Source organism: Aminobacterium sp. UBA4834 (assembly GCF_002400205.1).
In the GTDB taxonomy this organism is placed as follows: Bacteria; Synergistota; Synergistia; order Synergistales; family Aminobacteriaceae; genus Aminobacterium; species Aminobacterium mobile.
Genome location: NZ_DHFC01000003.1, coordinates 1 through 57,671 on the forward strand (window position 1 = coordinate 1; position 57,671 = coordinate 57,671).

56 protein-coding genes and 2 pseudogenes (1 of these 58 running past the window's edge) are annotated in these 57,671 nt (G+C 43.5%); 27 read left to right on the forward strand and 31 right to left on the reverse strand.

The features are described from left to right. Positions 1 to 183: 183 nt before the first annotated feature. The 4 genes and pseudogenes from B3L97_RS00610 to B3L97_RS00625 all read right to left on the reverse strand — a co-directional run bounded on the left by B3L97_RS00610 (position 184) and on the right by B3L97_RS00625 (position 4,782). Positions 184 to 534, reverse strand: coding sequence for a transposase (locus B3L97_RS00610; RefSeq protein ID WP_286933053.1), 351 nt, complete (start codon positions 532 to 534; stop codon positions 184 to 186). 421 nt (positions 535 to 955) lie between these two features. Beyond that, positions 956 to 1,876 (reverse strand): hypothetical protein, encoded by a 921-nt coding sequence (locus B3L97_RS00615; protein ID WP_286933056.1) that lies wholly within the window; start codon positions 1,874 to 1,876, stop codon positions 956 to 958. Positions 1,877 to 1,915: 39 nt separating this feature from the next. After that, entirely contained in the window at positions 1,916 to 3,349 is a 1,434-nt protein-coding gene (locus B3L97_RS00620) for a hypothetical protein (protein WP_286933059.1), read from the reverse strand. 248 nt (positions 3,350 to 3,597) lie between these two features. Further along, positions 3,598 to 4,782: pseudogene (locus B3L97_RS00625) on the reverse strand (integrase). Positions 4,783 to 5,274: 492 nt separating this feature from the next. On the opposite strand from B3L97_RS00625, the gene cysE reads away from it, so the two are divergent. From cysE to B3L97_RS00640, 3 genes are all read left to right on the forward strand, one after another. Then, the gene (gene cysE / locus B3L97_RS00630) at positions 5,275 to 5,934 is read left to right on the forward strand and encodes a serine O-acetyltransferase (RefSeq protein ID WP_286933061.1); all 660 of its coding nucleotides are present in this window, start codon (positions 5,275 to 5,277) and stop codon (positions 5,932 to 5,934) included. A 2-nt stretch (positions 5,935 to 5,936) separates the two neighbouring features. Beyond that, positions 5,937 to 6,875 (forward strand): cysteine synthase A, encoded by a 939-nt coding sequence (cysK, locus tag B3L97_RS00635; protein ID WP_286933063.1) that lies wholly within the window; start codon positions 5,937 to 5,939, stop codon positions 6,873 to 6,875. Positions 6,876 to 7,284: 409 nt separating this feature from the next. Continuing rightward, positions 7,285 to 7,854, forward strand: a complete 570-nt coding sequence (locus B3L97_RS00640) for a nitroreductase family protein (RefSeq protein ID WP_286933065.1) — start codon at positions 7,285 to 7,287, stop codon at positions 7,852 to 7,854. 43 nt (positions 7,855 to 7,897) lie between these two features. Here the strand turns inward: B3L97_RS00640 and B3L97_RS00645 are convergent, their stop codons facing one another. From B3L97_RS00645 to B3L97_RS00675, 7 genes are all read right to left on the reverse strand, one after another. Then, positions 7,898 to 9,283, reverse strand: coding sequence for an NAD(P)/FAD-dependent oxidoreductase (locus B3L97_RS00645; protein ID WP_024821164.1), 1,386 nt, complete (start codon positions 9,281 to 9,283; stop codon positions 7,898 to 7,900). A 155-nt stretch (positions 9,284 to 9,438) separates the two neighbouring features. Further along, positions 9,439 to 10,719, reverse strand: a complete 1,281-nt coding sequence (locus B3L97_RS00650; protein ID WP_286933067.1) for a TRAP transporter large permease — start codon at positions 10,717 to 10,719, stop codon at positions 9,439 to 9,441. Continuing rightward, positions 10,716 to 11,195 (reverse strand): TRAP transporter small permease, encoded by a 480-nt coding sequence (locus B3L97_RS00655; protein ID WP_286933070.1) that lies wholly within the window; start codon positions 11,193 to 11,195, stop codon positions 10,716 to 10,718. Before B3L97_RS00655 ends, B3L97_RS00650 begins: the two co-directional genes overlap by 4 nt. Before the next feature lie 85 nt (positions 11,196 to 11,280). Next, the gene (locus B3L97_RS00660) at positions 11,281 to 12,288 is read right to left on the reverse strand and encodes a TRAP transporter substrate-binding protein (protein WP_286933072.1); all 1,008 of its coding nucleotides are present in this window, start codon (positions 12,286 to 12,288) and stop codon (positions 11,281 to 11,283) included. Positions 12,289 to 12,301: 13 nt separating this feature from the next. Beyond that, positions 12,302 to 13,228, reverse strand: a complete 927-nt coding sequence (locus tag B3L97_RS00665; protein WP_286933074.1) for a ketopantoate reductase family protein — start codon at positions 13,226 to 13,228, stop codon at positions 12,302 to 12,304. A gap of 18 nt (positions 13,229 to 13,246) precedes the next feature. Beyond that, positions 13,247 to 14,077 (reverse strand): 3-methyl-2-oxobutanoate hydroxymethyltransferase, encoded by an 831-nt coding sequence (panB, locus tag B3L97_RS00670; RefSeq protein ID WP_286933076.1) that lies wholly within the window; start codon positions 14,075 to 14,077, stop codon positions 13,247 to 13,249. Positions 14,078 to 14,159: 82 nt separating this feature from the next. After that, a complete protein-coding gene (locus B3L97_RS00675) occupies positions 14,160 to 15,395 on the reverse strand; it encodes a M20 family metallopeptidase (RefSeq protein ID WP_286933079.1) in 1,236 nt (411 codons plus the stop codon). A gap of 699 nt (positions 15,396 to 16,094) precedes the next feature. On the opposite strand from B3L97_RS00675, the gene B3L97_RS00680 reads away from it, so the two are divergent. The 3 genes from B3L97_RS00680 (at position 16,095) to B3L97_RS00690 (ending at position 19,388) form a co-directional block, all read left to right on the forward strand. Continuing rightward, on the forward strand, positions 16,095 to 17,537 hold the full coding sequence (locus B3L97_RS00680; protein WP_286933081.1) for a sodium:solute symporter family protein: 1,443 nt from the start codon (positions 16,095 to 16,097) through the stop codon (positions 17,535 to 17,537). Positions 17,538 to 17,649: 112 nt separating this feature from the next. Further along, positions 17,650 to 18,531, forward strand: coding sequence for a DMT family transporter (locus B3L97_RS00685; protein ID WP_286933083.1), 882 nt, complete (start codon positions 17,650 to 17,652; stop codon positions 18,529 to 18,531). 71 nt (positions 18,532 to 18,602) lie between these two features. Continuing rightward, positions 18,603 to 19,388, forward strand: a complete 786-nt coding sequence (locus B3L97_RS00690; RefSeq protein WP_286933086.1) for an IclR family transcriptional regulator — start codon at positions 18,603 to 18,605, stop codon at positions 19,386 to 19,388. Positions 19,389 to 19,445: 57 nt separating this feature from the next. Here B3L97_RS00690 and B3L97_RS00695 read toward each other — a convergent pair whose 3' ends face one another. The 6 genes from B3L97_RS00695 to B3L97_RS00720 all read right to left on the reverse strand — a co-directional run bounded on the left by B3L97_RS00695 (position 19,446) and on the right by B3L97_RS00720 (position 24,919). Beyond that, a complete protein-coding gene (locus B3L97_RS00695) occupies positions 19,446 to 19,964 on the reverse strand; it encodes a DUF2179 domain-containing protein (RefSeq protein WP_286933088.1) in 519 nt (172 codons plus the stop codon). Positions 19,965 to 20,048: 84 nt separating this feature from the next. Then, positions 20,049 to 20,924, reverse strand: coding sequence for a peptidylprolyl isomerase (locus tag B3L97_RS00700; protein ID WP_286933089.1), 876 nt, complete (start codon positions 20,922 to 20,924; stop codon positions 20,049 to 20,051). Between the two features lie 48 nt (positions 20,925 to 20,972). Continuing rightward, a complete protein-coding gene (locus B3L97_RS00705) occupies positions 20,973 to 22,508 on the reverse strand; it encodes a YbaK/EbsC family protein (RefSeq protein ID WP_286933091.1) in 1,536 nt (511 codons plus the stop codon). Positions 22,509 to 22,779: 271 nt separating this feature from the next. Further along, positions 22,780 to 23,655 (reverse strand): L-serine ammonia-lyase, iron-sulfur-dependent, subunit alpha, encoded by an 876-nt coding sequence (gene sdaAA / locus B3L97_RS00710; protein WP_286847818.1) that lies wholly within the window; start codon positions 23,653 to 23,655, stop codon positions 22,780 to 22,782. Then, the gene (sdaAB, locus tag B3L97_RS00715; protein WP_286847816.1) at positions 23,652 to 24,338 is read right to left on the reverse strand and encodes an L-serine ammonia-lyase, iron-sulfur-dependent subunit beta; all 687 of its coding nucleotides are present in this window, start codon (positions 24,336 to 24,338) and stop codon (positions 23,652 to 23,654) included. The genes sdaAA and sdaAB overlap by 4 nt, the downstream gene beginning before the upstream one ends. After that, positions 24,329 to 24,919 carry a nucleoside deaminase gene (locus B3L97_RS00720; RefSeq protein ID WP_286933093.1) on the reverse strand — a complete coding sequence of 197 codons (591 nt, stop codon included), beginning with the start codon at positions 24,917 to 24,919 and terminating at the stop codon, positions 24,329 to 24,331. The genes sdaAB and B3L97_RS00720 overlap by 10 nt, the downstream gene beginning before the upstream one ends. Positions 24,920 to 25,170: 251 nt before the next feature. On the opposite strand from B3L97_RS00720, the gene B3L97_RS00725 reads away from it, so the two are divergent. Together B3L97_RS00725 and B3L97_RS00730 are read left to right on the forward strand one after the other, a co-directional pair. Continuing rightward, positions 25,171 to 25,272: an LPXTG cell wall anchor domain-containing protein gene (locus B3L97_RS00725; RefSeq protein WP_286847812.1), complete on the forward strand. Its 102-nt coding sequence runs from the start codon at positions 25,171 to 25,173 to the stop codon at positions 25,270 to 25,272. Between the two features lie 129 nt (positions 25,273 to 25,401). Then, positions 25,402 to 26,763 (forward strand): 4Fe-4S binding protein, encoded by a 1,362-nt coding sequence (locus tag B3L97_RS00730; protein WP_286847811.1) that lies wholly within the window; start codon positions 25,402 to 25,404, stop codon positions 26,761 to 26,763. A gap of 129 nt (positions 26,764 to 26,892) precedes the next feature. Here the strand turns inward: B3L97_RS00730 and B3L97_RS00735 are convergent, their stop codons facing one another. The 3 genes from B3L97_RS00735 to thrC form a co-directional block, all read right to left on the reverse strand. Further along, on the reverse strand, positions 26,893 to 28,080 hold the full coding sequence (locus B3L97_RS00735) for a PLP-dependent aminotransferase family protein (protein ID WP_024821183.1): 1,188 nt from the start codon (positions 28,078 to 28,080) through the stop codon (positions 26,893 to 26,895). An 86-nt stretch (positions 28,081 to 28,166) separates the two neighbouring features. After that, positions 28,167 to 29,309, reverse strand: coding sequence for a threonine synthase (locus B3L97_RS00740; RefSeq protein WP_286933095.1), 1,143 nt, complete (start codon positions 29,307 to 29,309; stop codon positions 28,167 to 28,169). Between the two features lie 19 nt (positions 29,310 to 29,328). Continuing rightward, positions 29,329 to 30,534, reverse strand: coding sequence for a threonine synthase (gene thrC, locus B3L97_RS00745; RefSeq protein WP_286847808.1), 1,206 nt, complete (start codon positions 30,532 to 30,534; stop codon positions 29,329 to 29,331). A 193-nt stretch (positions 30,535 to 30,727) separates the two neighbouring features. On the opposite strand from thrC, the gene B3L97_RS00750 reads away from it, so the two are divergent. Next, positions 30,728 to 31,513 carry an amino acid ABC transporter ATP-binding protein gene (locus B3L97_RS00750; RefSeq protein ID WP_024821186.1) on the forward strand — a complete coding sequence of 262 codons (786 nt, stop codon included), beginning with the start codon at positions 30,728 to 30,730 and terminating at the stop codon, positions 31,511 to 31,513. Then, positions 31,514 to 33,073, forward strand: a complete 1,560-nt coding sequence (locus B3L97_RS00755; protein WP_286847806.1) for an ABC transporter substrate-binding protein/permease — start codon at positions 31,514 to 31,516, stop codon at positions 33,071 to 33,073. It begins immediately after the preceding gene. A gap of 55 nt (positions 33,074 to 33,128) precedes the next feature. Here B3L97_RS00755 and B3L97_RS00760 read toward each other — a convergent pair whose 3' ends face one another. Further along, positions 33,129 to 34,004: a PhzF family phenazine biosynthesis protein gene (locus B3L97_RS00760; RefSeq protein ID WP_024821188.1), complete on the reverse strand. Its 876-nt coding sequence runs from the start codon at positions 34,002 to 34,004 to the stop codon at positions 33,129 to 33,131. Positions 34,005 to 34,203: 199 nt separating this feature from the next. Between B3L97_RS00760 and B3L97_RS00765 the strand changes: the two genes are divergently transcribed. From B3L97_RS00765 to B3L97_RS00810, 10 genes are all read left to right on the forward strand, one after another. Then, positions 34,204 to 34,998, forward strand: a complete 795-nt coding sequence (locus B3L97_RS00765; protein WP_024821189.1) for a DUF4198 domain-containing protein — start codon at positions 34,204 to 34,206, stop codon at positions 34,996 to 34,998. Continuing rightward, entirely contained in the window at positions 34,998 to 35,600 is a 603-nt protein-coding gene (gene cbiM, locus B3L97_RS00770) for a cobalt transporter CbiM (RefSeq protein ID WP_024821190.1), read from the forward strand. The genes B3L97_RS00765 and cbiM overlap by 1 nt, the downstream gene beginning before the upstream one ends. Beyond that, entirely contained in the window at positions 35,597 to 36,202 is a 606-nt protein-coding gene (locus B3L97_RS00775; protein WP_286933098.1) for a hypothetical protein, read from the forward strand. Before cbiM ends, B3L97_RS00775 begins: the two co-directional genes overlap by 4 nt. Then, positions 36,192 to 36,914, forward strand: coding sequence for a cobalt ECF transporter T component CbiQ (gene cbiQ, locus B3L97_RS00780; protein WP_286933101.1), 723 nt, complete (start codon positions 36,192 to 36,194; stop codon positions 36,912 to 36,914). The genes B3L97_RS00775 and cbiQ overlap by 11 nt, the downstream gene beginning before the upstream one ends. Beyond that, the gene (locus B3L97_RS00785) at positions 36,911 to 37,567 is read left to right on the forward strand and encodes an energy-coupling factor ABC transporter ATP-binding protein (protein ID WP_286933115.1); all 657 of its coding nucleotides are present in this window, start codon (positions 36,911 to 36,913) and stop codon (positions 37,565 to 37,567) included. The genes cbiQ and B3L97_RS00785 overlap by 4 nt, the downstream gene beginning before the upstream one ends. 48 nt (positions 37,568 to 37,615) lie before the next feature. Beyond that, positions 37,616 to 38,005, forward strand: coding sequence for an ArsR/SmtB family transcription factor (locus B3L97_RS00790; RefSeq protein WP_286933129.1), 390 nt, complete (start codon positions 37,616 to 37,618; stop codon positions 38,003 to 38,005). After that, entirely contained in the window at positions 37,965 to 38,207 is a 243-nt protein-coding gene (locus B3L97_RS00795) for a thioredoxin family protein (RefSeq protein ID WP_286933133.1), read from the forward strand. Before B3L97_RS00790 ends, B3L97_RS00795 begins: the two co-directional genes overlap by 41 nt. A 91-nt stretch (positions 38,208 to 38,298) precedes the next feature. Beyond that, the gene (locus tag B3L97_RS00800) at positions 38,299 to 39,462 is read left to right on the forward strand and encodes a permease (RefSeq protein ID WP_024821196.1); all 1,164 of its coding nucleotides are present in this window, start codon (positions 38,299 to 38,301) and stop codon (positions 39,460 to 39,462) included. Between the two features lie 33 nt (positions 39,463 to 39,495). Then, positions 39,496 to 41,616, forward strand: a complete 2,121-nt coding sequence (locus B3L97_RS00805; RefSeq protein WP_286847798.1) for a heavy metal translocating P-type ATPase — start codon at positions 39,496 to 39,498, stop codon at positions 41,614 to 41,616. 37 nt (positions 41,617 to 41,653) lie between these two features. Next, complete coding sequence (locus tag B3L97_RS00810; protein WP_024821198.1) at positions 41,654 to 41,905, forward strand: (2Fe-2S)-binding protein; 252 nt, start codon at positions 41,654 to 41,656, stop codon at positions 41,903 to 41,905. 58 nt (positions 41,906 to 41,963) lie between these two features. Here B3L97_RS00810 and B3L97_RS00815 read toward each other — a convergent pair whose 3' ends face one another. From B3L97_RS00815 to B3L97_RS00830, 4 genes are all read right to left on the reverse strand, one after another. Continuing rightward, the gene (locus B3L97_RS00815) at positions 41,964 to 42,587 is read right to left on the reverse strand and encodes a hypothetical protein (protein WP_024821199.1); all 624 of its coding nucleotides are present in this window, start codon (positions 42,585 to 42,587) and stop codon (positions 41,964 to 41,966) included. Positions 42,588 to 42,606: 19 nt separating this feature from the next. After that, positions 42,607 to 43,734: a VIT1/CCC1 transporter family protein gene (locus tag B3L97_RS00820; protein WP_024821200.1), complete on the reverse strand. Its 1,128-nt coding sequence runs from the start codon at positions 43,732 to 43,734 to the stop codon at positions 42,607 to 42,609. Positions 43,735 to 43,802: 68 nt separating this feature from the next. Continuing rightward, the gene (locus B3L97_RS00825) at positions 43,803 to 44,345 is read right to left on the reverse strand and encodes a phosphoribosyltransferase family protein (protein ID WP_024821201.1); all 543 of its coding nucleotides are present in this window, start codon (positions 44,343 to 44,345) and stop codon (positions 43,803 to 43,805) included. 8 nt (positions 44,346 to 44,353) lie between these two features. Further along, positions 44,354 to 45,457 (reverse strand): guanine permease, encoded by a 1,104-nt coding sequence (locus B3L97_RS00830; RefSeq protein ID WP_024821202.1) that lies wholly within the window; start codon positions 45,455 to 45,457, stop codon positions 44,354 to 44,356. Positions 45,458 to 45,712: 255 nt separating this feature from the next. On the opposite strand from B3L97_RS00830, the gene B3L97_RS00835 reads away from it, so the two are divergent. Next, entirely contained in the window at positions 45,713 to 46,327 is a 615-nt protein-coding gene (locus B3L97_RS00835; protein WP_286847791.1) for an FmdE family protein, read from the forward strand. A gap of 3 nt (positions 46,328 to 46,330) precedes the next feature. On the opposite strand, the gene B3L97_RS00840 is transcribed toward B3L97_RS00835, so the two are convergent. From B3L97_RS00840 to B3L97_RS00860, 5 genes and pseudogenes are all read right to left on the reverse strand, one after another. After that, entirely contained in the window at positions 46,331 to 47,086 is a 756-nt protein-coding gene (locus B3L97_RS00840) for an ABC transporter ATP-binding protein (protein WP_286847790.1), read from the reverse strand. After that, the gene (locus B3L97_RS00845) at positions 47,083 to 48,153 is read right to left on the reverse strand and encodes a FecCD family ABC transporter permease (protein WP_286847788.1); all 1,071 of its coding nucleotides are present in this window, start codon (positions 48,151 to 48,153) and stop codon (positions 47,083 to 47,085) included. The genes B3L97_RS00840 and B3L97_RS00845 overlap by 4 nt, the downstream gene beginning before the upstream one ends. A 12-nt stretch (positions 48,154 to 48,165) precedes the next feature. Beyond that, a complete protein-coding gene (locus B3L97_RS00850; protein ID WP_286933144.1) occupies positions 48,166 to 49,293 on the reverse strand; it encodes an iron ABC transporter substrate-binding protein in 1,128 nt (375 codons plus the stop codon). A gap of 93 nt (positions 49,294 to 49,386) precedes the next feature. Further along, positions 49,387 to 50,496, reverse strand: coding sequence for an MGDG synthase family glycosyltransferase (locus tag B3L97_RS00855; protein ID WP_286933147.1), 1,110 nt, complete (start codon positions 50,494 to 50,496; stop codon positions 49,387 to 49,389). Between the two features lie 209 nt (positions 50,497 to 50,705). Next, positions 50,706 to 51,275: pseudogene (locus tag B3L97_RS00860) on the reverse strand (peptide-methionine (S)-S-oxide reductase MsrA); the annotation flags it as partial. 355 nt (positions 51,276 to 51,630) lie between these two features. On the opposite strand from B3L97_RS00860, the gene B3L97_RS00865 reads away from it, so the two are divergent. The 4 genes from B3L97_RS00865 to B3L97_RS00880 all read left to right on the forward strand — a co-directional run bounded on the left by B3L97_RS00865 (position 51,631) and on the right by B3L97_RS00880 (position 54,608). Then, a complete protein-coding gene (locus tag B3L97_RS00865; RefSeq protein ID WP_024821208.1) occupies positions 51,631 to 52,386 on the forward strand; it encodes an ABC transporter substrate-binding protein in 756 nt (251 codons plus the stop codon). A 95-nt stretch (positions 52,387 to 52,481) separates the two neighbouring features. Then, positions 52,482 to 53,156, forward strand: coding sequence for an amino acid ABC transporter permease (locus B3L97_RS00870; protein WP_024821209.1), 675 nt, complete (start codon positions 52,482 to 52,484; stop codon positions 53,154 to 53,156). A gap of 2 nt (positions 53,157 to 53,158) precedes the next feature. Beyond that, positions 53,159 to 53,944 carry an amino acid ABC transporter ATP-binding protein gene (locus tag B3L97_RS00875; protein WP_286933151.1) on the forward strand — a complete coding sequence of 262 codons (786 nt, stop codon included), beginning with the start codon at positions 53,159 to 53,161 and terminating at the stop codon, positions 53,942 to 53,944. Continuing rightward, positions 53,937 to 54,608 carry an amino acid ABC transporter permease gene (locus tag B3L97_RS00880; protein ID WP_286933153.1) on the forward strand — a complete coding sequence of 224 codons (672 nt, stop codon included), beginning with the start codon at positions 53,937 to 53,939 and terminating at the stop codon, positions 54,606 to 54,608. The genes B3L97_RS00875 and B3L97_RS00880 overlap by 8 nt, the downstream gene beginning before the upstream one ends. Positions 54,609 to 54,799: 191 nt before the next feature. On the opposite strand, the gene B3L97_RS00885 is transcribed toward B3L97_RS00880, so the two are convergent. Next, positions 54,800 to 55,744 carry a ketopantoate reductase family protein gene (locus B3L97_RS00885; protein WP_286933156.1) on the reverse strand — a complete coding sequence of 315 codons (945 nt, stop codon included), beginning with the start codon at positions 55,742 to 55,744 and terminating at the stop codon, positions 54,800 to 54,802. 131 nt (positions 55,745 to 55,875) lie between these two features. On the opposite strand from B3L97_RS00885, the gene B3L97_RS00890 reads away from it, so the two are divergent. Both B3L97_RS00890 and pstC read left to right on the forward strand, forming a co-directional pair. Next, on the forward strand, positions 55,876 to 56,757 hold the full coding sequence (locus B3L97_RS00890; RefSeq protein ID WP_286933159.1) for a phosphate ABC transporter substrate-binding protein: 882 nt from the start codon (positions 55,876 to 55,878) through the stop codon (positions 56,755 to 56,757). Positions 56,758 to 56,875: 118 nt separating this feature from the next. After that, on the forward strand, positions 56,876 to 57,671 hold the 5' portion of the coding sequence (gene pstC / locus B3L97_RS00895) for a phosphate ABC transporter permease subunit PstC (protein WP_286933161.1). 101 nt of this gene lie beyond the right edge of the window; only the first 796 of its 897 coding nucleotides appear in the window; it begins with the start codon at positions 56,876 to 56,878; its stop codon lies off the right edge, out of view.

Sequence of the window (57,671 nt, forward strand, 5' to 3'; positions counted from 1 at the left end):
ATTCACAGAGGCATTCAAACTGTTCCCCAGAATGGGGATTCTCCCTTTTTCTCCTACGCTCAGGGGGAAAATTCCTTTCCCTAGTCCCGTTCCTGGACATAAAGTCGCTCTATGTCCATATACTTTCAAGTTCCATTTTGTTGATGCTATGTGACGAGGTCTTACTAACACGAACATGAGAGCTTAATTACCGTCCAGAGAGCTCCCAACTATCCGTGTCCTTCTTCGAATCTCTCTGTTAATGCGCTCCAGAGGGTTGTTGATCCTTAAGCTTCTCCAATGTTCTAATGGAGAGGCGTAATAGCTGAAGGTCTCCTCAGCGCTGCTTTCAACCAGATCAACCGCTTTGTTGAGTTTCATCGCCCTAAGTTTTTCCGTTGTATCCTCCACTTTTTTTCGAGCCGCTTCAAGGTTCTCAGAGGCATGGATCGCTTTCAGCATAGCTGCCACTGACCGTCTTTTCCCGCTCAGCGTTGCGGTGAAAATGTTCCGGTAGAAATGGACTAATTCCGATTCCGGATAGGCTTCTCCCAAAGGGCTTCTGCGATGTTTTTCACGCTCTTTTTCACCATCTGGTCAAGATAATTGCGTATCTCTCTTTCATCAATGCTGATAATCTTTTGATCTAAGAGTGTTGCCAGTCCCTTCTCTTTCCTGTGATATCTTCTTTCATATGCAGCAACCTCCGTCCTTGAGGTGGGTTTTGTTGTCGCACATAAAACTCTACACCTTTCCAGGAACTGCTGCATCTTCTTATCTGAAAATGTACGAAAGAAAATTGACACTGCCATATGGCACTACAAGCAACAGCCAAAATTCTTATTAATATTATTGGCATTTCGATAGAGATAGACATTTAAAAACATCAAATAAAAAACCTTTTATCCAAAATCTGCGTTATGCGTTAATGAAAAAACAAATATTAACAGCTTTCAATCCATTAAATATAACTATTTTACTGACTCCCTGTTTTAGAATCTCTCATTTTTTTTAGAATAAACTCCCGAGCTTCACGTATTTTTTGAATAATGCCTGGATCTCCTTCTTTACCGAAACGTGGATGACATTTAAGCATTAATTCACGTACAGCATTATCGACTAACTCTTGAGTTACTATATCTCCTTGTAATCCTAAAAATCGAAGAGCTTCTTCTAATGTCGAAAACCCCTTTTTTTGCTGCCTATCTTCAGATTTTCGTTTTTTAGTTTGTTTAAAGTCATAAAAATCTTGTTGGGCTCGTTCTATCTGTTCCATTGCTATTTTTTGTTTAATTGTGGCACTCCCAAATAAAAAATTTATTTCCGCTTCATTAAACAAACTAAGCGATTCTTTCATTTTTTCTCCTGTTAAACAAATATGCCCTTCTCTAATTATTTCTAAGGTTTCTGAAAGCATTAAGGCAGAAGCTTTTCTTTCTAATTCTAAAAAAAAATCATTAAAATCTTTAATTTTTACAAAAATAGATTGGAGCCTTGTTTTTACTTTTTGTAAATCTTCAAAGATTTTTCTAAGCTGAGATTCTTTCTCAAGAAGGGGAAGACTAACATCCCTTGCTACTCTTTTTGCTTCTACAACAAATTGATCATCCCATTTTCTCACGCCAAATTCTTGAAGAGTGTTTCCAACAGATAGATTGTCATTCTCTATAATTTGAAGTAGTTGTTCTATATTCTGACGAAGTTGACCTTTATGATCAATCTGTTTTCGTCTATAAATTGCTACTATAATTATTATTATTCCATAAGAGACATACAAAGGATGAAAACCCATGAAGACTGAACAAATGATTGGGAAAGTAGCAATTCCAATAGATATCTTTGTAAACCCTCCAAATGCCAATAGTAATAAAATAGATACAAAAACAATATCGTCCATCCTTATCACACTAAGCTCCCCCCATTTTTATACAACTATCTATTTAGCAGCATGCATCGCATGTAACAAAAGAGAATAATACTCTTGTATTACTAACATCTCATTCTCAGTATTAACCTTATTCGCATCTGGATGGTATCGTTTTGCTAATTGCCTAAATGTAGTTTTAACGTTCTGAGGGGTTAATGTTTCTTTCGTTAAACCAAAAAAAGCTAACGCTTCTTTGAACTTCCCTTCCTCATCCGTTTCTTCGTTTTCCATTGTTTGCCATGTCTTCTCTTTAATACAAAATCGGAAATGCTCCATAAAAATATTGATCCTCTGGTAAAAATCATTGATTTCTTTTCTATTTAATCTATTTATGATGTTTCCTACTTTTTCAGCAGTCAACAACTTGGAAACATCATCATAAAAAGACTTAGTTATATACTTGGGAATTTCAGGATAACTATTCAGCTCAGCCCAAATTTCTTCTTTGTTTTCGCATAAACTTTTAAACACCTCATAAGAAGAGGACTGTATTTCATACAACTCTTTCAATTTATTTACAATCTCACTAACTTCATTCCTCGGGATAAAACTTTTCGACTTTTTAAGTTTATTAATTTCTTCCACTAAAGAATCTGGAATCTTCAGACAAAGAGCATTCCCTGTCTCTGCTAATACTTTACTATGAAAAGATTCAATTAGGCCTGTTTCCCTTAAAATAGAGTCAAGTATCTTTTTCTTTTTATTTTTCTGACGATAGCTCACAATATTCCATATTGCTACTAAGACAACTCCCCCAAACAACCCGCCATTAAGGCCTCTATAATTTTTATAACCTTCTATTTCTATATTTTTAGAACTCTTTGAAATCCCAGGCCAAGGAACACCTAGATGAGCTACATACTTTTTCATTTGCGCTATCTTATCTTTGTTATCTTCCACTATGTGCAATCTTTTATTAATAAGCAAAGCCTGAATAATTTTTGAGGGTGAAGAAGATCTAAGAGATTTAATATCTTTTTTTTGCAAAACTATTTCTATTCCATCGCATAAAAACAGCATTTTCTCTACTCTAGGAATTAGAAAAGTAAAAGTTCCCCATTTAGATAATAATTTCTTAACATCACCACCAATTTCATCCAAAGTACCTTGATTCGAATGACACTGGAGATATAACGTTTTAGTAACGCTATTGTAATTAACTGCAAAAACTTTAGGGAAACGATAACTTTTTTCTTTAAAACCAAAATCTCCATGACTTGAAAAGATCACCTTCACTCCTAAAGCATTTCTAGCTATCATTTCTCCTCTCCATGCTGTTGTAAGGGGGAAAGATGTCGGGAAAGGTCGATAAACAAAGTCCCCTACAGAAACGACAACATGCCCCACTAAGGCCATTAAAAAAAACACTAATAAAATTGGCCACAGGCAACCTGCAAAATCTTCCGCAACTTTATCAGAATAATCATTAGATCCGTAGCTCAAATACAAATCCTCCTTCTCAATAAATTTTTAAAAATCCATACTATAATTTATATAGAAAAAACAAATAATACCGCTAAATTAACGACAAAACCTCATCTTCTTGGGATAAAGAAAATCATTAAAAGCAACTTATTATCTTTCTACAACATTAAAAATAACTATGAAAACAATACTATGTTGTTCGAAAGGAGTCAATTCTATTTATGAAAAATAAGGCTATAGTCCTTTGCATTAAAGTAGTGCTAGTTTCATTGATAAAAATATCTTCTCCAATCAGGTGAATATCCCGATCTATTTATATCTTCTGGCTTTAAAACTAGAGTCTGATTGTAAGGAGCCCGAGTTTGCTTCCTGACAACGTAATAAAGTGAATGGCGGAAATCCCAGTCAGTATGATTGGCTCCCGCCAATTCAAAGATGAATGGGCTCATCCTGTCCAACAGCAGTGGCGGAATGGAAGTCGCGGCTTTTGAACTCACTAAAGAGAGCTCGTATATTTTTTCTTTCGGTGTTTTTCCGTCCATTTCTCTTCCTCCGTGTGACCGTTTCTGATTGTAATATTTTACCCAGTTTGTAGCGGAAATCATAAAGGTTTTGCGAGATTTGATATATGGAAGCGTAGGGATATAAAATTTCTCATCGTCAGTACGATGGCTCCGTTCCACAAAACCCTGGGCTTCCTTTTGCCCTTTAGGGATGGAGAGGAGCTTCATGCCTAACGGGGCCGTGAAGTTTTCTTCCATGATGGCCCTCTTCCTGTTTCCGCCGCCTCCAAACTCAGTTCCATTGTCTGTCTGTGCCGAACTCCCAAAGCGCGAAGTATGAACCCCATATATATCATGAATGAGAATCCATTGGCAAAGCTTAGGAATCGTGTTCTTGTCCGTATATCGATAGCCGTAAACTGATGCTTGAGAAGCTTGTACTTGAAAATTGCAGGGTACACTTCTTTCGGAAGGGCTTTGGCGTCCACGATATGTTTGGCATCGGTCTGAATGTATTGCAGAGCTTCCCAATGCTTAAGATTGGCATAATACCGCCTGTTCCCGTTTTTAGAACGTACTTTCTTGCTCTTCCTGTTGTTTCTTCGCAAGATGTTTCTGATCGTGTAGGGAGAAAGGGTTAGATTGAAAATACGAGCCAGTTCCCTGGCAAGCCTACGAGCCCCCATGTTTGTTTTCTTCTGGGTTTCGAGGACGATGACCTCTACATGGGGTTTCGTTTTTTGGGGATGGGAGAGACCGAGGCCCCCTTTTTTCTAGAAACTTTTCCACAGAGAGGCCATCTTTTTTCTTTTTGCCAGTGTTCTGCCCATCGTTCAGAAATTCCCGTGATGTGAGCAATCTCGCTGTTTGTCTTTCCTTGTTTCATGAGATCTGTTACGCTGCTATAGGGTTCCCAGATTGCTGTAAGCGTCGGTATAATGATGTCATGGTGGGTTACCTCCTGTATCCTTTATTTTAGTTGTTTAAGCAACACCGGTATAAAGGAGAGGTGCCCGCCTTTTTCATTACCTATTTCACTGGACCTACGTAAACGAAACTCTGCCCCATCTACAAGAGACAGGGAAAATAAACTTGACAAAAAAAATAGGCTTTCGTATAGTGAACTTTACGAGAGGAGCGATTGCTATTATGAGTCAACATGGAGTAACGTTGTTCTGTTGTTGTGGGAGGATGATTTAACCATCCCCCGTAGCGTGTAGAGAAGGCTGCGGTGGACATATGTCCCGTTGTGGCCTCAAAAATTCGCTACGACTCTATAATTTCATTCGCTTTATATGGTGAAATGATGGGAAAAATTACAACGGGTTTGCCTGAAAGGGCGAGCCCGTTTTTTTATTGAGAGAGGAAGTGATGCCTATGGAAATAGATTGTCCGTGTACCTGTAAATGTAGACAGATCATTTCCAGGAGGTGTCAGAAAATGAGAAAAAATAGTTTTTTACAATCAGCTTGGGAGACACTCAAGGCTGATGTTCAAGCAATACCCCGAAATGATCCCGCCTTTAAAGGAGGAGTGGGAGGATGGATGGAAGTATTTTTATGCTATCCAGGTCTTCACGCCATTATGGCCCATCGACTTATACATTTTCTTCACGCTCAGCTGCACATACCTCTTCTACCAAGGCTCTTGAGCCAAATTATGAGATGGCTTACCGGCATTGAAATTCACCCAGGCGCCATTATCGGGAAGGGGTTCTTTATCGATCATGGCATGGGGATCGTTATAGGAGAGACAGCGGTTATAGGCAACAATGTGACTCTGTATCACAGTGTAACTCTTGGTGGGACAGGAAAAGAGCGCGGGAAACGTCATCCTACCGTCTGCGATAACGTCATGATTGGGGCAGGAGCCTGCCTTTTAGGGAATATTACCGTGGGGGAAGGGGCTAAAATCGGCGCTGGCAGCGTGGTGATAACAGATGTTCCTCCAGGAACAACTATCGTAGGTATTCCAGGCATGGCACTTCAATATCACCGAAAGATACGGCACACAATGGTTCAAGAAGATCTTCTGAAAAGAATAGAAATTTTAGAGAAAGAATTAGCCATACTAAAAAATAATACGAAGGAGGCAGCATAATAATGATCTTTCGCACAGATAAAATAGCGTTGCGCAACCTTATAGGGCATACTCCTCTTTATATGTTCAGGCCTATAGAAAAAGGTGCCGCTATAGCTATAAAACTGGAGGGGACAAATATCGGAGGATCTGTGAAAGACAGAGCTGCCTGGGGAATGCTCCGATATGCGGAGGGAAAGGGGCTGCTACACTCAAACACAACTCTCGTAGAACCCACTTCGGGAAACACGGGCATAGCATTAGCTTTGCTCGGTCAGGCGTTAGGCCTCCGCGTTATTCTTACAATGCCTGAATCCATGTCCATAGAACGTCGATCGGTGCTCCGTGCCTATGGGGCTGATCTCCAGCTCTCCCCTGCTCAAGGGGGAATGAGAGGGGCTATTTCTTTGGCTCAACAGATTCTAAAAGAAATACCGGGAGCGTATATGCCAGATCAGTTTAATAACCCGGGAAACCCTTGGGCTCATCGTATCACTACCGGGCCAGAAATTCTTTCTGATTTAAATGGACATTCTATAGCTGCTTTTGTTGCAGGGATAGGGACAGGGGGGACTCTGTCTGGGACAGCCGCTTTGTTGAAAACATGTTATCCCAAAATGGAAGTTGTAGGGGTGGAACCTGCTCATAGTGCTGTATTAAGCGGTAAACCTGCTGGTTCTCATAAAATACAGGGAATTGGAGCAGGGTTTATACCCGGAACTCTTCGGCGAGAACTTCTCACTGAAGTTCTCCCTGTGGAAGATGAAGCCGCTCTCGATACAACTCAATGGCTTGCTCGAAGACACGGGCTTTTTTGCGGCATATCCACAGGAGCTAATATCTGGGCTGCTATGGAAGTGGCAAAAAAAGTCTCCCCTGAGGAAATTATAGTCACTATTGCCTGTGACAGAGGAGACAAATATTTAAGTACTGAAGCCTTTTCTTCCACCGCTCGAGATTAGAACTCTGCACATTACGCTCAAAATATAAAAGCGGGGACTCCTCTGCAAGGGAGTCCCTGCTTCGCCTCTTTATCCTTTAAATTTCCGAATGTGGCAAGAAGAAAGACTCGTGTTTCATAAGAATATCAACATATCGACCCCGCTCCTCCAGCCTCTATTTCTCGAATGCTTTGAATGTTCGACGTCATTCCGCTCGCCCCTACTACTACACCGGGTTCGTTAACTCTATCTCCATATAAACGAAGTAGAAAGATCAACAGTCATGGGATCACCCACTTCTTAATCTATTTAAGATATTTTCTTAAGTTGTAGCAAGGGTTCTATGTTAATGTCTCCCCATACACAATGTTTATAGTGTTGTGATCTATAATAATGTTCTTACAATAGGAAATAGAAAGGAGAGATAGAGATGAATCTTGTACTAGAAACCATCAAAAATCGAAGAAGTATTCGGCGATATTTACCGCAGCAAATTCGAGACGAAGAGCTCTCCCTTATTCTTGAGGCGGGAGTTTGGGCTCCAAGTGCTCATAATGAACAACCATGGCATTTTAGTGTTATACAAAAGGAAGAGCTTATCGATATGATAAGCGAAAAAACTATTGCCATGATGAAGAAGTCACGTCTTGAATGGGTTCGTAAAATGGGAGAACGTGAAGGGTTCCATGTGTTTTATAACGCTCCAACTGTCATAATCGTTTCTGGAAAGACAGGAGGAGAGGCATTACTTAAGCCAATAGCGGATTGTTCAGCGGCCATTCAAAATATACTATTAGCGGCGGAATCTCTTGGTATTGGAACATGCTGGATCGGTTTTACAGGGCTCTTCTTCGTTACAGCTACTCAGGAAGAACTTCAAATTTTAAGTATACCAGAGGGCTATGAACCTTTCTATTCTATAGCCGTAGGATACAAAAGTCCTGATCATCTCTATAGTGCTCCGAGAAGGAAACAAAACACCATTACATATATACGATAGAAAAGGCTCCGACCATATTATCTAGTCGGAGCCTTTTATTTGCTTATTTATTTTCGAAAATTATAGAACGAGCGGCCACAACTCCACTCGCTGCCGCCTGGATAATACCTCGACTGACCCCTGCGCCATCACCAGCCATATAGAGGTGGCGAATTGCTGGCGTTTCCAAAGAACTCTTCAGTTCTAACCGCAAGGAATATAATTTTATTTCTACACCATAGAGAAGGGTATCGTTCATATTGATCCCCGGCATAATAATATTCAGTGCCTCTATAAATTCCACAATATCAGTAAGGAAACGATGAGGGAGCACGAGACTGAGGTCTCCGGGCTGAGCTTTCGCTGTAGGATGAACCATTCCTCTGGCAATCCTAGCTTCCGTAGAGCGTCGACCATCCCGTAAATCACCAAGGCGCTGTACGAGGATGCCTCCTCCTGCCAACATATTAGCAAGTTTTGCAATATGGGTAGCGTAGCCGATAGGATTATTAAAGGGTTGGGTAAAGTTCTTCGTCACCAATACAGCAAAATTCGTATTTTTAGACTTTACGTTCTTTAAGCTATGGCCATTTACCGTTACAAGATCATGCGCTTTATTATATTCATGGACCACAAAACCCGATGGGTTCATACAAAAAGTGCGGCAACGATCATCAAAAGTAGGGGTATTGTATAAGCATTTGACCTCATAAAAATGTCGGGTAAGATCTTCGCAAATACTGTCAGGCACTTCCACTCGAACCCCAATATCCACAGGCATAGAAGCAATGGAGAGATTATAGCGATTGACAATACCCTCAAGCCACGAACTCCCCTCTCTTCCTGGAGCAAGGATCACAGAATCTGCCTCAATTTGTCTTCCATCTTCAAGAAGAATACCTTCGGCAACGCCGTTTCGTACCACTATCTCTTTTACTTCCGTATTCATAAGAATATCGCACTTGTCCTTTAGTTCTTCATACATATTATTGAGGACCATACGGGAAGCGTCAGTTCCTATATGTCGAATACGGGCAGGGATAATTTTAATTCCCTTGCTTGCTGCCTTCCTGATAGTCTCTTTTACTATTTCTCCTGAAGGCTCATAATATTTTTTATCAGCACCGAAATGGACGAAGGTATCGTCCACATAACGGATCAGTTCTTCAAGGGCATCTTCACCTATACATTCTTCTAGGTTCCCACCAAAACCTGTGGTCAATGTCAGCTTCCCATCAGAAGCAGAGCCTGCCCCACCCCATCCAGAAACAATGTTGCAGGAATCACAGTTTACGCAGACTGAAGAACGCCCCTCAAGAATAGGACATCGTCTATCTTTAATGACCTTCCCTTTATCCACAATAAGAACTTTCTTTTGATCTTTTACCAATTCAATGGCCGCAAAGATCCCGGCAGGACCAGAACCCACTATGACCACGTCATATCTCAATTTTCTTCTCTCCTTCTCGTTTCTTTTCTGTCGCTTATAGGGGCCTTTGTTGAAAATGTTTAGAAAGGGGATCTGAAGACAACCCATGAAATAATACCACAAAAAAAGCTCTCTCTTTTAAGAGAGAGCCTGAAGGATGCATATGCACCTTTCTGTTAATAGAGTCCTGCAAGTTTAGGAACGATTGTAGAAATACAAGGCAGGTACGTAAGGAGAAGCACATCTACTACCATAATAAGAATAAATGGCCAGACAGCTTTTGTGATATCTTCAAGCTTAATATCAGCAATGCTGCATCCTATGAAAAGACATACACCCAAAGGTGGCGTTACCATGCCTATAGCAAGGTTAACAACCAGTACGATTCCAAAATGGAGAGGGTCCATGCCAATCTGAGTAACCACAGGAAGCAAAACAGGTACTAGGATAATAATAGCTGCCACCGTTTCCATAAATGTCCCTATGAAAAGAAGCAACAAGTTAATAAGCAACAGAATGACAATAGGGCTCTTTGATATGGAAAGGATTGCCGATGCCACCGCCTGAGGCACTTGCTGGGCGGTAAGAATCCAGCTAAAAACAGAGGAAGTAGCGATAATGAACATAATCATAGCCGTACCAATAACAGTGGTAACAAAAATATCCTTCAACTGTTTTATATTCAATTCTTTATAAACGAAGAAGCCTACAATAAAACCGTAGACTACGGCTACCACTGCCGCTTCTGTAGGGGTAAAGACGCCCCCGTAGATACCCCCTAAAATAATGACAGGCATTAAAAGAGCCAAAATAGCCTCTTTAAACGTCCCGAAAATTTTACCTAAGGAAGCTTTTTCGTCTCCCCTATACCCCTTCTTCCTGGAGATAAGCCATGCCACAAACATAAGAGAAAAACCCACAAGAATGCCAGGAAGAATTCCGCCCATAAAGAGTGCTCCTATAGAGACTCCTGTAAGGACACCGTAAATAATCATGGGGATACTGGGAGGAATCATGACCCCCAAAGTTCCAGCCGTAGCCTGCACAGCTGTAGCAAAAGGTTTATCGTACCCTCGTCTTACCATAGCCGGGATAAGGATGGTTCCAATAGCTGCCACTGTAGCCACCGCAGCACCGGAGATAGCTCCGAAAAACATACTGGCAATAATAGCCACAAAGGCAAGTCCTCCTGAAAAACGCCCTACTATAGAGTTGGCAAAATCTACAAGCCTCCTGGATATGCCGCCAAACTCCATAAGAGAACCGGCAAGAATAAAAAATGGAACGGCCATGAGAGGAAAAGAATCTGTAGCCGTAAACATTTTCTGCACAAGCACTATGAGAGGCACTGATCCTGAAAAAAAGATAGCCGCAACAGATGACAGGCCTATAGCAATAGCAATGGGAACGTTCATCATAAAAAAGAGAAGCATACTGGCAAAAAGGATAGTAGTCATTGGGATACATCCTTTCTTCCTGTCACAATAGCAATAGCCTCATCAATGGAATAGAGGAACATAAGGGCTCCACCGACAAATACGGAAGAGTAGGGAATAGCCATGGATATCTCCATAGCAGGGGACAATTGCCCCCTTACTATAGAAAGAATCTTATATCCATAAACAACCATAAGGACAAAAAATACCGTTGCACAAAGAGTGGCGAGAAAGGAGACTCCTTTTTTCAAGCCATAAGGAAGCAAGTTTGTAACGGCTTCCACTCCAATATGAGCTCCACGCCTGACTCCAATACTGGCTCCCAAAAAAGAGATCCACACGAGAATATATCGGGACAGCTCTTCAGACCATGGCAGAGATGAATGAAGAACAAACCGGAAGATGACTTGAAGAAATACAACGATAACCATTACGAGAAGCATGATACTTACTACATATTCAACGGCTCGGTTTACTCCGTCTAATAACCTTTTCATAGCACCACAACACCCTTTCTACAAGGCCAAAAGGAAAAAGGGGAGGGGCGCAATTACCCCTTCCCCAGGGTAGTAGTGAACAGCCTTAATTAGCAGCTAGGATCTGATCGAGAAGTTTCGCGTCGTCACCAAGTTCTCCGCGGAACTCATCGTAAACAGATTTAGTTGCTTCGCGGAAAGCAGCTTTATCCGGCTCATTAATTTCCATTCCGAGCTCCTTTAGCTTTATAATCTGTTCGTCTTCCATCTTCGTGATTTGCTCTCGTTCGTATACGGCGGATTCCTGAGCTGCCTTCAATATAACGTCCTGATATTCTTTCGACAGCTTGTCAAAGCGAGATTTGCTCATAAGAAGCATAGACGGAGAGAAAACGTGGCCTGTCAGAGAAGCATATTTTTGCACTTCATAGATCTTCTGGGTGAAGAGGATAGGAATGGGATTTTCCTGTCCATCTACTGTCCCTTGTTGCAAGGCTGTAAAAACTTCTCCCCACGCCATAGGAGTAGGATCAGCGCCAAGAGCCTTCCAGATCGCCATCTGAACCTTATTTTCCATAGTTCTCAGCTTAAGCCCCTTGGCATCTTCTGGAGTATTTACAGGTCGCTTCGAGTTAGTAAGATGGCGGAACCCATTTTCATACCACGCTAAACCTTTAAGACCCTGCTTCTCAAGAAGCCCCATAATATACTGCCCAATCTCTCCATCAAGAGTGGCGTAAGCATGGTTTTTGTCTTTGAAGAGGAATGGGAAATCGAAGATCATGAATTTTTTCTCAAAACCGCTCATAGGGCCTGTGGAAGACACTACCATATCGACAGTGCCAATCTGCATCCCCTCTACAAGATCTCTCTCTCCAGTTCCAAGCTGGTTGTTAGGAAAGAGATTGATCTCTATATCTCCATTAGTTTCTTTCTCCACTATTTCTTTAAAACGAACAGCGCCGAGGTGATATGGATGCTGATCGCTTACGGAATGTCCTAATTTGAAGGAATACTTGGCCGCCATCGCCGGTTCACTCATAAACATCGCCAGAGTGCACACTAAAAGCCCAACAACAACAAAAAATCTGCTTTCAAAACGCCACTGTTTCAAAGTAGATCCCCCTTTAGACTTCGTTATATGTTTTTTCCTTCACCGAAACAAGGTTATACAACACCTTGTTTATCGGCGTTGGAACTCCGTATTGAACCCCTTCTTCCACCACTGCCCCATTAATAACACTTATCTCTGTTTTTCGTTTATTGGAAACATCCTGAAGCATGGAAGACCGGTTTTCTGCTGTAAGACGCGCTACCTTTTTGGTATGTTCCACCGGATCGCCTATTTCTAATGAGATTCCTTTTGCTTTAGCAACGGCCATGGCTTCCTCTACAGCGCCACAAAGGAGCTCTTCCGTTTCAGGAAAGTCTACAAGACGCCCATTCTTCAGGCCAGTAACAGCTGTGAGGGCATTAATGCCGATATTAACGATGAGTTTTCCCCAAATAAGCCCCATAACATTATTGGAAAGGGTTACGGAAAAACCTCCCTTTTCTAAAACGGAACCCACCGCCTCTAACCTTTCGTCAATCTTACCATCCAACTCGCCAATGACAGTATTCCCCTGCCCCGCATGGCGAATTTTACCCGGTCCAAGAAGTGTAGACCCATGACCTGTTACGCCAGCAATAACTTTTTCTTTGCCCACTACAGCGCTAATTTTTTCAACATTTCCCAAGCCATTCTGTAGGGTTAAAACACTCGTATGAGGCCCCATAATACACCGAGCGCTTTCCATAGCTTGAGAGGTAAGGGTAGCTTTCACGAAAACAATAAGCAGATCGCACCCTTTAACCTCTTCAGGTGTTGTTACTGCTTTAATATTTTTTATTACTCTATCGCCACCAATACCTTCCACAGAAAGGCCATGGGCATTAATAGCATCAACATGCTCTTTCCAAACATCAATGAGGGTGACATCAAGACCTGCTTCGGCCAACTTCCCGCCATAGAGACACCCCATGGCTCCTGAGCCAAGTACTGCTATTTTCATTACCTTTCACCTCTTCAGTTATTTACGCAGATCCTTCAAATCTTCCCGAGTTAAACCGCCAAAAACAAACTCGTCGCTGGGGAATCCGCCACTGCGAACGTCATTTTTATACTCCCCAAGGGCTTTAACAATCTCATCACCAATCTGAGCGTACTGTTTTACAAATTTAGGCAAAAATTTGTCGAAAAGTCCCAGCATATCGTGGAAAACAAGGACCTGGCCATCTGTGTAACGACCAGCGCCAATACCGATAACTGGCACTGAAACAGCTTCGGTAATAGCTCGACCAAGTTCTTCGGGAACACACTCTACAACGATGGAAAAAGCACCGGCATCCTCGAGAGCTTTAGCATCATCAACAATCTTTTGAGCCGCTTCAAGGCTCTTTCCCTGAACCTTAAATCCGCCAAGCATAGAAGCAGTCTGGGGGGTAAGACCGATATGACCCTGAACAGGAATACCGGCTTCCACAATGGCAGAAACCACTTCCGGGCGACCGCCTTCAAGCTTGATTACGTCGCACCCGCCTTCTTTCATAAGGCGATTGGCGCTATGAATAGCCTGAGAGATGCTTTCGTTGTAAGAGCCAAAAACCATATCGCCTACGATCATAGGAGTGGGAGCTCCCTTTACTACCGGTTTGATGTGAGCCACCATTTCATCTGTAGTAAGAGGGACTGTCCCTTCATTGCCCAATATAGTCATGGACAGGGAGTCGCCTACGAGAATAATTTCGATCCCGGCCTTCTCTACCAAAACAGCCTGAGCATAGTCATAAGCTGTAACCATAGATATTTTTTCGCCTTTATCCTTCATTTCTTTTAATTTTTGAATTGTCACTTTTACCATCGTGAATTCCCCCCATTAATATTTGTATCCAAATATAGAAATAAAATTTATTCTTGAAATTCGTTAACGACACATATATTTTTTATTCGTTCAGATAGTAGAGAGCTGCCAGCGCATAGATTTTTCCTGCTTCAATCAGGTCATCAAGCTCAACCCATTCATCTACATGATGAGGGACCTCCCTATCCCCAGCACCTGTAACAATCACAGGGATACCCTTGCGAACCTGCAGGAACGTACCATCTGTGGCTCCTGGGACACCGTTATATTTGGGTTCAACGCCCATCACCTCACGAAAAGCGCGATCTACAGACCTCACAACCGGTTCTTCTTTGGAAACTTCTGTCCATGGTCTATCATCAATAACCTCTATAGAAGCTGCAAAACGATCATATTCATTAGGATATTGGCGGCTAAGACGGTCAATAATGCCCTGGATCTGGCGTACTATAGCTTGATGATCTTGGTTAGGAACCGTACGAATATCAAGTGTTACATAACAATCATCGGGAATGACATTGATTTGTGCTACACCTTCAAGAGGTGCCTTAATCATGGTCGGAGTAATGCTCGGCCATCCGAGATAGTCGTGTCGCATCACCCGGTCTTTTTCAAAATTTTCGAGATACTTGATTTCGCTGATAAAACGAGCGAGAGACCAGTTAGGATTTACACCGGCAAGAGGCATACAGCCGTGGCCCTGCGCTCCTTGAAAGATAACCTTAATTCGCATTGCCCCTTTTTGGAAAACGCACAGATTTTTCTCTTCCGGTTCGCAAATAATAGCTCCATCAACATTGTCAGCCCAACCTTTTTCGATAAAATCCTTAATGCCAATCATGGAGCCTTCTTCGTCTACGGGGAAACAGAGGAGTATGTTACCTTTAAAAGGAATTCCAGAGTCTTTAATGGCTTTCGCTGCAAAAAAAGCAGCAGCAGTATTTCCTTTCGTGTCGTTCGTTCCGCGGCCATACATCCTCTTCTTGCCATCTACCTCCACGATTTCTCCACCAAAGGGATCATATTTCCACTTTCCAGGATCCCCTATAGAAACTACATCTTGATGTCCTTCGAAGAGAAGTGTTTTCCCAGGTTCTTTGCCACGAAGAAAAGCTATGACATTAGAGCGACCTGGAACCACTTCATCTACATGGACTTCAAATCCTTCTTCATGGAGCAACTTTTCCAGATACTCTGTTACCCGAGATTCATTTGCACCTTCTACATTGGGGTCAAAAACACTATCGATACGAACTAAATCTTGGGTACACTTGATAAGACCTTCTTCATCAAAGAAACGTAGCACATCTTTATACATTTTCTCTCCTCCTTCTTAGGAATTTAAATATTTCGGAAAAGTTACAATAATTCTCCCCCTAATAACAGAGGAGGCATGTTCGAAGGTAAAAAACTCAAGACAAAGTAGACTTATCAACAGGCAACGGAAGGAATACGCTGTCTCTTTTATTTTCAAAGAAACAAACGCGAAATTCGAATATGACAAAAGAGCACGGCTTACATTAGTTATTCTCACATTTCTTCTCCTCAGTCGTTCATGGTAATCATGGTACGATTAGGGCCGAAGATCCTCTTGAATTCCATAATGCAGAACCTTTTACTTTATAGTGGAATATGCCCCTATTATATTTGCACATATATTTCTGTCAATCTTTATTATCGAGACAATTATTAGAGTTCTTTATCGCTTGCAACTACAATAATTTACATTTTTTGAGGCTTCGATGGAAAATAAATTGTTATTGACAGGAATACATGCATACATATAATTATAACTGTCTGTTCCATAAAAAAATATTTAATTCCATTATGCGGAATAAGCTTTTGCCCCTAAAAGGGACTTTGTGCTTCTAGACAAAGTTACAAGAAACAAGTAGTTTTGATAATTTCTATCGTAATTGACAAGGCATCTTTCATCGCCCTTGAAAGCTTCTCTGGAACAATAACGGCCTTCGTAGCGATACGCGTGGACCACATATAAAATGGAGGAGGGTACGGCATGAATGGATACTTAGTAGCAATTGTTCTTTACGCTTTATTGCTTATTGTGATTGGATGGTGTATTGGCAAAAGAGTAAAAGGAGCTGGCGGCTTTTTTGTTGCTGGAAGACAGCTATCCACGGGGTTGCTCTTCACAACTCTTATTGCAGCAAATTTGGGGGCAGGATCTACTGTCGGAGTTGCAGGCATCGGATACAAATTTGGTATTTCCGGCTGGTGGTGGATCGGCAGTGCAGGTATAGGATCTATGATTCTCGCTTATGTAGTAGGGCCTAAAATCTGGCGTATCTCTTGTCGCTACAACCTTTACACACTGGGAGACTATCTCGACCTCCGTTACAGCAAAGCTTTTCGTGGGCTTATATCGGGGATGATGGCGATTGGGACGCTCGCCCTATTTTCAGGGCAACTCATTGGGATAGCGTGGATCCTCAATGTGGTAGCTAATATTGACAAAATATGGGGCATCCTTATCGGGGCATGCGTCACGACCCTCTACTTCGCTGCTGGGGGGCTTCTCTCCGCAGCTATCGTCAATATTGTGGAACTCGCAGTTATAATTCTCGGTTTCTCGCTAGCTGCCCCTTATGTCCTTTCTTATGTTGGAGGATGGAGTGGGCTCACAACAACCATCACATCTAAGCTAGGATCGGAAGCTGCTAATCAGTTCTTTTCCTGGAAAGGAATTGGCGCGACAACGATTGTGGGATATCTTTTTATGCTTATCCCTTCTTTCTGCATTTCTCCAGGTCTCATAGGGAAAGTGTACGGGGCTAAAAACGAGCAGGCAATTCGAACAGGTACAGCGCTAAACGGCGTAGTACAACTTATTTTTGCTTTTTTACCAGTAGTAATAGGCATGTGTGCATTTGCAGCTTTCCCCGATCTTGCCAATAGCGAATTAGCTTTGCCTACTGCTATGAAAGAAATGATGCCTTTTGCTGTATCAACCTTGGCGTTAGCCGCCATTTTTGCAGCAGAGGTCAGTACTGCTGACGCAGTACTTTACATGCTGACTACATCTATTTCCAAAGATATTTACCAGACATTTTTCCGCCCTGATCTTTCAGAGCAAGATCTTTTAAAATTTAGTAGAAGAGTTACACTAATATGTGGAGTTGTGGGTGTTGCACTCGCAGTCATAATTCCTAACATACTCACTGCTTTACAGATTTTCTACTCTCTTATGAGTGTTTCTCTTGCAGCACCATTGCTTTTGGGACTCTTTTGCGATAAGGCCTCCAAGAAAGGGGCTATACTTTCTGCTGCTGGCGGAGTTCTCCTCACCCTTATTTTGCAGTTCGGGAATGGCGGCAAAGGCATCTGGATTTTAAATGCTACGTCCACTGGGATCCTTTTCTCTTTCGTACTCATGTTTATCAGCCTCTTCGCCTTTCCCTCTACCAACTCCCCACTGGACGATAGCCCCATCGAAATTTAATTTCAGAAGAATTCGAAAGAAGGAGAAGGTCTCGCATAAAGTCGCTAACTGACTGATTTTATCGCAAGACCTTCTCAGTTGATAATTTTACTCTTTGGAGGAGAGTTAATTCATGAGAGATAATCTGCTATCTACAGAGAAGCAAGGGAGTATGTTGGTTCTTCTCGCTGGGCTTTTCTGGGGAACTTCAGGAACAGTTCAGGCTTTTGCTCCTTCACAAGCTTCCCCTTTCACTATCGGAGCTATTCGCATTACTTTTGGTGGTATCTTTTTATTGCTATATATTCTTGCCACACGCGGATTTCAAGGATTCAGAGGGGAATGGCCATTACGCAACCTCTTTTATGCAGCCCTCGGAATGGCTGGATTTCAGGCTTTCTTTTTTGCCGCTATCAGAATAACTGGAGTCGCTGTAGGCACAATGGTGGCAGTTGGTAGTTCTCCAGCTTTCGCCGGCCTTCTCGGCATGTTTTTTTTCAAAGAAAGGCCCAGCCCATATTGGTATCTTTCAACTTTTCTTGCTATCATGGGTTGCATACTCCTATCTTGGAAAAGCGGGGGGCTTAAGGCAAATTCTTTTGGAGTTTTATTGGCTCTCGTCGCTTCCTTTGCCTTTGCCCTCTGCGGCATAGGTATTAAGGAGATTCAACGCTATCACGGAGCTATGGAAACAGTAGCCATGACCCTTTGTTGCGGAGCACTGATTCTTTCACCCATATTGATATTTCATGATATTTCATGGCTCATGGAGATACAAGGACTTCTCGTTGCTATTCATCTCGGCTCCATAGCCACAGCTTTGCCCTATATACTTTTTGCTCTTGGGTTAACTTTGGTGCCAGTAGCAAAAGTATATACTCTTTCCTTGAGCGAACCTCTTACAGCATGCCTCCTTGGAATTTTATTATTAGGAGAACGGCTTTCTTTGCACTCAGGATTTGGCATATTTCTCATATTGTTAGGTCTTTTACTTTTATCAAGAGAACAAAAGTAACTCGTAAATAAGATCATGATACAATCTTTCACATGTACGTTGATGCATTATACAAAAGGGGAGAGCGTCGCTTGAAAAATAGCAAAAAAGGTTCTGGATATGTACAGTCAATTCAGAGGGCTATGGCCATTATTGAAACTCTCGATAAACATGGGGAGCTCGGAGTTTCTGAAATTGGAGAAAAACTCGACCTGGAGCGGAGTACGGTACATCGCATTCTTTCTACACTGCGAGGATTAGGATATATTAACCAAAATCCTGCAAACCATAAGTATTCCAACAGCTTTAAATTTTTTGAGATCGGCAATAACGTTGTACAATCTTTGGGTTTTCGAAAACAGGCTATGCCCTTCATGCAGGAACTCTCTGCAAAATCTAATGAGGCCGTGAATTTGGCCGTTTTGGATGGGAAATATGTTATCTATATCGATAAGATCGAAAGCCCCGCTACTATTAAGGTTGATCTCTCTGTAGGGAAAAGGATGCCAGCCTATTGTACCGGACTCGGGAAAGTTCTGTTAGCCTATCTACCTGAAGCCGCTGTTAGGGAATTTTTCAAAGACGAACCCCTCATTCGATATACGAAAAAAACAATTATCAACATAGACAAGTTGTGTCAACATCTCGCTCAGATCCGAGAACAAGGCTACGCTGTGGATGATGAGGAATACGTAGATGGCCTTTTTTGCATAGCTGCCCCAGTGTGGGGGCACGCAAAAACAGTAGTCGCCGCATTAAGCGTTGCCTTGCCTAAATTTCTTTATTCGAAAAGCGACGAAGAGATAGTATCTATACGAGATATGCTTATCGATGTAGCCCAACGATTTTCTATAAGTCTTGGGTATGAAGCCTTTTAGGGAGTTCTTTTGATTTGAAGAGACGGGGCAAACAAAGCCTCGTCTAATATTTGCTTTTTATTTCCCCTTAACTTTGAAATAGCCACCCCAGCACCCTTTAACATCTGAAATACAGACAAATCCCTGGTCACCGATGATTTTTGAAATAGGTGCGATATCGGAACGATGACAGATTACTTTCGCTACCAAACGTAACCCATCTTTCCCGTGACCAATCAGAACTGTAGCACCAAAACCTTCCGCTCTGATTCGATCTATGAGTGTCATGGTCTCCTGATTCCTCTCTAGGATAATATCAAGAGTCACGAAAGCATTAAGGAGCTTTTCCTCCAAAAGAGATCCCATAAAATTTCCTGTGCCATACCCTGCTGCGTAAGCAATAAGTTGTGGGAATGTTAATGTTCCCCCTCCACCGAGGATGTAGCCTAACACCGACATATAGATCATTACTTCCAGGAAACCTATACATGCTGCCAGACGACGCCTTCCTCTGACGAGGAAGAGAATCCTGACGGTCCCCAAACTAACATCTGCAATACGCGCACTAAATATAAGGATGAGTCCCAGCCAGTCCATATAAAATCATTCTCCTGTTCATGCGTGTTGTTATGGCGAAAAGAGGCGGACAGTTTCATTCTGTCCGCCCTGAAATATACCTACTTACTGTTTTTTATCAGAAGCCGGTTCTTTTTCTACCAAAACCACTCCATACTCTTTGCGAAGTTTCTCTGTTTCTTCAGAATAAACCTGAGCACGTTTATCACGAAGGAGGTTGCTCTCGACCTGAGATTTCACTTCTTCAAAAGAACGAATTTTCCCTGGTTTTGTATCTTCAAGTCTAATGATATGCCAACCAAATTGGCTCTGAACTGGTGAACTGATCTCGCTTTTTTTAAGTTTAGACGCAGCTTCCCCAAATTCAGGTACTACCTGGTTGGTCTGGAAATAGCCAAGATCACCATTCTGCTCTTTCGATGGGCACGTAGAGTACTTTTTGGCAGCCTCTTCAAAAGTTATAGCACCCGCCTTGATTTCTTGAAGAATTTTTTTAGCCTCGCCTTCTTCTTTTAAAAGAATGTGGCTTGCCCTAATTTGAGCCGGAACTTCGAACTCTTTTAAATGATCCATGTAATATAATTTAGTTTCTTTTTCATCTATTGTCACTCTCTCCATCAGTTTCTCCACTGCCAGCTGCCGCATAAGCTCTTTCTTTACTCGAGCTAATCTCTCTACAAACACTGGGTCTCCATCAAAGTCCTTATCCTCTGCATAACGAGCAAAAACCTCAAGATTAATCAGTTCATCGAGAACTGCTTTTCTTCCCTGCTCGTTATCATAGTACACCTTCTGTTGTGGATCGAGAGCGTTGATCACTTCATCCACATTCTGCTGCTTAATCTCTACTGTTCCGATACGGGCAAGAACTGTCTGTCCATTATCAGCTTTCGGAGCTGCCTCTGTAGCAAAAGCCATCCCGCCCCAGGCCAAAACAGCAATCAGGCCCGATACACACAATATCTTTGAACCTCTAAACATTTAAAATCCCCTCCATACCATCGCACGATAACAAATGAGACCAGTGTATCACAGCTCTGCTTCGTCGTCATCGAATAGAGATGCAAGAAAAAGGGGCACGTCCTCTGCCTGCATTTCTCTCGTATCTTCCTCAAAATGAACCTCTACAATGCCCTCGGCCGCTTTACGCCCTACTACCACCCTCACTGGTATCCCGAAAAGATCGGCATCGGCAAATTTTGCTCCTGCACGTTCGTCACGGTCATCAAACAAAACAGCCATACCAGCCTGAACTGTCTTACAATAAAGATCTATAGCAAGGTGTGCCGCCTCAAAATCTTTCATGGCAGGAACAATAATTTCAACATCGAAAGGCGCTATTCCTGCAGAGAAAGTATTTTTTCTGGATAATGTGGTCATTATAACGTCAAGAGAGAGGCGACCTCTCCAGAGACGGCATTTTCGAGATGTCCCCTCTTTATCTTGATAGAAAAATGGCTCGTCAGGTACTTGATCTAGCCAAAGGTCTGCGACATCGCTCCACCAGCTTTTTTGAAGTTTTTCTCCACAGGCAGGGCAATCCATGCCCGCTTCCAACGTTACAATATCTGCCACCCGTTCAGTTGAAAAATCTCGCCCCCACACTATTCCTGTGAGGTGATAATCAGGCCGATTAGCTCCAATTACTACATCACGACACCCAACTACACTTCTATCAGCCACCAGGCATATAGAAGGAGGAAGTCCAACCGGGCCAAGGAAGCCAGGTTTCTGTCCTATAGCCCTCACCAACTCTTCTTCCGCAGCAATTCTCACTGAAGTGGCTCCTAAAGAGGCTGCTAATTTCACATCACTTATATAGAGGTCTCCTCGAAGAAGAACTGCGACCATCTGCCACTCATTCCCTTTCTCCACCATATAGAACATGGTTTTGATCGTTTGAGCCGACGGGATATTAAGAAACGCACAAAGAGCCTCAATGGAACATGTATCAGGAGTATAAACTTCCTTCATTACAGGGGAATCAGCCCCCTGGAAACCCTGATCCCGCCCACTCTCTGAAGTTGTCGTACCATGCCACCCACAATGAGAGCATATTACACCTTCCTGAGCAAAAGTATGATGAGATTCTTCAGGGAAAACGAGGCGGGATCTCGCTCCTCTCTCACACAGATCCTGCACCTCTTCGCAGTTGAGGTTCAAGGAGGACAAGCATTCCTTAATAGAACTGAAAATAGAGTGGGAAATATCTTTCAGAGACATTCCTTCTTCTTCAATACCCCCCAATAAAAGCGATCCTCCGCAACTCTCCACTGTTCGTAACGGAAGATCTCGATAACTTTGTACGCTCCTTCGAAGTAAGTTTTCAAGGCCATGAGGGGTTGCTAAAAGAGAATCAAGCTGCTGCAAGTTATCCCCAAGGAAACGTTCCAGGAAAAACCAACATATATTGTCTCGCATAATAGCGCCGAGAGGAAGCAGATTCCACTCCCCATTCTCCCAGCTGAGAGCGTATCCCCCTCGCATTAATCTCACGGCGCCAGGATCTTTCCACCCTTCTGGGGGGTGTTTCATGGTTGGAGCAAGTAGAGATGTCATTCGCATTAAAGGTGTCCTCCCCTATTTTATCGAAGCTGTAGTCAAGTACCATGCGACAACAAGCAAGAATACTAATACTGTCGACCTCTAGCTATGGTCGAGTAGCTCTATACTGTATATACGCCATAAGGAAAAGCATAAAAGCCCAAATAATATCAAGGACAGCACGTCCCATCTGACCTTTTTGCATCCGCCGAATTCCCGCAAAAGCAAGAACAAGCCCACACAATACAATAATAATAGGGGCAAGAACCGTAGCGAAAAAGGTTATGATAGTCTACCACCTTCCGTGGAGAACCTCTGAAGCCAAACGTCGGGCTGTAGGGGTAACAGCCAGCCCTCCCCGAGCTGTTTCTCGCAGTGTTTCAGGCATTGCCCTCCCTACTTGCCCCATAGCATCAATTACTTCATCTGCCGGAAGAATAGATTTGATGCCGGCAAGGGCCATGTCAGCAGCCAACGCGGCTACAGAAACAAGCAAACCATTCCTCTTGATGCAAGGAGATTCCACTAACCCGCCTATAGGGTCACATACGAGGCCAAGCACTGATTTAAAGGTAAGAGACACGCTATGGGCAATAGTATCGGGCGCTCCCTCACGAAGGGCTACAAGAGCAGCTGCGCCCATAGCTGCCGCAGCACCACATTCAGCCTGACAACCGCCTTCAGCTCCAGCTAGAGTCGCTCTTGAAGCTACAACAGCACCTACAGCACCAGCTACAGTCAAAGCATCTACAAGTTCACTTTTTTCGGAAGCAAAATGATCTCTATACGAAAAGAGAAGGCCAGGCAATATACCGCAACTTCCTGCCGTAGGCGCTGCCACAATACGCCCCATAGCTGCATTATAAGTAGCCACAGCTATAGCTATCTGAGAAGCTCTTAGAACATAGGGACTCGTAAAAGCCTCCGAATTTTGAGATGCAACGTAGGTCCCTATTTTCTCCGCCTCTGGCTTGATAATCTTGCCACTCCAGTTTCCAGAAAGAGCTTCTTGAACAGAAAGAGCCATGTCATCAAAACGGCTTTCCATATCTTTTCGAATCGTCTCCACAGAATGCCCTGTCTCTTGCTCCTCTATCTGATACACACTTTCAATAAAGGAACATCCTGAATTATTACTTAAAGCTACCAAATCTCCTAACGATCTCATTTCGAAGTTCCTCCTCGAGCATAAAGGGGTAATACTCGGATAATAGATGGATGGGCACGTTCCATGGCCTGCTTTACACTGTCGTCAGGAGGAGAAGGCAGATCAAGCTCAATAACAAGAGACGCCATGCCCCCCTTTGACTTACGATACAGGCTTAAAGTAGCAATGTTAATCTCCATTTCAGCAAAAAGCTTCGTTATAGCCGCTACAACCCCATGGGTATCGCGATGGATAGTGATAAGAGAAGGAAGTTCTCCAGAAACGCTTACCTTAAAACCATCAATCTCCTGCAGTTCTACAGCCCCGCCACCAATAGAAGCGCCAATAACTTCGAGAGTCCGATTGTCTTTTCCTGTAAAAACAAAACGGGCAGAGTTGGGATGAGCTCCGTCTACTTCTTCCACATCGAAACGATAATTAAATTGCAGTTCTTTCGCAATAGAAAGGGCATTTCGAAGGCGCATATCATCAGGAGCCATACCTAATAGACCCGCCACAAGAGCCCGATCTGTTCCATGACCGTAACTCGTATAAGCGAAACTACCTCGTAAAAATATCTCCACACTCTCCAGTGGATCTTCTCCCCAGCACGCTAACGCCAAACGACCAAGGCGAGCGGCGCCAGCGGTGTGACTCGAAGACGGTCCAATCATTACCGGTCCAATAATCTCTGTTAAGGGCATAGCTTCTCCTCCTCTACGTTAAAATCATCCTTCTCTCCCTTTTGGTAGATTGCCGATAGCTCCTCATAGGTCCTCTTAAGTTTTTCAATACGGGCCTCCCCAAGCTCCGGTTCTTCCAAATGAGAGATTAAATCTGTAAGGGGTATATTTTTAAAAAATTGATTATCGCGACTCGGCGAGGAACAGTAAAAAACATCCCTTAAGATTTGTATATCATTAGGGGTGTGAAAAGCGTCCCGCGTCTCTTCGTAGTTGAAAAGGAAGTAGATTTCTGGGAACCCAGACCACGCTACGGCAGAAAGACACATGGAACATGGCTCATGAGTAGAGAGCAATAGACATTCTTTGGGATCTGGGTGAGGATCAAGTTCAAAGAACTTCTTTATAGTATAAACCTCCCCGTGCCAAAGAGGATTCCACCCTTCATGATTAGTTCCTGCCGTTATTAGAGAAAGGTCAGACCGAAACAATATTGCTGCCCCAAAAATGTTATGGCCGCCAAGAACGGCAACTCGAGTTTGGGGAAGAATATGATCTTCAATAACATCCAACATCCTCCAAAATATCACTTCCTGGTCCATAAACACCCCTCCTTTGAAAGTATTATATCCTGAAGTTCCCTTCTCCTGCATACTCTTCAATAATGAAAATTAAAAAAATTAATAGTTGAATATAGTTGTTATTTGTGCTATTTTCAAATTGATAAGAATAGTTGGCATTTTCAGCCGATTTTGTTTCTTGATCATGACGCCTCGTGCGCGTCGCTTTAAAAGGACCTTCGTAACTGTCTCAACTAAACCTAACCCCGGCACTACACGAGGAGGTGAGTTGTATGAATGCCCTAACAGTTGTGTGGCTTGCTCTCGGGCTTCTTATTGTCGGAGGCGTCCTTTTTATGAAGAAGAAGCGGAGCAATGAAGAAACAAATGACTAAAACTCCTCACTGCAGTGGGCGTAAAAGAGTTGCGCCCACTCTAATACCCCTCTAGAGTACGCATTTTTGCTGATAGCAAAATCCTTTCCCCGAGAAGATAATAAAAAATAAAAAGGGGGAGGAGATGAAATGAGGTCACAAAAGATACGCCTCGCTACACAGTTACTATTCCTTGCATTTCTCTCTTGGGTCGGTTTTCAACATCAAAGAGTGGGAGGTGGCCCCCAAGGGGTCCCACCAGTAGATGCCCTCTGTCCTTTTGGGGGATTTGAAAGCCTCTACAGCTATATAGCTACTGGAACGTGGCTGAGACGCATCGCTCCAAGTTCCTTTGTTCTCTTTATTGGTGTTGTTCTTATGACTATAGTGGTAGGCCGAGTTTTTTGCAGCTGGATTTGCCCTCTGGGTACTTTAGGGGAACTTTCAGCAAAAGGAGCAAGGAAACTTGGCATAGCTTCTCGGGAACTCCCCAACTATATAGATCGTCCTGCACGATATTTAAAATATGGAATTCTCTTTCTCATTATATTTCTTACATGGAAGCTCGGAACTTTGGTATGGAGAGATTATGATCCCTGGGTCGCATGGATGCATTTAAGCGCTGGTTGGGGGGAAATCGCAGGTAAACCTTGGGCTTTCGTAATCCTTTTTGGTACCGTTATAGCTGCAAGTTTATGGATTGAACGATTTTGGTGCCGCTATTTGTGCCCATTAGGGGCTGTCCTTGCTTTGGGGCAAAAGCTGAGCCTTATAAAAGTAAATCGCCAGCCCTCCTCCTGCGTCCATTGCCATCAATGCCATATAGTATGCTCTGTCAATCTCGACCCTGAATCAAAAGAAGTGGAGAAAAGTGGCGAATGTCTTGCTTGCGGAAGATGTACCGACCGATGCCCTGTGGAGAAGACGCTTTTCTTTAGGTGGCGAAAAAAAGTTTTCTCTTCTCTTGCCATAGGCTTTATGGGGTTAGCTCTATTTTTTGGAGCTTACGCTTTCGGGCGGCTCAGCGGAACGTGGCTCACCTTTGCGCCAGCTCCCAAAGAGGTTTCTCAAGCTAACCCTGCAGATAAAGTTTACGGATGGATGTCTATCAGCCAAATATCTGAAGCCGTGGGGTTATCTGAGGAGGAGGTTATCGCCATTGCTTCCCTTCCTTCAGATATTCCTCGAGATGTATCGTTGAAAAAGATTGAGGGAGTGGATGATGAAGAAGTGAGAGGAGCCCTGTCTCTTTACTTTGAACAAAAGGGAATTCCGTTGGCAACAACGGGGGAAACGCCGTCAAAGAATCTTCCTAACCCCGATGAGATCAAGGGGTCTGTAACATTACAAACCATATCCCAGACTTACAATATCCCTGCTGAAAAGATTCTTGAAGAAGCAGGCTGGCCTCTTGATGCATCAAGAGACAAAGCGCTGAAGGAACTAGCTGTACTCTATAATTCTGAGGTAAGTGTGATACGAGAAGCCATAAAAAAACTTCTAAGAAATTAGTTTAATATAAAAGAGGGGGCTTTTGAAGGCAAAATACGCCTCTAAACGTTGGATTTTCTGCCCAACTTTTGGAGCGCTGAACAAAGTCTCCCTCTTCATCTTATGAACTTCAACGACACGGCTCCATCCCTACAGATACTGATCCATAGCTTCACTCAAAAGATGAATCCCCCGTCGAATTTTTTCTGGTGGCATATTGGAATAGTTAAGTCGCAAGGTATTTTCATGACCGCCGCGAGGGAAGAAAGCTCCTCCGGGAACAAAAGCAACTTTCTTGGCAATTGCTGTTATAAGAAGGTCTCGCCCATTCACACCTTCTGGAAGGGTGATCCAAGAAAATAGGCCCCCCTCAGGCTTGGTATAGGAAACATCGGAAGGGAAAGAAGCCTGAATAGCCTCCATCATAATATCTCGTCGCTTCTTGTAAAGCTCTATAAGTTTCGCTACATGGGCATCAAGATTGTACATTTCCATATAGCTATCAATTTCATACTGGCTCAATGTGGGGGAGTGCAAATCTGCAGCCTGTTTCAAATAAGCGAATCGTTCATACAGCTCCCCTTCAGCACATAACCAAGCGATGCGCATTCCAGGGCAAAATATTTTAGAGAATGTACCCAATAAAACAACATTTCCTGTCTTATCAAGAGACTTTAAAGAAGGAAGCATCTCCCCTTGAAAACGGAGCTCACCGTAAGGATTATCTTCAATTACCACTACGGAATAGCGCGAAATAATTTCTATAAAAGATTTCCGGCGTTGGATAGACCAGGTTTTCCCAGTAGGATTCTGAAAATCGGGAATAACGTAAATTGCCTTTACCCGTTTTTCCTTTTTTAAAGCTTCTTCGAGAGAGTCAGGAACCATACCCTCGTCATCAGTAGCAATCTCTACGTATCTAGGGCTATATCCATTGAAAGCACTGAGAGCCCCTAGATAGGTAGGACTTTCGCAGAGCACCACATCTCCTTCGTCAAGAAGCATTTTGCCGAGAAGATCAAGGGACTGCTGAGATCCTGTGGTTATCATAATATTCTCTGTCGTAAGACGAGTTTTGTACTTTTCGTTCATGCGATTCGCTATTTTCCCACGTAACGGAGCGTAACCCTCTGTAGTAGAGTATTGGAGAGCTTTTGCCCCATATTTCTCTAAAACATGAGCTGTTACGACCTTCATTTCTTCAATAGGGAAAAGCTCCGGAGCCGGAAGGCCGCCAGCAAAAGAGATAATATCAGGGTCCGCCGTAACTTTGAGAATAGCAGCTATATCCGATGCCTGGAAGTTTTTCATTCGCCGAGCAAAAACATTCTTGTCCATAAAAAGCCCTCCTGTCATAAAATAATTGAGGGGCATTATAACAGGAAATCGTCATTTTGGGAAAGAACTTTCTCTATTTAATACAATTAAGGCTCTATTCCTTTTACTTCTTTTCTATGAAGAATTTTATCTGTGGCTTTCAGACCCGAACCAGAAAGAAAAGCCACTACAGTCTGGTCGCGAGAGATCACATCATCAGCTATAAGTTTGGAGAGGGCTGCTCCGACTACGGCACTTGTAGGCTCTACATAAAAACCTTTACACGCCAACATATCAAAAGCTTTCCACGTCTCGCCATCCTCAACAGCGATACACATTCCTTCCGTAGCTCGCACCGCTCCAAGAACCTGACGACCTCGTACCGGATGAGCTGAACTAATTCCCTCGGCTATTGTTTCTCGCTTCTCAATCGGGAAAGGATCCATATCTCCTCTCACAAATCCTTCATAGAGCGGAGCGCACCCCCTGGCCTGTACTGCAACGATCTTTGGAAGGCGAGATATTTTCCCCGCTGCGAGAAGATGGCGAAAAGCAAGATAACACCCTAATACGAGGCTTCCCTGCCCCGCGGGGACAATCACATAGTCGGGGACTGCATATCCCAGCTGCTCCCACAACTCGAAAGCATAGGTTTTAACTCCATGGATAAAATAAGGGCTCCAATTATGGCTCGCATAGTAAAATTCCTGAGATGCTTGCTCTGTAACCAGTGTGGTTTCTTCACGAGATCCAGGGACTTTTACGAGTTCTGCCCCATAGCTCTCAATCTGCACACATTTTCCAGCCGACGTATACGCAGGGACAAAAACTCGACAACGAATGCCCGCCCGAGCAGCGTACGCTGCCATTGAGGCCCCGGCATTCCCTGAAGAATCCTCTATGATCGTCTGGAGCCCATGTTCCTTGAGTTTCGTCATTTGGTAGGCAATGCCGCGATCTTTGTAAGATCCTGTAGGCAAGAGAAAATCCAATTTGAAAAAAATCTTATGATCCTTCCATAGGGCAGGAACAAGAGGGGTTCGACCTTCCCCTAAAGATACAGGTTCCGTCCCTATCTTAAAAGGTAGAGCTTCTTTGTATCTCCAGATCGACAGGGAACGGCGTTTTAGCTCTTCCGGTCCCGGGAAAAATGTTTCATCTATCTCCAACGAGAGAGCCCCTCCGCAAGGGCATCTCCAAAGGCGCAAAATCTCTTCGTACGTTTCATGACACACGGAACATCGCAACATAAAAATCCACCTCCATATGTTACGAAATAGAATGGGAAAGGCAGGGCTTCAATTGAGAAATATCACACTCTTCCACCGCAAGATGATGGTGCTGAAAAACAGAGGTATATTTCAAACCACTACCAGTAAGCACACAAACTACACAATGATTACTTTTAAGAGCACCATCATGAACGAGGCGTTTCAAGGCAGCCAAAGATGATGCGGAGGCAGGTTGTACAAAAAGTCCTGTTTCCGCAAGCTCTTTTTGCGCTGCAAGGATCTCTTCATCTGATACGGCAAGAGCTATACCGCTATTTTTATTCAACACCCTCAAAACCTGATTACCACTTGGGGGGAAAGGATTTTCTATGGCATGGGCGATAGTGTGAGGATTTGAGAATCGTTCCACTACTAATGATTTTTTTTCAAAAGCTTTCACTATAGGGGAACATCCTTCCGCCTGAACACATACAATGGTAGGGATACGAGCGATAAGTCCTACTTTATAAAACTCACGAAACCCTTTCTCAATTCCACGAATATTGCCTCCCGCACTTGTAGGGACAATTACAAAATCGGGGACGCGAAAAGATGTCTGTTCACAAATTTCAAATGCAATAGTTTTAGAACCTTCTACGCGAAAAGGGACATCAGAGTTCATAAAATAAATCCCGAGTTCCTCTCCTAGACGCAAACTTTCAGAATAAAGACGGGAGTAATCTCCATGAACTCGTATAAGTCGAGGATGGTAGATAGCGATAGGATTCAATTTTTCTGAGGGGATATCGCTACTCACTAATATTGTAGTTTCAACCCCAGCTTTCGCTCCAAAAGCAGCTACTGAAGCAGCCATATTACCTGTTGAGACTGTGCCGATCCGAGAAAACCCCAATATTTTAGCGTGGCGAAGAGCTGTAGCTGTTCCCCTATCTTTAAAAGACCATGTGGGATTTGCCGTTTCATTTTTAAAAGCCACAGCGCCTATTCCATATTTCTTTGCCAGAGCAGGTGTCCACACAAGAGGGGTCATCCCCTCCCCAAGATCCAGTTCGTCATAGCGCTCCCTAAAGGGGAAAAATTCGCCGTATCTTCTAAAAATATTAAAGTACGCTTCTGCTTTAATGGAACCTGTTCCTATCTCCTCCAACTCGAGAGGTTCATTACATTTTGGACAGCGAGAAAATGAGGTACGAAATGGGTAACGAGATTCGCAGACAGTACAGATAAGGGCTTTTTCTGACAAAACAGAATCCCTCCTTCAGGTTCTTTTCCTATGAGGAATTATAACGTAGAAAAAGAGTTGTTTTTCCCTTTTTATCCTTGCATCTAAATTTTTTTCTGTCATACTATCCCTGCTTATGATAACAATAAACTCAAAACCAAATCGGGGAGAGTGAAATCACACAAAAAAACAATTGTAAGGAGGTTGAGGCAGATTGACACGTGCGGCTAAACCTTTGATTCACGTTGAAAATCTGTACAAGAGCTTTGAGGATGGAGACGTTTTGAACGGCATCTCCATTGATATTTACGAAGGGGATTTGGTCTCTATTATCGGACCGTCAGGATGTGGGAAATCAACGTTCTTGCGGTGTCTCAATTGTCTCGAGTACATGGACTCCGGTACTATTACCATAGCTGGCGTTACGGTAAGCCGCACCGGCAATGAAAAGGAGCTGGGCAAACGCTTTCTCACATCCTGTCATCTCATGAGACAAGAGGTAGGAATGGTTTTCCAGAGCTTCAATCTTTTCCCTCATAAAACCGTTCTCGAAAATGTTATGCTAGCCCCTATAGTCGTAAAAAAGATTGGGGAAGCCGAAGCTCGTGAAACAGCCATGCAACTCCTTGCAAAAGTAGGGCTTTCCGAACACATCCATAAGTATCCCGCTACCTTATCTGGCGGGCAGACTCAGCGTGCAGCCATTGCTCGCGCCTTGGCCATGAATCCCAAGGTCATGCTTTACGACGAACCCACATCAGCCTTAGATCCGGAACTGGTTGGAGAAGTGTTGCAGGTTATGAAAGATCTTGATGAGGAAGGTATGACTCAGATCATCGTAACCCATCAGATGCGTTTTGCCCGAAATGCCTCAGACTACATTGTCTTTATGGATGGAGGAGAGATCGTCGAGGTGGCTGACGGCGATGTACTCTTCGAATTTCCTCAAAATAAAAGGACAAAAGAGTTCCTTCGACACCTTACAGAGGATGTAGCGTAAATGAAACGGTTCATATCTTTATTCTTTGCGCTTTCTGTTCTCTTCCTTGCTGTTGCTTCGTCCTCAGCTATGGCGAAAGAGAAGCCCATATTGCGATGGGGTGGGGACACAGAGGGGGGAGTTCCTTACATGTTTTACGACCCCTTCGATATGAATCAGCTTATCGGTTTTGAAGTAGAAATTATGGATGCCATTGCAGACTATCTGGGAATGGAAACAGAATTTGTCCAAAATGGATGGGATAATCTCATTCCAGGGCTCGAGAGGCACTTATATGATGTAGCTATCGATGGTCTGGAAATTACGCCGGAACACAAGAATGTAGTTAATTTCTCTATTCCTTACTACTCCACTTTCCTTCAGCTGGCGGTACGTAAGGGGACAAAAGGCATTACAACCCTTGACGACTGCAAAGGGAAAATAGTGGGAACCCTGAAGCAATCTTATGCGTACTTCCTCTTAGTAGAAGCCGGCATTCAAGACATTCGGACGTACGAAGACGAGATAAACGCATTCAACGACTTACAAAATGAACGCTTAGACGCAACTCTCTTCGATGATCCTGTTGCTGTTTACTATGCAGGATTCAACCCTGAAATCATGTTTGTAGGTCCTCCTATCGGGCGGATGGAATACGGAATTGCTATTCGGAAAGAGGATAAGGAGCTACTTTCAAAAATTAATGAAGCTATTGTCTACCTTCGAGATAGCGGGAAACTTCGGGAAATTTACGATCGATGGAACCTTTGGAGCCCCATGATGGCCGACATGTTCCAAGATTTCTCGCCCAGTAGAGTGGAACCCGCTATGTTCAACCATTGGGCTGAACATCAGAAACCTCAAATCTCGCTGCAAGAAAGAATCGAGAGATATATAAGCTTTCTTCCAATTCTTGCTAAAGCGGCGGTTATCACTATGAAGGTGTCGATTTTAGCTATGGTCTTAGCCATACTGCTCGGGCTTTTCCTGGCCATGACTAAAATTTTTGGGCCGCCATTTTTTTCTCATCTGGCTATAGGATATATAGAAGCCATTCGTGGGACACCAGTTCTCATCCAGCTCTTCTTTATTTTTTATGGACTTCCCAACATCGGCATAAAGCTAAGTCCATTTATTGCTGGAGTTCTGGGATTAGGCTTAAACTACGCCGCCTATGAAGCTGAGAATTACCGGGCTGGTCTATTAGCGGTACCAAGGCAACAAATGGAAGGCGCTCTCGCTTTAGGAATGACTCGCTGGCAGGCATTGCGCTATGTTGTCTTGCCTCAGGCTGTACGAGTAGCGTTACCGCCAGTCACAAACGATTTTATTTCTCTTTTAAAAGATTCTTCGTTAGTGTCTGTCATAACCATGGTAGACCTTACGAAAGCCTATGGACAGCTGGCCACTACTTACTATGATTACTTCGGGACTGGAATTATAGTAGCCACTATCTATTTTCTTTTAGGGCTGCCTTTCGTTCGCCTCGCTCGCTGGACAGAGAAAAAAATGGCTGTAGCAGTGCGAGGGAAGCGAAATGGAGGAGGTTCTACCATAGGGGAAAAACCTGGAGCTTATTAAGTACGTTAAAAACTAAACGAAGGGCTGGGTCGGCCGACCCAGCCCTTCGTTTTCTTTAAATAAGTTCTCCTTTAGCGACAGGGATCACATTGCCCCCCACCCATACTCGAATCTGACCTCCGGAATCTTTTGCGGAAATAAATAAAAGAGATGGCCGATGAACTGCATAGCCTTGCTCTACTCGTACATTCTCTATGCTGCTAGATTCCAGGAACCGGTGACGGACCAAATAGGACGCCAAACATCCTGCCCCACTTCCAGTCGCAGGATCTTCCTCCACACCAAAACAAGGAGCCAAAACCCGAACGTGAAGATGATTTGAAGAATGTACCGGTTCAGGACAAAAAGCGAGAATTAATACCTTCCCTGTCCTTTGGATGAAAGCATCATATGCATCTCTATCCAAACGTACACGACTCAAAACATCCCGCCGCCGAAAAGGGACAATAATCGTAGGCAACCCTGTAGAAACCCACTGTACAGGGTACTCTTCCATTATAGCGTCTGATGTGACACCCAACACCGACACTAGATCTTCTGGAGGGTAGATCGGACCAAATTCTGGCGTATTCTGCTCCATAATAAACAGATGCTCTTCCCGTCTCACCTGAATAAGTCCTGCCTTGAGGCTCAGGGCAATAGAATTTGGATTCCCAGGTGCTAACTCTCTTATAATAACAGCAGCTGTCCCCAAAGTAGGGTGACCAGCGAAAGGGACCTCCCCTGCAGGTGTGAATATCCGAACTGGATAACCGCCGTTAAGAGGTTTATCGTGAAGGATAAAACTTGTCTCCGAGTAGTTCATCTCTCTGGCAATTTCCAGCATATCCTCGGTAGAGAGATCTCCTGCATCGCGAACTACAGCTAAGGGATTGCCTGCATATTTCTTCTCCCCAAAAACATCAACAATGTAAAATTCATGCTTTTTCATAATCCAACCCTCCTTTCTTATGACAAGCAACATTTAAATATGGTCTTCTACATACCTTAACATATTCTTTTATGTCGTAAGCTCTCTTTTAAGCGGGAATCGTGAAAAAATGTCCTTGACATTTCTTGACGAGTAGAGTAACACTATAACTATATTTCGTAACACAAATCTTAAAAATCTTCAGAGGGGGATACAAAAAGTGAAGGATCACAAAATGTGGCGGAGTTTTGTTTTTGCCTCGGTTTTATGTAGTATCTTCTTTATGGCGACCTCGTCATGGGCTCATTTCCAAGTTATTCTACCTGATCAAAATATCGTAACTCAAAATGGGGTTAAAGATATCAATATTTCTCTGCTTTTCACTCATCCTTTCGAGCAGCATCTCATGGACATGGAAAAGCCCGCACAGTTTGGAGTGTTAGCACGCGGAGAAAAGACAGATCTTTTGTCAACCCTTACGTCCGAAAAATCTAAAGACAACATGAGGACGTGGAAGGCAACATATCAGATAAAACGACCTGGTGACCATGTTTTTTATGTAGAGCCTGCTCCATATTGGGAACCTGCTGAAGATACATATATTATCCACTACACTAAAACTGTGGTCAATGCGTTTGGCATGGAGGAAGGATGGGATGAAACCGTCGGCCTTCGAGCAGAAATTATACCTCTGACTCGTCCCTATGGCCTTTGGGCAGGAAATGTTTTTCAAGGGAGAGTAGTTGTAGATGGGAAGCCAGCAGCGGATCTCGATGTAGAAGTAGAGTTTTATAACGACAGCCAAGACGTAAAAGCTCCTGCCGATCCTTTCATTACGCAAGTGGTTCGAACAGATGATCAAGGAGTGTTCACATACGCTATGCCGTGGTCAGGTTGGTGGGGCTTTGCTGCTCTTGCGGAAGCGCCAGAAACAAAGAAATCTCCAGACGGCACAAAGGACGCAGCTATTGAGCTCGGAGCTGTTTTATGGGTAAAGACGGTGAATAGAAACTAATGCATATAGCTGAAGGTGTACTTTCTCTTCCTGTTTTAGCTACAGGAGCTGCAGGTGCAATTGCAGGCATTGCCATAGGGCTTAAAAAGATGGATATGGAGACGGTTCCTCGAGCAGGAATCGTCTCTGCTGCTCTTTTTGTAGCATCACTTATACATGTAAACTTAGGAGCTACCAGTGTCCATCTTGTCCTGAATGGCATAGGAGGTTTGCTTTTAGGTTTTTGCCTTTTCCCCGCCTATGTAGTTGCCCTTTTTTTGCAGGCAGTCTTATTCCAATTTGGTGGCATTGTTGTTCTCGGAGTCAACACATGTACGATGGCATTTTCAGGAGTCCTTGGAGGATTGATGGGGCGATATATTCTTCGAGTCGGTTGGTCTCCATGGCTAGCCGGCGCTACAGCAGGAGCTGTAGGAGTTATGGGAGCGGCATTGTTCACAGCTACTGCTTTAGCGGCCAGTGGTGAAGCTTTTTTCACCTCGGCTCGCCTCATTCTCATAGCCCATGTTCCAATCATTGCCATAGAGGCGAGTGTGGGCGCTTTCATTATGATGTATGTGGCCCGAGTTATGCCATTTGTAGTGGAGGGAATGAAAAGATGAAAAAACGGTCTCTGGTAATAGCCTTGGTCTTCTCTTTATTTTTCTTGCCAACAGAAGCCTTGGCTCATAAGCTTAATGTCTTTGCCTACTTTGAAAATGGAGCTATTGTAGGAGAGGCCTATTTCAATGATGGCGCTCCCGTACAAAACTCTCCTATAAAGGTGGAAGAAACTTCTACTAATAAGCTTCTTGTTGAAAGAGAAACAGATGAAAGGGGACAATTTTCAATACCCCTTCCTACCGGGAAATATGCTGAAATTAAAGTTTCAGTAAGTGGGGGTATGGGACATATGGGGCAAACAACCATCGACTTGACACCCTCCTCCTCTTCAAGTACATCCATAGAAAAAGCGGAAGAAAAAAACAGTGATACGAAAAGAGAAATTTCTACTTTCTCTTCGGAGATTTCTGAGGAACAGTTTTCTCAGCTCGTCCAGAAAGCTGTCAAAGCAGAGACCGCCCCTCTTCGAGAGGAGCTCTTCCAACTGCGGAAAGAACTTTCAAAGCCAAAGTTCACAGAGATTATAGGTGGGATTGGTTATATTATTGGGTTAGTAGGGGTTCTACTTTGGATCGGAGGACATCGAAGGCATGCACAGTAACAACCTGCCATCTTTAACGTACGATTTTAACTCTTCAGAGAGTTTTTTAACCAGAATACCGGCAAGTGCCAAGATCATGCTGGTCTTGGCCTTTGCCCTTTGTATAGCCTTGCTCTCATCTGTTTCAGCACAACTTTTTCTTCTTGGCTATAGCTTCATGCTTATTTTCCTCGCTAAAATTCAACTACGAGCCCTCATAAAACGCGTTCTTTCCCTTGACGGCTTTCTTATCTTCCTTTGGTTAACATTGCCTTTTTCAGGGCCTCATGGTGTAGAGTTAGCGCTCTCTATCACTATTAGAACCCATGCCGCTGTTTTCGCATTTATGGCTCTTTTGGGTACGACAAGTATAGGAGAGTTGCTCTATGGGCTCCGAGCCCTGGCTATTCCGCAAAAGCTTGTTCTGCTACTTCATTTCACATATCGATATGCGAGAGTTTTTGTAGAGGAAGCCGAAAAAATCTATACGTCCATGACCCTTCGCATGTTTCATCCATCTCTTTCCCTTGGAACACTCCGATCCTATGGAAACTTAATAGGGATGCTTCTTGTACGGAGTATCCTTCGGAGTGAACGGGTTGCTCACGCCATGGAATTAAGGGGATTTGATGGTTCTTTTCATTTTCTTGAATCTCCAGCATCGCCCAAAGAAGGGGACAATTTTCGTTTAGGAGTCCTTTACATCCTTTTAGCGGGGTGCTTCATTCTATGACATCTTTTCTCTCTCTCCAGAACATATCTTTTGCTTATCCTAGCTCTGAACCTCTTTTCTCTCGTCTTAACCTTAATCTTTATCGAGAGGGAAAAATATTTATACGTGGCCGAAATGGCGCTGGAAAAACCACGCTTTTTTCGCTAATTATGGGACTTTTAAAACCTACAGAAGGATCTATCCTCCTTGAAGGAAATCCGATTAAAACAAAAAAAGACATTCGCCATCTCCGGCGAAAAGTAGGACTCTTATTTCAAGATCCTGATGATCAGCTTTTTTGTCCAACCCTTCTTGATGACATCCTCTTCGGGCCTCTCAATTTAGGAATGGAGAAAGAGGAAGCCATGGACTCTGCCATGAAAGCTATGAAAGTTTTAAATATTGTTTCCCTTGCTTCGTACCCCCCTTATGCCCTTTCTGGGGGACAAAAACGCTTGGGAGCTCTTGCTGCGCTTCTTTCGATGAAACCAGAACTGCTTCTTCTCGACGAGCCCTCTAACGGTCTTGATGAAGAGGCATGGGAAAACCTCGTCTCCGTTTTACAAAAACTCTCTATAGCCCTCGTAATAGCCTCCCATGATATCCCCTTTCTAGAGCAGGTAACTCATAAAGGCTACGAAATGAAGAAAGGGTACCTCCTCTCCTTGAATTAAATCTTGACAACAATCCTCCTCTATGTGGTATTATTGCCACATAGAGGAGTGATAGATTTGGAGGCAAAACTACAACGAGAAAAAGCTGCCGTTCTTAAAGCGTTAGGGCACCCTGTTCGCCTTTCAATTGTAGAAATCCTAGCGAAAAAAGAAATGTGTGCCTGTGAGATTGCAGACCTTTTCCACTTTGATCGGACGACAATTAGTAAACATCTAGCACTCTTGCGAGATCTCGACATTATAGAGGATCGTAAAGATGGTTTGCATATTTATTATTCCTTAAAGATGAATTGTTTGGCCACATTACTTCAGTGTATTGAGCACGTAGTGCAGGGGCATCCCATATCTGAATATCACCATACTCCCTGTTTTTGTGCCATGAGAAAGGAGACACAAGATGAAGATACAAATACTGGGAACAGGCTGTCCAAAGTGTAAAAAACTTGCGGACATGGCAGAGAAAGTTGCAACAGAACTTGGAGTCGACTTCGAAATTGAGAAGGTGACAGACATTAAAGAAATCATGTCTTTCGGAGTTATTGGGACACCAGGCCTTGTTGTAGATGGAAATGTTTTACTCGCGGGACGAGTTCCCACAGAAGCAACGCTCAAGGAACTCTTGCAAAAGGCAGTAAAATAACGTAAAAAACTCCCCGATGGCTAGCATCGGGGTTTTTAAGGCTCTTTTATGTGAAGATTTCGCCACTTAAAATACAGGGAGGACGTTTATAATGAGCGACCGGAAAAAGTTTCTATGGATTATTCTAGCTTTCTTGTTCTTTTATTTCTTACCTGGGGATCACCCTCGAGTAAAAGGAGCCGCTATTGAGTCTATAGCCATGCTCCACGAGTATGCAAGACAACATGTACTTCTTTGCCTCGTTCCTGCTTTTTTTATAGCTGGTGCTATTTCTGTTTTTATAAGCCAGCAAGCCATAATGAAATATTTAGGAGGCAAGGCTAAAAAAGTGGTGGCCTACACTGTTGCAGCCGTTTCCGGAACCATCCTCGCCGTATGCTCATGCACCGTCCTCCCTCTTTTTGCAGGGATCTACAGTCGCGGAGCTGGAATTGGACCAGCTTCCGCTTTTCTTTACTCTGGCCCGGCCATTAATGTGCTTGCTATTATTCTCACCGCCAGGGTTCTTGGCATAGAAATGGGTGTTGCCCGTGCTATAGGGGCTATTTCCTTTAGTGTCATTATTGGCCTTCTCATGGCCTTTTTCTTCCGTAAAGATGAAGCCATTCGACAGCAGGGATTTGCTGAGCTTCCTGTGGGAGAACCAGCACGATCTCTATGGCAAACGACTTGGACTATGGCAAGTATGGTTATTTTTCTTGTCTTTGCCAACTGGGCAGCTCCCAAAATAGATTCTGGCATCTGGGCAGGAGTATATAGCACGAAATGGGTCATTGCAACCTTGGGGCTTCTGTCCACTCTCTTTGCTGCAAAAAAATGGTTTTCTCAAGATGAACTGACCGAGTGGCTAAATGCTACATGGGGATATGGCTTACAAGTTTTCCCCCTTCTCTTTTTGGGAGTTCTATTCGCTGGTTTTCTCCTTGGTCGACCGGGCTATGAGGCTCTTATCCCAAGTCGCTATATTGCAGCTCTCGTAGGAGGGAATTCTATAGCCGCTAACTTTTTTGCATCTGTAGCAGGAGCCTTTATGTATTTTGCTACACTAACGGAAGTCCCAATTCTTCAAGGCCTTATGGGGGCAGGGATGGGGAAAGGGCCAGCTCTCGCCCTTCTTCTGGCTGGTCCGGCTCTCTCTCTCCCCAATATGCTGGTTATCCAAAACATTATGGGTACTAAAAAAACGGTCGCCTACGTAAGCCTTGTCGTGTGTCTATCTACTTTTGCGGGGATTATATATGGAGCTTTTTTCTAGCGTTTTTGATGAATGGGAAGAGGTGTAAAAAACATGCTGCTCTACAGGCTCCAAGATCTTCATTGTCAAGGATGCGCCTCTCTGATTGAAGCAGAGATCATGACTATTTCTGGAGTTATCGGCGTGAAATTTGACTTTGATACAAAAATATTAAGAATTGAAAATGATGGAAGTAATCTTGATCAAAAAGTCGAGGACATCGTGAGCCGTATAGAACCGAGCGTTACAGTAACATCCATTGACGAAAAAAATATCCCTTCCCCCAGTGTTGCTACTTCTGGTTGGTTCCTTCTTCTGGAACGCTTTGAAAAAGAAGGGAAAAGGCTTGGAGCAGCAGCCTTCATTTTTACCATAAGCCTCATCTTCAGGAAACGACTGGCAGCCACACCCTACGGCATTGGAGAATACGCTTTTTTTCTCACTGCCTATTTTTTGAGCGGCAGCGAGGTACTTTTGAACACTCTGAGGAATTTAAAAAACCGGAGAGGTCTTGATGAATTCTCCCTCATGTCAATAGCAACCATTGCCGCCATATCTATAGGAGAGCTGCCAGAAGCTGTAGCCGTTATGCTCTTCTATAGCACAGGAGAGCTACTCCAAGAGATATCGGCTTCAAAATCCCGCAACTCCATACGATCTCTCCTCGCAGCTCGACCACAATATGCCCAGGTTCTTCGCAAAGGGGCAGAGATAAAAGTAAAACCTGAGAACGTTCATGTAAATGAATTGATCTTTGTGCGACCTGGCGAAAAAATACCTCTGGATGGAATTATTGAGTCAGGAATATCCCAAATAGATCAGTCGCCTCTCACTGGCGAACCAGTACCTATACGAGCAGAGCCCGGCAAAAAAGTATACGGCGGGAGCATTAATTTGCGAGGGGCCCTAACTATTCGTGTGTCCTCCCTCTTCGAAGAGACAACTATTGCTCGTGTCCTCGAAATGGTGGAATTTGCCGTAGCCAGGAAATCGCCCACAGAACGTTTTATTACAACTTTCGCCAAATATTACACTCCGGCAGTAGTTCTTGGTGCTTTAGCGGTGGCCGCAATTCCCCCCTTATTCGGCGCTGGAACTTTTACGAACTGGGCATATCGAGCCCTCGTGCTCCTCGTTATTTCTTGTCCCTGCGCTTTAGTGATCAGCATTCCTCTCGGCTATTTTGGAGGAATCGGTGCTGCCTCACGTCGAGGTATTCTCATTAAGGGCGGCAATATCCTTGATGCCCTCTCTTCTGCGAAGATCATTGCCTTCGATAAAACTGGGACCCTTACAGAAGGAGTTTTCAAGGTAACAGACATTGTCCCCCAACAAGGCGTTTCGGAAGATGAGCTCATTTCTCTGGCTGCCTCTCTGGAGCAGGAATCAAACCACCCTATAGCACGCTCTATTGCCGACGCCACAGATGTGAACACATTGCAAACTCCAGAAGGCCTCGAAGAGATGGCGGGAAAAGGGTTGCGAGGCTTTATTAAGGGACAGCCTATTCTTGTGGGGAACTCAAAACTTCTAGCAGAAAGTGGCTTCAAAAACATCAAGGATCCAGAACAGGGAACTGTTGTTCATGTAGCCCAAGGCCATAGATATTTAGGGTACATTACTGTATCTGACATTATTCGTTCTGATGCTATGCATGCAATGCAAGCCCTTCGTGAAAGTGGCTTATCCCAATTTATTGTGCTTACAGGAGATACGGACAGCGGCGCAAAATGGGTTGCTCAAAAGGTGGGAGTCGACAAGTACATTGCGAACTTGCTCCCTCAAGGCAAAGTTTTGGAACTCAATAAAATCAAAGCCCAATTGGGATCCCGAGAAAAAATCGTTTTTGTAGGGGATGGCCTCAACGATGCTCCAGCATTAGCCACTGCCGATATTGGCATCGCCATGGGCGGATTAGGTTCCGAAGCTTCAATAGAAACAGCAGATGTTGTTATTTTAGACGATGCTCTTTCTAAAATTGCAGACGCTCTTCTTCTTGCTCGGCGGACTCGAAAAATTGTCTGGCAAAACATTATACTTGCCCTTGCGACTAAAGCCTTTTTCATAGCCCTCGGAATAGCCGGCATTGCGGGAATGTGGGAAGCTGTGTTTGCGGATGTAGGCATTGCCTTACTAGCTGTCTTGAACTCTACACGAACGATCCATTGCAAATGAAAAGTAGATTTTATGTTTGAGAAAGAGGAGGTTACACATGAATTGGAAAGAAGCACATCAAGAAACAACTGTCTGTTACTGTAAAAACGTGAATAAGCAACAGATTCTTCGTGCAATAACAAATGGAGCTAAAACACTACAAGATATTCAAAGCATGACTGGAGCCTGCACAGGGAACCAATGCGCTACATTAAACCCTTCTGGGATATGCTGTTCGAAAGACATTAATGAGCTCTTGGCTATTTATATTCCTATCTTTGAAAAGCTTTCCAGTGGAAACTGCGGTTGAAAAAAATAGAAATACAAGTCTCGTAGAGGCTTCAAGATTATAAGAAGCAGGAAGTGGCTTACGTCTCTTTCTGCTTCTTGCTCTTTAAAATTTCCTGACACCAGACTAATGCCTGGTCATAAATTCCCTTATCAGGACAATAGAGGCGAAGAATCGTCTTGTTTTTTTTCTTTAACCCTATAACCCGCCATTTCTCAAAAGGCTCTATAGTTTCCACATTTTGCCAATAGACTCTCTTCTCCGCTTTTTTATTCATGTCGATACGACCTACAGGGAAGGGGCGAACAGTGAAGAGTGGCACTTTAGAAAACGCCTGCCCACGAACTGTAGTGTAAAGGATCCCATCATTATCAAGATAATATTTCCCATAGAAACGATTCCCGAAAAAAAGCAGGGCTATACATAAAAACACGCCTGCAAAGAGGGCCGCTGCAATACCGCCTGCTTGTAATGCGTACGCCAAAACCAAAAAATTGAAGGAATGACTGGCACTTACTATGACAATAAGGGCTATGCCTGTCACTACGATCCATATAAAAAGAAAGAACACGACAAATTCCACAAGAACGAAGGGATTTGAGAGCATGGGAATTCCTACCTCCCAGCCGAATTCCTTTATTTCATTTCCTCTAGGTATCGTTCCCGGCTCTCGTTCCAAAATATCTTTTAATTTAGGTGCCATTAACGTCTCCCCCCTTTTGCTACCCTCCCAGGCCAACGCCAATAAGACGACCAATTACATAGGTTACTCCTGCAGCTGAAAGACCAAAAAAAATTTGTCTCAAGCCAGAAAAAAGAAGACTTTTTCCAGTAACGAGAGTAATGCCGGCCCCAACAAGAAAAAGGCCAACTGTACTTAATAAAGCACTTGTGGCAACTGCTGGAAGCCCCTCTATAAAAAAGAAGGGGAAAACAGGAAAAACAGCGCCTAAAGAGAAAAGGAGAAAAGAAGTTATTGCCGCTTCCCACGCTGAACCGCCAAGTTCTTCAGGATCAATTCCAAGCTCTTCTCGCGCAAGGGTATCAAGAGCAGTGTTTGGATCAGAAATCATGTGATATGCCATCTGATGGGCTTTTTCAGGAGCAATCCCCTTAGCCTGATAAATAAGAGCGAGCTCCTCCATTTCCTCTTCCGGGCTTTCTTCCAGTTCCTCTTTTTCAATACTGATTTGATGTTCATAAAGTTCCCTTGAACTCTGAACAGAAAGCCACTCTCCCAAAGCCATAGAGATAGCCCCCGCCAAAAGCCCAGCCAACCCGGTAATGAGTATAGAATGGGCGCTCATCTCCGCTCCAGCAACACCCATAACGAGGCTTAAATTCGAGACAAGCCCATCGTTAGCCCCAAGAACTGCCGCACGAAGAGCATTCCCACCCGTAGCCGGATGGCGCCCTTCAAGACGAGCAACAGCTCCTCCTTCAAGCCCCTTGCCTTCCCGAGACAGTACCCTGAAAATTCGTGAGTGAGATCGTTCCTGAACAGCCATAGATTGGGCAAGAGAATCGTTTTGCTCAGAATAAGAAGATCCCGCCCTGCTTTCTATAGCCGCAACAGCGGGAAGGATAAATGATGTCCCAAATATCTTAGAGAGGAAGGTATACGTGCGTAAGCGCCAGCTCCTTTTAAAAACCGGAACCACGCCTCCCGCCTCTTCTATTCTAGTTATCCATTTGGAAGCGTGGTTCCTTTCCGTTTCAGCCAAGCGCTTATAGATTTCTATAAGTGCTTTATTCTTTTCATGAGCAGCCATTATTTCATAAAGTTCTGCAGCCTCTAGCTCTTCGATAAGATTCCTTTTATATCGTTTCAGATCATCTGGCGATGTCATTTCTCCCTCTCCTTCCATACATAAAAAAGACGCCCTTATTGTACTCTCTGGGGGGGGAGGGAAAAAGTCTATTCCTTGAAAACAGGCAAATTCCCGAGGTAAATCAAATCTTCTTTATCATAGCCCCCTTCTTCAAGAAGGACGGCCACTTTAGCGACAACAGTACACTGAACATGTGACAGCAATCTCTCCAGAGCTTTCAATGATCCTCCTGTAGAGACCACATCGTCTACAATACAAACTCGCTTGTTCGTTAATTTTTCAGCATCTAGACCATCGAGAACAATAATTTGAGGCTCTCTGGTAGTAATGGACTGCACCTTTTCAATAACCGGGTTCTTCATATACCCCTTTACCGACTTCCTGACAATTACGTAATTAATACCTAAACGTCTGGCAATGGCGTGAGTTAAAGGAATTCCCTTGGCTTCAGGACATACAAGGTAATCGATATCATTTGGCAGTTTGCGATAGAGGTCTTCCGCCGTCCGCTCTATAAGCTCTGTATCGCCCAACATGACAAAAGAAGCAATCACAAGATCATCGCTAATTTTTACTTTTTTCAAGTGCCGAGTTAAACCTGAAATATGAAGCTCATAGGTATTTTCCATAAGAATCATCACACTCCGAAAAAGAATTTAATAGTAAGGCCGGCCAGAAGCCCAAAAAAAGGATTCCAACGGGCAGAGACCAAGGTCGTGGCAGCAATAACCATGCCCCATGGACTAAAACCAAAAGGACCAGCAACGTCTGGCACCGACGTAACAGCACCATGGATATTAGTGGCAAAAGTTACAAAAGTTCCAAGAATAAAAAGGAACCCTGCGATGGAAGAACGATGAACATATCGTCCTATAGTGGGGAGAAGCTTAAAAAGAAGGATCACCGCCATAAATCCCATCATGAGTACCGATGACAGAAGGGGATTCGGCGCAGTAGCCGTTCCGGAAATAATAGATTCCACAGGACCTCCGCCAAAAAGAGATGATCCCATATCGGCAAGACTTGAATAGATAGCAAGATGGTCAATATTTGTATTTGCCCCAGCTATGCTTCCTGTTATTTTCCCGAAACTAATATTGGCTCCAATGTTGAGACAGGCAAGAGCCAGCGCACCTACAAAAATGCGTGGTTTTCTCCAAAAACACCATTCAATATCGCCAAAAACAAAACGTTCACGAGAAAGGTCTATCTTCGTTTCCTCAAGCGAAACTTTTTTCCCAGCCTTCAAATAGTTATAGACAGCGGTAGAAACCAGCACTGAAATAATAATCGTCCACGCCAGATCCTTTGTTATAAACCAGACGGCAAGACCTGAAACCATAGATGCAGTTCCTGACCATCTCTCTGAATTAAAGAGTTCTATAGCTACGTAAGCAAGCATAATTCCTACACCAGCCATCATAGAAAGCACTACCGTAGGCCCAATAAATGTAACTATTGCCTCGTTCAACCCTAAAAGAGATGGAATAAGAAGAAAAGCAGCCCCCCAAAAAACAAGGCTTAATCGTTCCTGGACATTTCTTCCCATAGTTCCTGCGAGAGTGATAGTCTCTGCCTGGAAAGAAATTGTAGCAACAGAATGAAATGTAAGGGATCCTATAATACCGATAAGAAAAGCAATAGCAGTGGGGAAAGCAGCAAAACCGAAACTAAGAGCTAACAATCCTTGTGGAATTCCGTTCACAACTACAGCAAAAGCAGTAAGAATGTTGGTAAGCATCGCATCACAATCTCCTTGTGCGTTATTTTGGGAACTTCTTTAACGCTAACATTTTTACTCAAAAAACATTATTTGTAAAGGTTCAATCTCGCGTATGCGTCCCTGTACTGCCACTGATGTACACGGATATATATTTCTCCCTACAGAGCAAAAGAACTATTCGAAGAACACCCCTCAAAAAAGGATCCCTTGTTTTCTTAAGGAGAATATCGTGCTATTATAATTATAATTCGTAACACAAAAAGGAGGTCTCCCATGAAAATACAGCCTCTCAGCTCCGAAATTATTGAAGACGTAATACATTTTCACGGGCATTGGTGCCCTGGATTGGCTCTTGGTATTCGTGTGGCACAGATTGCTTTGGCTGAAATAGGACACAGTTCTGATGAGGAAATAGTGGCAATCTGCGAAACAGATATGTGTGGTGTCGATGCTATTCAATTTCTGACAGGATGCACATTGGGAAAGGGGAACCTCATTATCCGTCCCTATGGGAAAATGGCTTTTTCCTTTTACCGAAGGAAAGATGGTAAATCTATACGCGTTGTGCTCAAAAATAACGGGAAAGCGTCAGGAGATATTTATTATAGAGAGTTACAAGAGAAAATGAATTCAGGGACTATCACTGAGAAGGAGCGAGAAACTTTTGCAAAACTTCGGTTTGATCGATGTCACTCTGTTTTAAATGCCCCTATAGAAGAGTTTTTTATCGTAGAAGAGACAAGAGAGACAGTTCCCCCTCCTGCCCCCATGACAGGAAGTGTGAAATGCTGCCAATGTGGCGAAGGGGTTATGGAGACAAAATCCAGGTTTTTTAAAGGGGAGTTTTACTGCCTCCCCTGCTTCGAAAAATTCATACCCCGTCCTTAAGAATTACCATGCAGGAATAATAACCGGATAGCCCTGCACATGATCGATCGTTACAGCAATATCATAAATCTCGGCAATGACGGAAGGAGAGACTTCCGCCCTTCGAAGAATGTGGTGAACCTCTCCTTCTTTCATGAAAACAAAACGATCTCCATAGCGAAGAGCCATGGTAAGATCGTGAAGAGACATGACTGCGGAAATCCCATGTCCTAAGACAATATGTCTTAATGTTTCCATAATGTCGATTTGATTTTTTACATCAAGACTGCTAATGGGTTCATCGAGAAGCAGTAGTTTTGGTTCCTGCACAAGAGCCCTGGCAATGGTTACTTTCTGTAACTCTCCTCCACTCATTTCATCAAGGTAGCGGAGAGCTAATGTTTCCAATCCAAGGGTATGAATAATAGCATCTACTTTTTTTATATCCTTACCGGATAGACGCCATCCTACATAGGGGCGGCGACCAAGGAGAATGGCATCAAAGGCCGTAAGGCGTACTTGTTCACAACTTTGCGGCACATATCCCACGTTTTTGGCAATTTCTCGCCCCGACATATGCCGCATATTCCTATCCCCCAAAAGAACTGTCCCCTTTTGAGGTCGATTTATGCCATTGAGACAACGAAGCAACGTCGTTTTTCCTGAACCGTTAGGGCCAAGAATCATCACGATTTCCTGTTTTTTCACATGAAGGGAAATATCTTTCAATATTGAACGGTTCCCATACCAAAAAGAGATGGAATTCGCTGAAAGAATCAAGATCGCCCCCTCCTGGTAATAAGCCAGATAAAGAGAGGCGCTCCCAGAAAAGAAGTGAGGACGGAAACAGGCAATACTCTGGGAACCAACACAAGACGAGCTGCCATATCGGCCCCCAGGAGCAACAGAGAGCCTAATAGTGCAGATCCGGGAATAAGAAATCTATAGTCATCGCCTATAACTCGACGAACTATATGCGGACAGACAAGACCTACAAAACCTATAACCCCTACGAAAGCAACGATAACCGACGAGATAAGAGAGGCAAAAACCATCCCGAACAATCGCACCTGCCGCACTTTGACTCCTAACCCCATCGCTGTTTCTTCCCCCGCATCAATAGCATTGTAATCCCAGCGATGAGCAAAAAAGTAGAGAAGAGATATGAAAACAAAAGCAGTTATAATCGTTAATTCTCGCCACCCAGCCCGCGCCACATCTCCAAAGGTCCAGAAAACCATGGCTGCAAGTTGAGTATCGTCGGCAAAATACTGTAAAAGCATGGTACCAGCCGTAAAAAGAGAGGCCAGTGCAACTCCTGATAAAGCCATAGACTCAGGAGTTGCGCCGCGAGTTCTAGACAAGAGAAGGATAACACCTGTAGCCATAAGACTAGAGAAAAAAGCCGCTCCTGTAGCGGCAAAAGGAGATAAAATAGAAACTGCATCAGATTGGCTGCTCAACATGCGTCCCGCCCCTAACACCATAACCGACAGCGCAGCCCCAAAAGCTGCTGCATTCGAAATGCCAAGAGTAAAGGGGGACCCTAGAGGATTTCGCAAAATAGATTGCATTACAGCTCCAGCAACAGAAAGACCGGCGCCGGCAACAACCGCAACAAGTGTTTGAGGTAAACGGACATTCCAGATAATAATGGCCCAGCGCTTCGTATCCCCTCGACCTAAAAGGGTAAAAAGCACGTCTAGAGGGGGAATACGTACAGCTCCCACGGAAATGGAGAGTACAATTACGCCACAGAGCAAGACTCCCCCTGAAAAAAGCCAAAGAATCTTTCGCGCCTGATATTCCTTATAGAGAGGAGAAAGAGTTCCTTCTTCCAAGTGCATAGGTACACGACCCTATTTCAAGGATATTTTCGTGAAAGCTAAATCTTGAAATTGATCGTTCATTTCCTGGAAAACGTTCTTACCTACAAGGAACTGGTAAATTTCATCGGCTTTTTGGGCAGGATCCACATCAAGAAAGCGGTCAGGATAGAGTATTTTCCCTACGAAGTAAGCATCTGCCAGAATAGATCCGAAATTTTGAGTATACCAATTGTAAGGCAACACCCCATAAATCTCCCCATTTTTAACAGCAGAAAGTTCCTGGTAGATGGGGTCATTTTTCAGTTGGGAAAAGGCATTCGTTCGATCATCAGCATTCAACGTGGAAAGATCGACAAAAATGACATCAGGATCCCACTCCAACAACTTTTCTTTCGACACATCTGCGTGGGTATTCTTCTCCTCCTGCCCATTTTTAGGAGCCGCTACATGCACAGCACCTGTGAACACGAAAGGAGGATAGGCCAATTCGGTAGAACTGAAACCATGGGGGCCACGAGAAGCAATGCCACCTACATAACAAGTTTTACGTTCTTGCGGAGCTATACCTTGCGTCCTTTTCTGTAGATCGGCAATATGTTCTTCGAAAAAAGAAATAACAGATTCTCCTCGCTCTTCATGCCCAATAACCTTCCCCATGAGTCGAAGGGAACTATAGAGCATTTCTCTACCATGTGCCAGGTTCCCATATCCTAACCCTATGACAGGGATACCTGTTTTTTCTTCAAGAACATGAACTGGAATTCCCGATTCCGGATAAGTTTTAAAAATCACCTGTGGAAGAGGCTGCACCCCTAAAATCAACTCCGGATTTGCGTTCCCTCGAAACTCTCCCATCAACGGCAAATCTTTCAACCATGGGTTGGCTAAGGCATAGGGGCGAGGACCGAAATTCCCTTTCTTTTCGTTATCTTCTACAGCAACGACTCTATTTTGCCCCTGAAGGTATACTAGAAGTCGTAAACATCCTGATCCTGAACATATAACTCGTTCGGCGGGAACAGAAATCTGTATTTCTCTTCCAATAGAATCAGGAACCCTTATTGTATGTGTAGACTGCGCAAAACTTTCCCCTGCAAAAAATAAAACCGCAAACGCACAAAAAACAATGACAAAAACAGTTGCCAATCTGCGCTTCATCAGCATAACCTCCCCTACGATTTTATAATAGCACGAAACAACAAAATCGTAGCACAGTGGAAATAAAAGCGCAAATAGCTTTACAAGAATTTGTCAGATATTTAAAGCTGAAAGCACCGCATCTGCCACTGCTTTTTCCGCATGAGGGAAAGCGAGCTTTCTCGCGTTTGCCCGTATAATTTGCAATTTTTCAGGCGAACTATAGAGATCCCGGAGGTGGTGAATAGCTTCTGATGCAGAACGAGCCCAGATGCCTGCATTGTGGGATTCTATGTATTTGGCATTATTAATTTCCTGCTTTGGAATGGGATTAATCATAAGAAGAGGCGCTCCTGCACAAAAAGCTTCGCTTACTGTAAGCCCACCAGGCTTAGTAATCATTACATCTGCTTCAGCCATATAGTCGTAAAGATTCTCTACAAAACCAAGGAGTTGAAATTTGACCCTGGAAGGAATCGTTATTCGTTCCAGTTGTTCTATAAGGTCTTCGTTCCGCCCGGCCACGACTGAAAGGGAAAGAGACATACCCGATTCTATAACTCCTTCAAGGATATCAAGGACAAGGGAGTTAGGAACACTACTTGCTACAAAAAGAATCGAAAATTCGTTGCTTTTATAGAACTGGCGGTCTCGATGGTAAAGCTCTCCGTATCTTTTCATCACTGGAATTCCAGACATAATAATTTTATGTTCAGGAATCCCTGCCTGTAGGAGATCTTCCTTCACAGAAGCTCCTCCTACAAAGTAAGAATCTACAAATTGGCTGATCCACATTCTATGAAGACCATAATCGGTAACAATACCGTATATTTTCCCTCTGTAGAGCCCCTGTTCCTTCATGTGAGACAAGACAGAGAGAGGGAAAAAATGGGTTCCCACACAAACATCTGGCTGGTTTTCAGTAAGATACCTCATAAACTTTTTCACATTCTCCATATTAATCTTTTCCAGCAGTCTTAAGACAGCGCTTTCTTCCCTATCTTGATCCGTCAATTCGTACATCACTTTACAAGCGATATGGGCATGTTCGCTCACGAAAGCATAGACATCGCTATAGGACCATTTAAAGAGATCACTCGAAAAATCGAGCAGATCCATCATCACATTTGGAATTTTCCGAGCATCGAGTTCTTCTTGCACGGCTCTCGCCGCCGCTCGATGCCCACCACCAGCAGAAACATAAACAAGATGAACCGGTCTCACTTTTCTCAACCTCCCTCAATAGCCGAGCCCGCTTGCCTGTGGAATACCCTTTTTATATTATTATAACGTTTTTCCATTTCTAGTTTTCTGTAAAATGGCGGGTTTTAAAGACCTCATGAGGCCGATCAACGTAATAAATGCATTTCAAGTTAAAATCAATTATGACTGATCGTCAAGTCAGGTCCCTTTATACACGTGTCGTTTTCTGTCTAATCTCGACTTTGCACAACGTTTTTTAAACGCCGCTGCCCCTCATCTGATAACCCGAGACCAGGCATATCTTTTTCTAGCATAGAAAGAGTCCCTTCTCCGCCAAGATATCCATTCACACGAGCGACAGACGTAGAATTCAAGAAATCTTCGTACTGTGGGTATTGAACTTGATACTCACGCAAAAGTTCGCGATGAAGCCGAAGCCAATATTTTTGATGATAGGCTTCCGCAAGATAGAAAACCTTAAGAGGCATAATTTCTGTCACAATCGGACGACTTCCTTGACGGTTCATCGCTTCCTTCCAGGCAAAAGCTTCCTCCCTTTGTTTTTCATCGCTATAAAAAATTGCTGACATATATTGCCGTGCAAAAGAAACACGAGTGGGGTCGTGACTCTCCGCAAAAATGGAAAGTAACTTTTTAAAAGAAATTACTTGAGAATCATAATCTATTTGAATGCTTTCTATATGGTTCCCCAGATTATGATACGTGGGGTTCTCTGTATCTCCCCCGGCATATCCAACACGTGTACTAAGAATCCCTCGAATGATCCCGAACCGGGCATCTGGTCCCCAGAATCACCCGAGGGCAAATGTAACAGTAGCACGGGAAGAGGCAGAGCTGGGTAAAACTATCCCTAAAATGGCAAGTACGGCTATAGAGATAATAAAAAGGCCTTTTAGGAAAATCATTTTTCTCTCCTCCTTTTCTTTTCTTCACGCCCTTTAAAAATTATTTTACATGGAAAAGGATCTCTGGCATACCTATAAAAGAACTCTCTTTCTGCCATATTTTTAACCAATCGATTTTTTAACGCATTGACAGTTTAAAGGTCTTTCTCTATAATCTTTGATCGACTGGCACTTTAGCATGATAAATTATCATCTTGAAAAATAAAAAAATTATGAGGGGGCATGAGGTATGAAAAAAAAGTTAGCAATAATCATGGGCTGTCTTCTTCTTGTTCTGGCAGCCAGCGGAGTAATGGCAGCGGAAAAGAAGACGTACATCGTAGGAATTGATGGGGATTATTATCCCTACTCTTTTATTGGCCAAGATGGTAAACCCACAGGATTTGACGTGGAATCTATCGAGTGGATCGCTCAAGAGATGGGTTTTGAAGTAAAGGTACAGCCTATGGCATGGGATGGCATTATTCCTGCCCTTCTCGCAAAGAAAATAGACATGGTCTATTCGGGAATGACAGCCTCTCCTGAACGGAGAAAAGTAGTTGATTTCAGCAAGGTATACTGGATCATTAATCAGGCTGTCTGCGTAAAAGCCGAATCGGAAATCAATATGGGGAATCTCTTCGACGGCAAAAAAACTATAGGAACTCAACGAGGTTGCACAGCAGCTTTGTGGTTGGAAGATTATCTTGTAAAAACAGGAATTCTCCCAAAAGAAAATCTTAAACTCTACGATAACTTTCCTCTAGCTGCAAAAGACCTGGAAAACGGCCGGATCAATGCTGCCATGATGGACGATGTTATTGTTGCTAAGGCAGTAGAGGGGAAACCTCTCAAAGTTATTGGAACAATCTCTACGGGAGAAGAATACGCCGTAGCAATTCGGAAAGAGGATTCGGACCTCAAAGAATTAATCAATACCGGTCTTGATCGTCTCATGAGCTCTCCGAAATGGAATGAACTCAAAGCAAAATACAAGATGTTCTAGGCATCTTTAAATTCAAAACTGACCTGAAGGGGAATGATTTTCCTTCATTCCCCTCTTTTGATTTAGAAATATAAACAGAGGGAGTGCGTAAGAACATGGGAAGTCTGGAGGTTATTTTCATATCGTTACCATATCTACTTCAAGGAGCTCTTGTAACTCTAAGAATTGTGGCTCTTTCACTAGGGCTAGGGCTTTGTATGGGATTGCCTCTGGCTGTAGGACAAGTATATGGCTCTCCTCTTACACAAAAAATAGTAAAATTCTATGTGTGGATTTTCCGAGGCCTTCCGAACCTTGTTCTTCTCTTTCTCTTCTTTTTCGGCATTTTCCCTTCCATTGGAATTGATGCCTCAGCCTTCACAACGGCAGTAGTAGTTCTGGGGCTTCGAAGTGCAGCCTATCAATCCCAGATTTTTAGGGGAAGTATCTTATCCCTTGGAGAAGGACAAATGTTGGCGGCGCGCTCTTTAGGCATGAGCAAAGGACAGGCTATTAAATCTATTATTTTACCCCAGGCCATACGACTGGCTCTTCCTGGATGGTCTAACGAATACCCCATCCTTCTCACCGATTCCTCGGTTACATATGCCATTGGCGTACTGGAAATATTGACCCGGGCTAATCTGGTTGTCTCCAGAACATATCAGCCCATGCCTATTTTTCTCACATGCGCCATTATCTTTATTTTGTTGAATTACGGAGGGATGCGACTCCTTCACTATGCAGAAGGTAAGTTTCGTATTCCTGGTTTTGGAAATGGAGAACGGTAACCATGACGACATTAACGCAACAAGAAGACGTTATCTTACGAGTAGAGAATATTCATAAATCCTATGGGAACGTAGAGGTACTGAAGGGAGTTTCCTTTTCTGTCAGGAAAGGAGAGACAAAAGTCTTCATAGGCCCTTCTGGTACAGGAAAAAGTACGCTGCTTCGTTGTATCAACCAACTGACCATCCCGGATAAAGGGCAAATTTGGCTTCATGGAGAAGAGGTAACTCACTCTAAAAAAAATATTAATTTCTTCCGGCAGAAGATGGGAATGGTTTTTCAGAATTTTTACCTCTTCGATCACCTTACAGCGCTTCGCAATGTGGAGATCGCTCTTATCAAGGTGAAGGGAATGAAAAAAAACGCTGCTCAAGACAAAGCCATGGAAGAACTCGCTCGTGTAGGAATGGACTCTTTCGCTCAACACTACCCCTCCCAGCTTTCCGGAGGTCAGGCTCAGCGGGTTTCTATCGCCAGGGCCTTGGCCATGGATCCTGACGTCATGCTTTTTGATGAGCCTACATCGGCCTTGGATCCTGAACTCATAGGGGAAGTGCTGGAAGTCATGAAAGATCTCGCCAGAGGAGGGATGACCATGCTTGTAGTTACACACGAGATGGGATTTGCCTGCTCTGTAGCCAATGAAATCATGTTTATGGAGGAGGGGACAATTTTGGAAAGTGGGAGTCCGGAAAAACTATTAAACGCCCCTCAATATGAAAGGACTCGCCAATTTTTAAGAAAATTAACAGATCTTTACGGAGAGTTGGGAAAAGTAAATGGATAATCTGCTCTTCATTCAAAAAGATATACTTCCGGCTTTGTTGGAAGGACTTATTGTATCGATCAAGCTTATTATATGGTCGATTCCTTTGGGCTTGGTAACGGGGGGACTTATAGCGGTTGGAAGAGTGTACGGGAACAAGTCCATTTCTTTTTTCTGTAGGCTTTACGTCATTTTCTTCAAGGGAACTCCCCTTTTAATTTTACTTTTTATGCTCTATTTCGGTCTACCGTCCATGGGGATTTCTCTCAGCCCTTTCGCAGCTTCAGTTCTGGGATTTGTCCTCTGTAACGGCGCCTATAATTCAGAGTATATTCGAGGGGCTATACAATCTGTAAAAGGCGGCCAGCTCTTAGCCGCGCAAGCTTTAGGCATGACACGAGCCCAAGCTGTCTGGAATATTATTCTTCCTCAAGCGTTACGACGAGCTATTCCAGGGTGCTCTAATGAAATGATCTACCTGATCAAATATTCGTCTCTGGCATATATGCTCACGTGCATAGAGCTCACTGGCGCCGGGAAAATAATAGCAGGGCGTTCTTTTAGGTACACCCTTGTCTTTTCCGTCGTAGGCATCATCTATCTCTTTATGGTAACTCTCGCCAGTTGGCTTCTATCAATCCTCGAAAAAAAACTGTACATTCCTGGATGGAGCCAAGAAAGCTAAAGGGGACGAGTGACAAAGGGTCAAACTCTCCCCTCCCCACAGCTTGACGTATAGGTATATCTTCACGAAACTGAATGCCCTTTACAAAAACAAGCTTCTTTAAACATATCACCTTGCGTCAAATGGTAGGAAAAATGGAACCTGACTGTTTTATTTACATGCACTCTTTCTATTTTTATAGACAGCAGCTCCTACCTTCTCTCTTTTCCTGAAGTTAAAATTTTGTTATGAAGGCGTCGATATATTTGATCGTACGTGGGAACTGAAACTTGAAGCGATGATGCCAAATGAACGACAGCCCCTACAAATGTTTCGAGCTCAACTCGACGTCCCCTGGAATAGTCCAGCTCCATAGAGGATCGCGTCCCCGAAGGGAAAGACCGGGCTTGGGCAAGAGAGCGATCTACAATATCTTCAGGGAGAGAAATATTTTTCTTCTGGGCTAATTTATGAAGCTCCTCCATAAGTTCGCGGAGTGTCTGCTTTAAGTAGGGATCGGACAATACCTCCCCGAATGTTTTTTCAACCAACGTAGTTATGGCCGCCATAGGACTCATAAAAATAAATTTTGTCCATACCGCTTCTTCCACATGAGGCGTCAGTTCAAAAGAGATACCTGCCTCTTTCATTACACTTTCAAGCTCTCCATATCGTTCAACCCTTCCATCGAGAGGGCCTGCCACCATTTTACAACTGCCCCCTACCTGACGTACCTCTCCAGGCGCCGATATATACGCAGAAATATATACGCATCCGTTGAAGAAGACCCCTTTTAAACTCGCTTTCTCCAAGAGATGCGGATTATCGATGCCATTTCCCACAGGAATAAGCAATGTGCGGTCATGACAAAGAGAATGAACTGTTTCGGCCATATTGAAGAGATCATACCCCTTCACCGCAAAAAAGATTACATCCACAGGGCCAATGTCCACAGGAGACGAAGAAACCATATGGGGAATTGCACGGAACGTATCAGAGGGGGTCTTAACAATCAATCCTTCTTTTTTAATTTGCGTCATATGCTCTCCACGGCAAAGGAAAGAAACTCTATGTTGTTGCGACTTTCCATAGGCTGAAGCCAACCGCCCCCCAAAATATCCACCAACACCACCAAGACCCGCAATACAAAAATCCACGAAGCTCCCCTCCTCTTCTCTTCTCTGATGAAAATTATTTTGAATCAAGTCTATTGTAATGGACAGAGACTTTTTTGCGGGCTATAATCTTGTTGCAAATAAGGAATATATAATATAGGAGGTAGTTATAGTTGAACAAAAAGATCCGCTTTTTATGTTTGTATCTTGCGGTTTTAGGGCTTTTTTCCCTTGGGAAAGTACGCGCTCATGCTGCGGATGGGCAACTTTTTTTTAAAGGATCCTCTACGCTGGCCCCTGTTGTTTCTCAAATATCCAAGCAATTTATAGAGAAATATGAAACTTGGGATAAAGTGGATTCCTCCTTACCAAATACAAAAATTGAAATTTTCGTATCAGGCGGCGGTTCTGGAGAAGGAGTAAAGGCGATTCTTGATGGCACCAGCAATTTGGGCATGACAGCTCGAGCAGTATCGGAAGAAGAGAAAAAATCTGTGGGAGATTATCACGAGTTCCATCTTGGGACAGATGCTCTTACAATTTCGGTCCATCCTGATAACAAGGTACATGAGATCAAGCCCAACCTCACTAAAGAAGAGTTAGTCAAGATATTCAGTGGCGAGTATAAATATTGGAATGATTTGGATTCCAGCCTTCCTAAAGATGAAATCGTTATTGTAATTCGAGATATTGGCGGTGGCGCTCATGAGGTGTTCCAGAAAACTGTCATGGGAAAAGTAGACGTAACTCCCAATGCCATACAGGCACCTTCCATGGGAGCACTTGTAACAAAAGTTATAGAGAATAAAAACGCTATTGGATATGCTTCCTTCGGAATGGTCAATATGAATAAAGGGAAAATCATTCCCCTTAAAGTAGATGGTGTTGAACCCACTGCTGAAAACATTCTCAACGGCTCCTACACTATAGCTCGACCTCTTCTTATAATAAAGAAAGGTGCCATGAGCGCTAATGAAAAAGCTTTTGTAGACAGTCTTCTCTCTGAAGAAGGAATGGCTGTTGTAGAACAAATGGGCTTCGTACCGGCCCAATAGCGATTAATAAACGTTATATTAAAGAGGCCGGAGACATTGTTCTCCGGCCTCTTTTGTTAATGATACACAAATTTTTAGCATATCTGGCTCGGAAACATAATTTAGGAGGTTCTTGCTTGTGAAAAACTCTTCTTATCTTTTCGTCGAGGAGGATAAAAGAGGGAGGTTTTTTGTAATAATATGTAAAGGAGTGACTCTCCTTTCTGTCTCCCTTTTATTTTTTATGTTCCTTTTCATAGCAAAAGAAAGCCTGATATTTTTTCAAAATACCCCTCTACGGGCCTTTCTTACAGGGCAACGTTGGAATCCACTTGCTACGCCTCCAGCTTTTGGTCTAGCGCCAATGATTGCAGCTACTGTTTATGTTTCAGTGCTGGCCACCGTCATAGCTTTCCCTATCGGAGTAGGAGTTGCTATATTTCTTTCTGTACTAGCAGGTAATAAACTCCCAAACATCTGTCTTCCGCTTATTGACCTTATGGCTGGAATCCCTTCTGTAGTATACGGATTCGCAGGGCTTTTAATCATCGTAAAATTTTTTGAGACCCACTTCTCTTTCTCGTCTGGAGAATCAATATTGGCAGGAGGGATTCTTTTGTCTGTTATGATTTTGCCCTACATTATCTCTACATGTCACGAATCTGCAACAAAAATTCTTCGCCGCTACAAACACGTTTCTACTGCCCTTGGAGTCTCCCGTTGGCATATGATCCGGTATTTGCTCTTACCCTCCATGTCTAAGGCCCTTTTTTCTGCTCTGATTCTTTCTTTTTCCAGAGCTATGGGAGAAACGATGGCCGTCATGATGGTGATAGGGAACAGTCCCATTTTTCCCAAGCTTCTTCATAAAGCACAAACAATTCCCGGCCTTATCGCTCTGGAAATGGGGGGAGCCCACGTTGGAAGCCCACATT

What these genes read in the sequence shown, in the direction of transcription:
- B3L97_RS00615 (WP_286933056.1), bottom strand. Translation starts at nt 1,876, where the DNA reads ATGGACGATATTGTTTTTGTATCTATTTTATTACTATTGGCATTTGGA.
- cysE (WP_286933061.1), top strand. Translation starts at nt 5,275, where the DNA reads ATGAGAAAAAATAGTTTTTTACAATCAGCTTGGGAGACACTCAAGGCT.
- cysK (WP_286933063.1), top strand. Translation starts at nt 5,937, where the DNA reads ATGATCTTTCGCACAGATAAAATAGCGTTGCGCAACCTTATAGGGCAT.
- B3L97_RS00640 (WP_286933065.1), top strand. Translation starts at nt 7,285, where the DNA reads ATGAATCTTGTACTAGAAACCATCAAAAATCGAAGAAGTATTCGGCGA.
- B3L97_RS00650 (WP_286933067.1), bottom strand. Translation starts at nt 10,719, where the DNA reads ATGACTACTATCCTTTTTGCCAGTATGCTTCTCTTTTTTATGATGAAC.
- B3L97_RS00655 (WP_286933070.1), bottom strand. Translation starts at nt 11,195, where the DNA reads ATGAAAAGGTTATTAGACGGAGTAAACCGAGCCGTTGAATATGTAGTA.
- B3L97_RS00665 (WP_286933074.1), bottom strand. Translation starts at nt 13,228, where the DNA reads ATGAAAATAGCAGTACTTGGCTCAGGAGCCATGGGGTGTCTCTATGGC.
- panB (WP_286933076.1), bottom strand. Translation starts at nt 14,077, where the DNA reads ATGGTAAAAGTGACAATTCAAAAATTAAAAGAAATGAAGGATAAAGGC.
- B3L97_RS00675 (WP_286933079.1), bottom strand. Translation starts at nt 15,395, where the DNA reads ATGTATAAAGATGTGCTACGTTTCTTTGATGAAGAAGGTCTTATCAAG.
- B3L97_RS00680 (WP_286933081.1), top strand. Translation starts at nt 16,095, where the DNA reads ATGAATGGATACTTAGTAGCAATTGTTCTTTACGCTTTATTGCTTATT.
- B3L97_RS00685 (WP_286933083.1), top strand. Translation starts at nt 17,650, where the DNA reads ATGAGAGATAATCTGCTATCTACAGAGAAGCAAGGGAGTATGTTGGTT.
- B3L97_RS00695 (WP_286933088.1), bottom strand. Translation starts at nt 19,964, where the DNA reads ATGGACTGGCTGGGACTCATCCTTATATTTAGTGCGCGTATTGCAGAT.
- B3L97_RS00700 (WP_286933089.1), bottom strand. Translation starts at nt 20,924, where the DNA reads ATGTTTAGAGGTTCAAAGATATTGTGTGTATCGGGCCTGATTGCTGTT.
- B3L97_RS00705 (WP_286933091.1), bottom strand. Translation starts at nt 22,508, where the DNA reads ATGCGAATGACATCTCTACTTGCTCCAACCATGAAACACCCCCCAGAA.
- sdaAA (WP_286847818.1), bottom strand. Translation starts at nt 23,655, where the DNA reads ATGAGATCGTTAGGAGATTTGGTAGCTTTAAGTAATAATTCAGGATGT.
- sdaAB (WP_286847816.1), bottom strand. Translation starts at nt 24,338, where the DNA reads ATGCCCTTAACAGAGATTATTGGACCGGTAATGATTGGACCGTCTTCG.
- B3L97_RS00720 (WP_286933093.1), bottom strand. Translation starts at nt 24,919, where the DNA reads ATGGACCAGGAAGTGATATTTTGGAGGATGTTGGATGTTATTGAAGAT.
- B3L97_RS00725 (WP_286847812.1), top strand. Translation starts at nt 25,171, where the DNA reads ATGAATGCCCTAACAGTTGTGTGGCTTGCTCTCGGGCTTCTTATTGTC.
- B3L97_RS00730 (WP_286847811.1), top strand. Translation starts at nt 25,402, where the DNA reads ATGAGGTCACAAAAGATACGCCTCGCTACACAGTTACTATTCCTTGCA.
- B3L97_RS00735 (WP_024821183.1), bottom strand. Translation starts at nt 28,080, where the DNA reads ATGGACAAGAATGTTTTTGCTCGGCGAATGAAAAACTTCCAGGCATCG.
- B3L97_RS00740 (WP_286933095.1), bottom strand. Translation starts at nt 29,309, where the DNA reads ATGTTGCGATGTTCCGTGTGTCATGAAACGTACGAAGAGATTTTGCGC.
- B3L97_RS00755 (WP_286847806.1), top strand. Translation starts at nt 31,514, where the DNA reads ATGAAACGGTTCATATCTTTATTCTTTGCGCTTTCTGTTCTCTTCCTT.
- B3L97_RS00760 (WP_024821188.1), bottom strand. Translation starts at nt 34,004, where the DNA reads ATGAAAAAGCATGAATTTTACATTGTTGATGTTTTTGGGGAGAAGAAA.
- cbiM (WP_024821190.1), top strand. Translation starts at nt 34,998, where the DNA reads ATGCATATAGCTGAAGGTGTACTTTCTCTTCCTGTTTTAGCTACAGGA.
- B3L97_RS00775 (WP_286933098.1), top strand. Translation starts at nt 35,597, where the DNA reads ATGAAAAAACGGTCTCTGGTAATAGCCTTGGTCTTCTCTTTATTTTTC.
- cbiQ (WP_286933101.1), top strand. Translation starts at nt 36,192, where the DNA reads ATGCACAGTAACAACCTGCCATCTTTAACGTACGATTTTAACTCTTCA.
- B3L97_RS00785 (WP_286933115.1), top strand. Translation starts at nt 36,911, where the DNA reads ATGACATCTTTTCTCTCTCTCCAGAACATATCTTTTGCTTATCCTAGC.
- B3L97_RS00795 (WP_286933133.1), top strand. Translation starts at nt 37,965, where the DNA reads ATGAAGATACAAATACTGGGAACAGGCTGTCCAAAGTGTAAAAAACTT.
- B3L97_RS00800 (WP_024821196.1), top strand. Translation starts at nt 38,299, where the DNA reads ATGAGCGACCGGAAAAAGTTTCTATGGATTATTCTAGCTTTCTTGTTC.
- B3L97_RS00805 (WP_286847798.1), top strand. Translation starts at nt 39,496, where the DNA reads ATGCTGCTCTACAGGCTCCAAGATCTTCATTGTCAAGGATGCGCCTCT.
- B3L97_RS00810 (WP_024821198.1), top strand. Translation starts at nt 41,654, where the DNA reads ATGAATTGGAAAGAAGCACATCAAGAAACAACTGTCTGTTACTGTAAA.
- B3L97_RS00815 (WP_024821199.1), bottom strand. Translation starts at nt 42,587, where the DNA reads ATGGCACCTAAATTAAAAGATATTTTGGAACGAGAGCCGGGAACGATA.
- B3L97_RS00820 (WP_024821200.1), bottom strand. Translation starts at nt 43,734, where the DNA reads ATGACATCGCCAGATGATCTGAAACGATATAAAAGGAATCTTATCGAA.
- B3L97_RS00825 (WP_024821201.1), bottom strand. Translation starts at nt 44,345, where the DNA reads ATGGAAAATACCTATGAGCTTCATATTTCAGGTTTAACTCGGCACTTG.
- B3L97_RS00830 (WP_024821202.1), bottom strand. Translation starts at nt 45,457, where the DNA reads ATGCTTACCAACATTCTTACTGCTTTTGCTGTAGTTGTGAACGGAATT.
- B3L97_RS00835 (WP_286847791.1), top strand. Translation starts at nt 45,713, where the DNA reads ATGAAAATACAGCCTCTCAGCTCCGAAATTATTGAAGACGTAATACAT.
- B3L97_RS00845 (WP_286847788.1), bottom strand. Translation starts at nt 48,153, where the DNA reads ATGCACTTGGAAGAAGGAACTCTTTCTCCTCTCTATAAGGAATATCAG.
- B3L97_RS00850 (WP_286933144.1), bottom strand. Translation starts at nt 49,293, where the DNA reads ATGAAGCGCAGATTGGCAACTGTTTTTGTCATTGTTTTTTGTGCGTTT.
- B3L97_RS00865 (WP_024821208.1), top strand. Translation starts at nt 51,631, where the DNA reads ATGAAAAAAAAGTTAGCAATAATCATGGGCTGTCTTCTTCTTGTTCTG.
- B3L97_RS00870 (WP_024821209.1), top strand. Translation starts at nt 52,482, where the DNA reads ATGGGAAGTCTGGAGGTTATTTTCATATCGTTACCATATCTACTTCAA.
- B3L97_RS00875 (WP_286933151.1), top strand. Translation starts at nt 53,159, where the DNA reads ATGACGACATTAACGCAACAAGAAGACGTTATCTTACGAGTAGAGAAT.
- B3L97_RS00880 (WP_286933153.1), top strand. Translation starts at nt 53,937, where the DNA reads ATGGATAATCTGCTCTTCATTCAAAAAGATATACTTCCGGCTTTGTTG.